The organism is Candidatus Thiothrix phosphatis (genome assembly GCF_035668035.1).
GTDB classification, from domain to species: domain Bacteria; phylum Pseudomonadota; class Gammaproteobacteria; order Thiotrichales; family Thiotrichaceae; genus Thiothrix; species Thiothrix phosphatis.
Window position 1 is genome coordinate 1 of the sequence record NZ_JAYMYJ010000133.1, and the last position, 53,276, is coordinate 53,276.

Below are 53,276 nucleotides of genomic sequence, written 5' to 3' on the forward strand. Positions count from 1 at the left end.
GTGGTGGTGTCCCCCAACAGCAAATGGAACTGGATACCATCCAATATCTGGGTGGGAGTGGGGCAGATGAAACCGGAACAGGTGACATTTGAACTGGCTCCTGTTTACCAAAAAGCCGGGGTGGATTTTCGTCAGGCGCTGGCGCTGTCCATCCATCCGGAAGGTGGCGAAGGCGCTGCAAAACCCTATGTCATGATCCGTTACACCGCTCCTGACAAGGCAGGGGAAACCGAGGTGTTGGAATACGATTATCTGGTCAACGCCACCGGGCCAAAGCTGAACTTCGGCGCCACTGAGGGGCTGGGGCCGGAAGCCGGGCATACGGTGTCGGTCTGCACCTACCTGCATGCCGCTGAGGCCAATGCAAAACTACAGGCCAATATCGAGGCCATGAAGCAGGGTGAAAAGAAAACTTTCCTCATCGGCACAGGCCATGGCATGTGCACTTGCCAAGGGGCCGCTTTCGAATACATCTTCAATGTGGAATATGCCCTGCGCAAGGCAGGTGTCCGGGACAAGGCGAAAATCATCTGGATCAGCAATGAATACGAGCTGGGGGATTTTGGCATGGGTGGCCTGCACCTCAAGCGTGGCGGCTACATCACCAATGGCAAAATTTTTGCGGAATCGTTGATGGTGGAGCGCGGCATTGAGTGGATTACCCGCGCCCACGTCAATAAGGTTGAAGCTGGCAAGGTGCATTACGAGACGTTGGACGGGGAACTCAAAGAGGTCGCGTTTGACTTTTCCATGCTGATCCCGCCATTTGCTGGCGTCGGTTTGAAGGCGTTCAATGCTGCGGGTGAAGACATCACCGCCAACCTGTTCCTGCCGAATGCGTTCATGAAGGTGGATGCGGACTACACCGCCCGTCCTTTTGAGGAGTGGAGCGCGGCGGATTGGCCGAAGTCCTGCCAGAACCCGGTTTACAAAAATATTTTTGCCGCTGGTATCGCGTTCGCGCCTCCCCACCCCATCAGCAAGGTGATGAAAAGCCCCAACGGGACTGTCATCACCCCCGCCCCGCCCCGCACCGGCATGCCATCCGCTGGCATGGGCAAGGCGGTTGCGGGCAGCATCCGCGACATGATCCTGCATGGCGCGACAGAACCCACCCACCACGCCAGCATGGCGGAAATGGGGGCGGCTTGTGTCGCTTCAACCGGCATGGGCTTGTTTGACGGCACTGCCGCCAGCATAACGGTCTACCCGGTTGTCCCCGATTTTGAAAAATACCCCGATTACGGGCGCGATCTGGATCTGACCTTTGGCGAAATCGGTCTGGCGGGGCATTGGATCAAGCATTACCTGCATTACATGTTCATGTATCAAGCACAGATGAAGCCGGGCTGGACGCTGATTCCGGAGTAGGCAAGGCGAGAGTTACGTTAATCAGAGGAGGGAAATACACCATGGCGACCAACAAGGAGCCCTACGAGCAGAATTATTATCCACCAGTGCCCACCCCGTTCACGCTGTATACGCGGTGTTCAGTCTGTTGGCAGTTTTTCCGCTTCATCGCCTTGAATATCAAGATGATGAAAGTGGTGATGCGCTCAAAGCACTAATGTGACAGGAAGAGGAGGTTCTTGATCATGAGATTCCATTTCAGGTTAATAGGGGGGCTATTGGTGGCGGCAAGCTTTTTCGCCGCCAGCTTTGCGGTGAGTGAGAATGTCACTTCTCCAACTGCGGCCCCCCCCATGCCGGAGGCTGCTGCCCCGCCTGCTGGTGCGGCGGTGTCTCCGCCAGCCCCGCAACAGGCGGAGAGTCCTCCTGCTCCTGCGGCGGCTGCGCCTGCTGAGACGGCGGCGGCTCCGCCAACCCAACAACCGGCGGCAGTTCCACCGGCTGAGGCGGCAGTAGCTTCGCCAGATCCGGCGGCGGCACCTGCCGAGGCGGCGGTTCAGCCTAATCCTGCCGATACGGCCCCAGGCGTGGGGGCTGCTGTTTCAGACGCCATGTTGCAGGCCGGTTATGGCGTGTTTCAGGGGTATCCTGGACAACAGCCACCGATGGTGCTGCCACGTAAAGACAAGCTGAGTTTTTACCCTTGCGCCCAGTGCCATGCCAATATGCCGGTCAATACAACCCCGCGCCCCATCATGATCCACGCCACGGCCGGTTTGGTGGACGGCAAGCTGGATCATGGGCAACAGCGTTTCTGGTGCCTGACCTGCCACAGCCCAACAGACCGGAACAACCTGCAAACCGTGGCGGGCGTCAAGGTGGATTTCAACGACGCTTGGAAGGTGTGCGGCCAGTGCCATTCCGCCCGCCAGCGGGATTGGTATTACGGCGCGCATGGCAAACGGGTCGGGAACTGGAAGGGCGATGTTGAGCGGTATAACTGCACTGAATGCCACAATCCCCATCATCCGCCGTTCCGCCAGCAGAAACCCCAGCCGAAACCGCCGGTGCGTTCAGGGTTGGGTGAAATGCCGCATGAGGGTGAGGGCGAAGGGCACCCGACCATCTGGGAGAAACATCAGGACAGGCTCCAGCCAGAGGAGGGAAACAAGAAATGAATGATCAGCATATTTGCACATGCAACAGCCAGTCCATGGCCACCATGGCTGACCAGGCATTGGACGCTTTAGGTGATCCGGAACAGGCCGCCGCCCGCGAAGGCGACACGTCGCTACAGGCCCGGCGCAGGTTTCTGCAAGGTTTGGGCTTGCTGGGTGCCGCCGGTCTGGCAGCCACGTCTTCCGTCGGGCAGGCGGCGATGAGTGAAGTCCAGGCATCAGCCCAGAAACTGGGGCAGGGCAATGGTTTGTCGTTCATGGATGCCATGGGTGACTTTTTCCAGCAGCATTACACCCGCATGACGGATGAGGAAATGCAGGATGCGTTGCACCGGATCGAGCGCAAGGCCAAGCGCAAGTTCGGGGTCGACATTACCTGTGAAGATGTCAAGCCGATGCCCGGCACCTATTTCGGCTATGCGTTGAACCTGTCCAAGTGCCGGGGTTACCGGGAATGCGTGTACGGTTGTATCCGGGAGAACAACCAGGGGCGCGACTCACAGATGCAGTATATCCGCGTTCTGGAAATGCCCAATGGCGACCACAATCTGGAACATTCCAACCATTACTACGATCCGGCGACTGTGCCTACCCCAGGCAAATGGTACCTGCCGGTGCAGTGCCAGCAGTGCGACAACCCGCCGTGCGTAAAGGCTTGCCCGGTCGAGGCGACCTGGAAGGACAAGGACGGCATCGTGGTGATCGATTACAACTGGTGTATCGGTTGCCGCATGTGCATGGCCGCTTGCCCTTACTGGGCCCGTCATTTCAACTGGACGGAACCGCAAATCGCGCCGGAAGACATCAATCCGGTCACCGCCTATATGGGCAACCGCCCGCGTCCCAAAGGTGTGGTGGAAAAATGTCACTGGTGTACCCAACGCACCCGCAAGGGCCGCCAACCGGCCTGTATGGAGGCTTGCCCGACCGGCGCGCGGGTGTTTGGCAACTTGCTTGACCCCAATAGCGATATCCGCTGGATATTGGAGCACAAGATCGTATGGCGGTTAAAAGAGGATTTGGGCACCGAGCCCAAGTTCTGGTACTTCACTGATGAGGCGAGGGCGCGGATATGAGCAACACCAAGCAGTTGACGTTTTTCAGTTTTATCAAGGATGGTGTGATGGCTGCGTTGAGCGGCGGCAAGATGTACTGGACATGGATCGGCTTTTTGCTGTTCCTGATCGCCATTACCGCCTTGAATTACTACTTCCAGATTACCCAGGGCATGGCGATCACGGGTATGAGTGATCAGGTGTCCTGGGGCTTTTATATTGCCAACTTCGCCTTTTTTGTCGGGATTGCGGCAGCGGCGGTGTTGTTGGTGGTGCCAGCCTATATTTTTCACCGCACCGATGTGAAGTCGGTCGTGTTGATCGGTGAGGGGCTGGCGGTTGCCGCTGTGGTGGTGGCCATGGGCTTTGTCGCCGTGGATATTGGCCGCATTGACCGTGCTTGGCATGTCATTCCCTTCCTGGGGAAATTCAACTGGCCCAGCTCCATGCTGGCGTGGGACATCATCGTCCTGAACGGTTACCTGTTCCTTAACCTGCTGATCCCGATGTATATCCTGTGGAACCATTACCAGGGCAAGGAGCCGGATGTCAGGAAGTACTTCGCATTTGTTGTCCTTTCCATGTTTTGGGCTATTTCAATCCATACGGTGACGGCCTTCCTGTTCTCATCAAATATTTCCCGCCCGTTTTGGCATACGTCGCTGTTGGCCCCGCGTTTCATCGCTTCGGCGTTCACGGCAGGCCCTGCCTTGATGATCATTGCCTTGCAGGCATTGCGCAGTTATACCGACTACCCCATCAAGCAAAGCATCATCGACATGCTGGCGCTGATCATGACGGTCGCGTTGCAAATCAATATCTATTTTGTGGCGGCGGAGCTGTTTACCGACTTCTATAACCCGACCGCGCATGCGGCTTCCATGATTTACCTGTTTATGGGGCTGGATGGCTTTATGGCCCTGAAAGGTTGGATCTGGACGGCAATGGCGGCCAATATCACCGCTGTCATTTTGCTCATGGTGCACAAGACCCGCACCAATATGACAACCCTCAATGTCGCGTGCGGGCTGGCTTTCGCGGGCATCTGGATTGAAAAGGGCATGGGGCTGGTGGTGACCGGCTTTATCCCTTCGCCGTTGGGTGAAATCTACGAATATAGCCCGACCCTGAAAGAGCTGGGGGTTTCTGTCGGGATTTATGCTGTGGGTTGCCTGGTGTTCACCCTGTTTGCCAAGGCTGGCATGGCGATCGAAATGGGCCGGGTTGGGGCGGGCAAAGCCTCGGCTTCCGTCCGCAATGTCATGGAGGGTGCTGGGGATGAGGGCAACCCTGACCCTCTCACTGTAACGTAACACTGCCGCTGTTTTTGGGCGTTCCCTCCTTAGGTTCCCGCATCGGTTTTCAGGAGGGGGCGTCATTTTCACCCGAAGAGCTTTTGTCCATCGGCGATGGGCATGCCTGGGTCATGCCAAAAATTAACTATTGAAGGATCACAGTTATGGAGAAAGATATAGCGATCAGCGTTCCCCGAACCTTTCCGCAGCGACGCGAAACCGGCGTCGATTCGCCCAAGATCCCCCTGTATTTGGAGGAAACGTACTGGTGGGCATATACGCACCCGAAAGCGGTCGATGTTTTCGAGCGGCAATGGTTGGTCAACCTGATCCTGTGGGGAAATTTTTCTCGCCTGCGGGATGAAATTCTCAATGAGCTTGGCGATGACATCGGTGGGAACACGTTGCAGGTGGCGTGCGTCTACGGTGATTTTTCGCCCTGCCTGGCGCAGCGCCTGCGCCCTGACGCCAGCCTGGATATTGTGGATGTCGCCCCAGTGCAACTGGATAACGTCAGGAAAAAAGTGAGTGAATACCCGAATGTGTTTGTGCATCACCAGGATTCCTCCAGGCTCTCATTTGCAGATGCGGTTTACGACAATGTCGTCATTTTTTTCCTGTTGCATGAGCAGCCTGAAAAAGTCCGCCGTAAAACGCTGGCGGAAGCCTTGCGGGTGGTCAAACCGGGCGGGCGGGTATTGTTGATGGATTATCATCGCCCGCATTCCCTGAACCCATTCCGTTACGTCATGAATGTCGTGCTGCGCTATCTGGAGCCGTTTGCGCTGGATTTGTGGCGTCATGACATCGACACTTGGTTTTCGGCGGAATGCAAGCCCAAAAGCGTGGAAAAGCAGCTTTTCTTCGGCGGGTTGTATCAGAAGCTGGTGATCACCCGTTAGCAGGAGGGCAGGCTATGCGCAATATGACGGAAATTCCCCAGTTTATGGAGTTTGGGCAATGTCTGGCGGACGGCGACCTGAGCGCAGGCCTGCGTTGCCTGGATGAATGCATTGCCGTGGTGCGGGCCGAGCAGGACAAAACCGCGACGGCCCGTCTGCTGCAATACAAAGGGAACATCCTGCATCAAAGCGGGGATTTGGTGGCGGCGCGGGAAAGTTATCAGCAAGCCTATGAGCTGGCGGGCGGGTCTCCGCTGGTGCTGATGACGCTGGCCCGTTTTCTTGCCTCCACGGGTGAAAAAACGGCAGCGGAAGCCACGCTGGCAAAGCTGGAAAGTTTGCTGGGGAATGGCTGGGCCGAGCAGGAAACCGAATACCCGGTTTGCGCCTTGCAGGAGCGGGTTGCTGAAATTCGCGCCCTGCTGGCTTGATTAGCATGAGGACTGTTTTCGGGCTGGCCCCCATCTTAGCGTAACTCCGCCAGCCTTATAACTCCGCCTTGAGCCAAGTCAAGGCGGCTTTTTAAGCTTTTACGCCATCGTAGTACCGGCCACGGTACAACAGGCGTTTCTGTTCCGGCTCCTCACTGTCCACAAAGGCGGTACGGCAATGCAGGACGTTATTGCATACCACGCCTTCGCCTGCCTGCAAAGTGCGCCTGACCTTATAGGGCGAGTCCCGCCGCCACAAATCCAGCAGGAATGCGGCAGCGGCCTGCGTCAGTGGGTCGTTCCGCCAAATGACATTGCGCTGGCGGGCGGAATAACGCATGTGCAGCCTGCCAGCAGGTGTCACGCTGAACACCGGGCCGGACTGCGGCGGCCGCACTTCCCTTCCATCCAGTATATTGGCCGGTATGGTGAACGCCTGTGGGTGCATTAACGCCGTGATGTACTCCGGGTTGGCGTCGCGCAGCAGGATATAGGCAATCTCATGATCCATCAGCCAGCTTTCGCCGCCCGCCTGCGCCGGTTGGGCGCAATGCAGCAGCATGCCGTGGATCTGCCCTGCTGGCGGATTGTAGTAACCGTCCGTGTGCCAACTCAGCTGCTTGTCCGTGTAGGGGATGTAATCGTGTTGCCCGGCATGGGTGGCGACCTGCAGGGAGGTCAGGCTGTCTTCGTCGGCGCACAGGTTGTTGTCCAGACGGCGCAAACCCAGCGCTGCCCCCAACTGATGCACGAAACGCTTGTTACGGAAATTCCCTTGCCTGAACCGGTAAAGTGCCATGTTGTGCTGGCGGCATAATGCCTGGAGGTGGCCAAGCTCGATTTCACTGGGCGTCTCCGGGTTGGCGATTTCCACTTGCATGGCATCGATGGATAGCGGATAAACAGGCAGCTTTTGTTCGCGCCATCGTTTATAGGCATCCAGTTGCTTGATATTGAAGGGAGATTTATTCATGGTCACAACCTGCCATAATCCCTATGGAACTATTGTCTATTTGCAGTATTAAAAAATTCGAATATTCTATTATACCGCTCAAAAAGCGCTGGTTCAGGCTATGTTGCAGGTCTATCCCCTTAGGGATATAGGCCTGATTCAGGTAGCACCCCATGGGTGAGATTCTCTGGCTCAGGCGCTGCGCATACACTTACCGCACTTATGACTTGAGCAAACCAAGTTCTGCAATTGTTTTAATTTCCAGCCTGACGGGCCGGTAGGGTGCCGGTTAGGGGGAAACGCCATAGTATCTATACTGAGGAGGCAGGTATGGCAACGAAACATTATCCAACACCGATGCTGGACGTGCTGGAAGAAGGCCCATGGCCTAGCTTCATCAGCGGCTTCAAAAAACTGCGCGATGAACATCCCGATGAGCGCATCCGCTCCACCATCAATGGCTTGTTGGGGCAGTTGGAGCACTCTTACGAAACCCGCATGGGCTACTGGAAGGGCGGCACCATTTCTGTCTTCGGTTATGGTGGCGGCATCATCCCGCGCTTCTCTGAAGTGGGCCACATGTTCCCGGAGTCCAAAGAATTCCACACGCTGCGTGTCCAGCCGCCTGCTGGCAACTATTACACCACGGATATGCTGCGCCAACTGGCTGACAGCTGGGAAAAGTGGGGTTCAGGCCTGCAAACCTTCCATGGGCAGACTGGCAATATCATGTTCATTGGTGCCAATAGTGTGAACTATCAGCACTTCTTTGATGAAATCAATGAATACGGTTGGGATTTGGGTGGCGCAGGCCCTTGCGTCCGCACCGGCATGTCCTGCATCGGTGCTGCCCGTTGTGAAATGTCCAACTGTAACGAGCACGCCATCCACCGCCGTCTGCTGAACAACTTCACTGACGACGTGCATCGCCCGGCGCTGCCTTACAAGTTCAAGTTCAAGGTTTCTGGCTGCCCGAATGACTGCCAGAACGCGATCGAGCGCTCCGACTTCGCTGTGATTGGCACTTGGCGTGATGACATGAAAGTCAACCAGGAAGCCGTCAAGGAAATGATCATGAAAAAGGCCAAGGAAATTGGCAAAGAAGGTGATCGTTCCGCTGGCCGCCAATACATGTTTGACAATGTCATCAGCCGTTGCCCAACCAACGCCATCAAGCTGAATGATGATGACACCCTCACGGTTGACAACCACAACTGTGTGCGTTGCATGCATTGCCTGAACGTTATGCCAAAAGCGCTGCAAGTCGGCGATGACAAGGGCGTCACCATCCTGATCGGCGGCAAGCGCACCCTGAAAATCGGCGACCTGATGGGCACGGTTGTGATCCCCTTCATGAAGTTGGAAACCGAAGAAGATTACGAGCGCATCGTTGAGCTGGCGCAGACCATCATCGACTTCTGGGCGGAAAATGGCCTGGAGCACGAGCGTTGCGGCGAAATGATCGAACGTATCGGCTTGGTCAATTTCCTGGAAGGCATCGATATCGATCCGGATCCCAATATGATCAAGCAGCCACGCAACGTGTCTTACGTGCGTACTGACGGTTGGGATGAGGCTGCTGAAGAATGGTTCAACCGCAAGCGTGAAGAAAAAGCCGCCGCTTAATGGCGCTCGCTGGACGGGGCAGAAGCTAGAGCTGTCCCGTCAGCCAGGATTCCACGAAATTTTATAAGTTATTCTCTGACGGAGGCTTCGCAATGGCCGCACCAGAAATGCGCGATCCTATTGAGTCTGGATGCCCGGATGGTTTCCAGTACATGCACCCTGTTATGCGCCGTAACTACGGTCTGTGGGCATATCACGAAGACCCACGCCCCGGCGTATTGGTCCACGTTTCCAAAACCGGCGAAAAAATTTGGACTGTCCGCGCGGGTACCCAGCGTATCCTGGACGTGTTCACGCTGCGCAAGCTGATGGACATCGGCGATACCTATGGCGACGGTTATGTCCATTTCACCATCCGTTCCAATATCGAGTTCCTGGTGGCGGATGAGGCCAAGGTCGAGCCTTTGGTCAGTGCGTTGGAAGATGCAGGTTTCCCGGTTGGCGGCACCCGTAACTCTGTCACTACGCTGTCCCACACCCAAGGTTGGCTGCACTGCGACATTCCGGGCACTGACGCGTCCGGCGTTGTCAAGGCGATGATGGATGAGCTGCTGCCTGAGTTCAAATCCTGGAGCATGCCGAACCGCGTCCATATCACCACTTCCTGCTGCCAGATCAACTGCGGCGGCCAGGGTGACATCGCCATCAACGTACAGCATACCAAGCCACCAAAAATCAACCACGCGCTGGTTGGTAATGTGTGCGAACGCCCTTCCGTGGTTGCACGTTGCCCGGTGGCGGCTATCCGCCCTGCCATGGTTGACGGTAAGCCTTCCTTGGAAGTGGATGAGAAAAAATGCATCTGCTGCGGCGCTTGCTATCCGCCTTGCCCGCCCATGCAGATCAACGACCATCAGGCTACCCAGCTGGCTATCTGGATCGGTGGCAACCACTCCAACGCCCGTGGCAAACCGACCTTCCAGCGTCTGGTTGCCGCTGGCATCCCGAACAACCCGCCACGCTGGCCGGAAGCCACTGCGATCGTTAAAAAGATCCTGGCTTGCTACAAGGAAGGCGCGAAAGATTGGGAGCGCATCAACGAGTGGGTTGAGCGTATCGGCTGGCCGCGTTTCTTCGAAGTGACCGGGTTGCCGTTCACCAAGTACCACATCGACAACTGGCGTGGTGCGCGTGCGAACCTGAACTCTTCCACCCACATCCGCTTCTGATCTGACGGCGCAGAGGAATAGGCAGCGTGAAATACACAATTCTGATCAACGAAGGCCCGTACCAGCACCAAGCTGCTGATTCAGCCATCCAGTTCGTCCGTGCCGCACTGGAGAAGGGACACGAAATCTTCCGTGTCTTTTTCTACCATGATGGCGTCAACAATGGCACCCGTTTGACGGTGCCGCCAGCTGATGACCGCCAGATTCAGAAAGCCTGGACAGAACTGGCTGAAAAGCATGGCCTGGATTTGGTTATCTGCATCGCCGCCGCGCAACGCCGTGGCATTATGGATGCGGATGAAGCCAAACGTCAGGGGTTGGATGCCAACAACATCGCTCCCGGATTCCGGATTTCCGGTCTGGGCCAGCTGGTTGAGGGCGGTATCCAGTCCGACCGTCTGATCGTGTTCGGCGATTAAGGAGAAATTGCGATGACTACCAAGAATTTTCTGTTCGTGAACCGCAAAGCTCCTTACGGCACTGTTTATGCGCTGGAGTCGCTGGAAGTGGTGCTGATTTCGGCGGCGTTTGAGCAAAACGTCAGCTTGGCCTTTATTGATGATGGCGTATACCAAATCACCAAAGGCCAGAACAGCAAAGGTATCGGCATGAAAAACTTCTCGCCGACTTACCGTGCGCTGGGCGACTACGACATCAACAAGTTATACGTTTCCACAGAGTCGTTGGAAGAGCGCGGCCTGACGGTTGATGACCTGATGGAGCTGACTTACGAAGATGCCGATGATGATTACGCCGAAAAGCCTTCCATTATTCTGGTCAATCGTGAGGAAATGGCTGCAATGATGGCTGGGCAAGACGTAGTATTGAGTTTCTGACGGAGGATTTAAAGAAATGGCTATGTTGCATATCGTAAACAAGTCCCCGTTTGAACGTGTGGCTTTTGATAGTTGTCTCGCCCATGCGCAGGCAGGTGACGCAATCCTGATGATTGAAGATGCCGTGGTCGGTGCCGTCGACGGGTCACGCTTTGCCGGTAAACTCAAAGCGGCAATGGCTGACAAGACTGTGTATGTGCTGGGTTCTGACTTGGCGGCGCGTGGTCTGGAAGGCAAGGCGATGGAAGGCGTGGCTGTCGTTGACTATGCAGGCTTTGTTGACCTGACTGCCAATAACGAGCGCACCCAAAGCTGGTTGTAAGTTTTAATATTTTTATACAGAGGAGGCCAATCGATGGCATCACTTGAACTGAATGGCAAATCCATCCCGCTGGACGAAGAAGGTTACCTGGAGAACCTGAGTGACTGGACTCCGGAAGTCGCGGAAGCTCTGGCAAGTGCTGAAGATGTCAAGCTGACTGATGAACACTGGGAAATCCTGAACTTCCTGCGTGAGTACTATGAAGAGTATCAAATTGCCCCAGCCGTGCGTGTCCTGACCAAAGCGGTAGGCAAACGCTTGGGCGCTGACAAAGGCAACTCCAAGTATCTGTACAGCCTGTTCCCTTATGGCCCAGGCAAGCAAGCATGTAAATACGCAGGCCTGCCTAAGCCAACCGGCTGCGTGTAATTCCGCATACTGACAGCTTTGCCGCATAAATGAGAAAAGCTCCGGTTCACCGGAGCCTCTTCTCAAGGTTTGTTTTGTCCATTTTTCAGGGCGTGACAGATTTTCAGAAGAGAGAATATGGAATCAGGAGTACGCAGTGACATTCGTAAGCATTCTTTACGGACTGTTGTTCTGGGCGGCAACATTGATCCTCGTTATTGGCGTTGGGATGAAAGTCCGCCAATACTGGAATACGCCAGCCCCCTTGAAAATACCCACCACCCCGGCTCCGGTGACGCAGGGCGGCGTGGTTTGGCGTATGTTCAAGGAAGTTGTCTTCTTTCAAAGCCTGTTTCGCTCCAACAAAATCCTGTGGCTGTTCGCTTTCCTGTTCCACATGTCCTTGTGGTTGGTGTTGATCCGCCATAGCCGTTATTTCGTGGGCATGAATGAGTTCCTGGTGTTCATGCAGCCGTTTGGGCGTTATGCCGGGCTGACCATGGTGCTGGGGTTGGCGGGTTTATGGGCGCGCCGCTTTCTGGTCGACCGTGTGCGCTATATCTCCGCGCCATCTGACCACCTGATGTTGGCGCTGCTGATTGGCATCGGCTTAAGCGGCCTGCTGATGAGCTTTGTTTCCCATACGGATGTCACACAGGTGAAAGTGTTTTTCAGCGGCCTGCTGACTTTTGGCTTTTTTGGCGCAGAAGGCGGCTTACCGGCTGACCCGATTGTGTTGGCGCATTTGCTGCTGGTCGCCGTTTTGATGATTATTTTTCCGATCAGCAAATTGTTGCACGCCCCTGGCATATTTTTTAGCCCAACCCGCAATCAGGTGGATAACCCGCGTGAAAAGCGCCATGTGTCCCCTTGGGCATTGGAGTTGGAGCGCCAAGGCAAGTTGTTCCTAAGCGAGCTGAAGAAATAATTGCGTGTACGGATCAGATTTGAGAGGCATCTACCGTGGCTGATTACGAGATTCCAAAACTGACTGGCGAAGGTTATGTGGAAGTCCCTGCGGTGCAGGACGAAACCATGAAGGGTTCCGGCCCGTTCATCGCCAAGCAGGATTTCCAGAAGGCGATGGGCTTTCCGGCGGATTTTGGCGCAGTGGGCGAGCTGGTGCCGAACTGGAAGGAACGTGCGCTGGACAAGCTGGTTGACCTGAAAAGCCGTTACCGTTCCTTGCAGCTGTATCTGGACATTTGCGTCAAGTGCGGGGCATGCACCGACAAGTGCCATTACTTCATTGGCACCTCTGACGCCAAAAACATGCCGGTGGCGCGTCAGGATTTGTTGCGCAAGGTCTATCGCCGTTATTTCACATTTGCAGGCAAGCATTTTCCCAAGCTGGTTGGCGCGGTCGACCTGACGGAAGAGGTTGTCCGTGAGTGGTACAACTATTACCACCAGTGTTCACAATGCCGCCGTTGTTCCGTGTTCTGCCCTTACGGCATTGATACGGCTGAAATCTCCATGGCGGCGCGCGAAATTCTTGACCATATCGGTTTGGGTTCCAAGTACAACAACGAGATTATCGGCAAGGTCTTCAAGATCGGCAATAACCTTGGGTTGCCCGGCCCGGCCTTGGATGACACGCTGCAAGGCATCGAAGAAGACGTGCTGGATGATACTGGCGTCGCGGTGCGTTATCCGCTGGATATGGAGGGCGCGGAAATCCTGCTGGTGACACCATCGGCGGACTTCTTTGCCGAGCCGCATATTGATGGGCTGATCGGTTATGGCAAGGTTTTCCACGAGGCGGGCGTGACTTGGACTTTCAGCTCTTATGCGTCTGAGGCCGCCAATTTCGGGATGTTTGTTGGTTCCTACGAAAATATGCGGCGGGTTTCCCTGCGTATTCGGGAAGCGGCGATCAAGCTTAAGGTCAAGCGTCTCGTCTTTGGCGAGTGCGGCCATGCCTGGCGTGTGGCGTACAGCTTCCTGAATACGCTGGCGGGGCCGTTTGACTTTCTGGATCAACGTTATCCAATCCCGCAGCACATTCTCGAATTCACGCTGGGTGAGTTGGAGAAGGGTACGTTGAAAATCGACAAGAGTGAAAACGATGACAAGGTCTTGACGTTCCACGATTCCTGCAACGTCGCCCGTGGCAGCCGTATGGGCAATTATCCCGGCGGCCAGTTTGAAATTCCCCGCAAGGTCATCAAGGCTGTCTGCAACCATTTTGTGGATATGCCTGCCGACACCATCCATGACGCAACGTTTTGCTGCGGCGGCGGTGGCGGCCTGTTGACCGATGATTTGATGGAGTTGCGCGTAAAAGGCGCGCAGCCACGGGCGGAGGCCCTCAAACACGTCACTACCCATAATGGCGTGACGCATATGGCCGCCATTTGCGCCATCTGCAAATCCCAGTTCACAAAAGTGCTGCCCTATTACGGCTTCACTATGGATCAGATTGTCAGCGTCCACCAATTGGTGAGCAATGCGCTCATTCTCCAGCGTCAGGAATCGGTGGTTTCGCCCCGGCCTTCTGAAGAGGATGAAGATAACGACGATGATTGAGCATCCGTCACTTGATTTGAGTGGCTTTTAAAGTATTGGTTTTTTCTAACTTGGTGTTTTCCAGGTTAACGACAGGAGAATAGGCATGGCAACCGCACCTAACGACAGCAAGCTTCAGGGTCACACCTTCCGCCGTTTCAAGGATGGCGACAGCGAGTGGGATAACATGCACGATAAAATTTTCGTGCAGGATACCACCCACAAGTGCCCGACTTACATTCACAAAACCCCGCCTTGCCAGGGTAGCTGCCCATCCGGTGAGGATATCCGCGGTTGGCTGCAAATCGTGCGTGGCATTGAAAAACCGCCTGTCGGCATGACCATGCAGGAATATGCTTTCCGCCGCTCCACCAACGCCAACCCATTCCCCTCGATGATGGGCCGTGTCTGCCCGGCTCCTTGCCAGAGCGGCTGTAACCGCAATGATGTGGATGATTTCGTTGGCATCAACTCGGTTGAGCAGTATATCGGCGACACCGCCATCGCCAATGGCTTCAAGTTTGATGCGCCGGATCAGATGAGCGGCAAGAAAATCGCCATCATCGGCGGCGGCCCTGCTGGGATGGCGGCTGCTTACCAACTGCGCCGCATGGGCCATGCCTCCACTGTATTCGAACAGCATCCTGAATTGGGCGGCATGATGCGTTACGGCATTCCCGGTTACCGTGTGCCGCGCGACAAATTGGCGGCTGAAATGCAGCGCATCATCGATATGGGCAATATTGAAATCCGTTGCAATACCAAAATTGGTGCCGATGTGACAGTTGAGCAACTGGAAGCAGATTTCGACGCCATTTTGTGGACAGTGGGCTGCTGGAATGGCCGTGGCTTGTTCGTCGAGAAGTGGGCGGAGACGCCAAACTGTGTGTCGGCGGTTGATTTCCTGGAAGCTTTCAACAAGGGCACGATGAAATACACCGCACCGCGTGTCGTGTGTGTTGGTGGTGGCGACACCTCGATCGACGTGGTGTCCGTTTCCCGCCGGATCGGCACGCTGGCAGGTTATGCGGAGAACCCTGAAGACGCCGCCACTAGCAAGCTGACCCACGCTGAGGTGGATGGCAAGGCTCCCGCCACGGTCACCCTGACCACCCTGTTCCCGTTGGACCAGATGACGGCGGCGGAGCATGAAGTGCAGGATGCGTTGAAAGAAGGCGTGACTATCCTGACTGAAGTGATGCCAAAAGAACTGGTGCTGGATGAAAATGGCCGCGCGATTGGCTTGAAGGTCGTTGAGTGCGTCATGAAGGGCAATATGCCGCAACCGAAAGAGGGTGGTAAGGAAACCATCATCGAAGCGGATCTGGTGGTTTCCGCCATTGGCCAGTTCGGCAAGCTGGATGGTCTGGACGCTTTCAACAATGGCCGTCATCAGATTGATGCGGACGCCTTGTACCGTGTCAAAGGCAAAGTCAAGCACTTTGCGGCAGGCGACATTATCCGCCCGCACCTGCTGACGACCGCTATTGGTCAGGCTTCCATCGCGTCCCAAACGATTGACCAGTTCCTGCGCAATGAAGAGCTGAAGAAGCGCCCGAAAGTGGATAAGCACCACTTTGACCTGATGCAGAAACTGCACGAGGCCGGTTTGGATCCTGCTGACTATGGCAGCAGCAAAGCGGAAGACCTGCGTGGCACTTCAGACGCCAATTTTGCGGTGCATAACTACGATGACCGTTCCAAGAATGTGATTGTCCCATCCAGTGAGCTGTACCTGGGGCATTTTGCAACCCAGATCCGCAACAAACGTACTGAGGATGTGCCGACTGCGGAAGAGGTTCTGGGTCATTTTGCTGAACGCATGAATCCGTTGGCGGAGGCGGATGCGGTCAATGAAGCCAAGCGCTGCATGAGTTGCGGCATGTGCTTTGAGTGCGACAACTGCGTTATTTTCTGTCCGCAGGATGCGGTCTACCGTGTGCCCAAGAAGCAGGCCACCTTGGGCCGCTATGTCGCCACTGATTACAGCCGCTGCATTGGTTGCCACATTTGTGCGGACGTATGCCCAACCGGCTACATCGAAATGGGTCTGGGTGAGTGACCACCCTTCCATGAGTGCATGGCTCGACAGGAATCAGCATGACTAGCAAGTTTTTAAAGGTATTTCTGGCGTCAGCGCTGGCTTTGGCCGCGCTGTTGGCTGGTTGCGGCAAAGCCCCGGCTGAGGCCGATCTGAACCTTGCCACGGCGAAGCAAAAGGCGGCGGAATGTGTCGAGCCGGAGAACGTTATCCGTACCCGGCACATGGACTTTCTCATGCATCAGCGGGATGCGACGGTGATCGAAGGCATCCGCACCAAGCAGCATAGCTTGAAAGAATGCATCAACTGTCACGTTGCGCCCGCCAAGCAGGATGGTTCGCCTTTGCATTACGGTGACAAGGAGCATTTTTGTACGACTTGCCATGCGGCGGTGGGCCAGAAAATCGACTGTTTCCAGTGTCATGCCGACCGTCCGCAAGTTGGCCAGGAGCCAAACTATCAACACACGATTGGCAGTGCAGAGGGGCATCACTTTGCTCAGGGCGTCACGGCTGCAACGATGCCAACCGCCGCCGAGGCGCAGATGGTTGCTCAACCCCAGCCACAAGGAGCCGCACAATGAGCCAGAATCGTGTAGATGAATACCGCCGCAAGTTGGTGATGGCGGCGGGTGGCGTTGCGGCAGGCGCTGCGGCGCTGGCGTCTGGTTTTATCCTGCGGGAAGCCAATGCTGGCGGCGAAGCGCCCACCCGTCCGGCTGATCAGGCCGTCACCAATGCGCGCCGCTGGGGAATGTTGATTGATGTCACCCGCTTGCCGGACGGTGGCGCGGCGATGGTGGCGGCCTGTAAGCAGGAACATGGTTGGGGCGATGAGGGACATTCCTCCGATGCGCAGAAGGCACATTGGGCGCGGGTGGTGAAGGTGACTGACAAGCTGACCCAAAACAGTTTTAGCCTGCCGGTTATGTGCCAACATTGTGAGCATCCGCCTTGTGTGGATGTTTGCCCGACAGGTGCATCCATGCGCCGTGCTGACGGCATTGTCCAGGTCAACAAACATATCTGCATCGGTTGCCGTTATTGCATGATGGCTTGCCCCTATAAGGCGCGCAGTTTTGTGCATGAGAACCTGACCGATCAGCGGCCCTATTCGCCGCGCGGGATCGGCACCGTTGAGTCATGCAACATGTGTGTGCACCGCATTGACGAAGGCAGGTTGCCTGCCTGTGTGGAGGCTGCGCCGGACGCCGTGGTTTTCGGCGACCTGAACGATCCGGGCAGCGCCATCAGCCAAGCCCTGAAAGCAATGGGCGGCAAGCAGATCCGTGCGGATCTGAATCTGAACACCGGCGTGCGCTACCACGGCATTTAAAGGAAGGACTGCAAACCAATGGCTAGTCAAGCAATCATTTTTCGCGAAACCAGGGAGGGCAGGGGGTTTTATATCCTGCTGGCGGTGCTGGGGGTATTCCTTGCATTGGGCGCTATCGCCTTCTTCTATGCGGAACATCACGGTCACTATGTGACCGGCATGACCAATCAGGTTGTTTGGGGGATGCCGCATGTGTTCGCGATTTTCCTGATCGTGGCGGCTTCCGGGGCGCTGAATGTCGGTTCCATCGGCACGGTCTTTGGCAAGCAGCTTTATCAGCCGATGGGGCGTTTGTCGGCGCTGGTTGCGATTTCCCTGCTGCTGGGTGGCTTGATCGTGCTGGTGCTGGATTTGGGTCATCCTGACCGCCTGATCGTGGCGATGACGCATTATAATTTTCGCTCCATTTTCGCCTGGAACATCATTTTGTATAACGGCTTTTTAGTGCTGTCTGCGGTGTATATCTGGACAATGATGGATCGCCACGCCAAGGCATTTTACAAACCGGCGGGTTTTGCCGCCTTCACTTGGCGTCTGGTCCTCACTACTGGTACGGGTTCCATCTTTGGTTTCCTGGTGGCGCGTGATTTCTATAACTCTGCGATTTTGGCCCCTCTGTTCATCGCCATGTCGTTTGTGTTCGGGCTGGCGGTGTTCATCCTGGTGTTGTACTGCGCTTATAAATGGACTGGGCGTGAACTGGGCGATGCAGTGTTGAACCGCCTGCGTTATTTGCTGGCTGTATTCATCGGGGCGGTGCTGTTGTTGGAGTTGGCGCGCCATCTGACCAGTTTGTATATCGCGCAGCGTGCTGGTGTGGAGGCTTTTATTCTGCACGATGGCGGCATTTACACCCAGTTGTTTTGGGTGGCGCAAATCTTGCTGGGCAGCCTTTTGCCGTTGAGCCTGATTTTCTGCCGTAAGTTGAAAAATAATCATGTGGCCCTGTTGTTGGCGGCAGGTTTCGCTATTTTGGGCGGCTTTGCCCAATTGTATGTCATCCTGATTGGTGGTCAGGCTTATCCGTTAACCTTGTTTCCAGGGGCGGAAGTGTCCAGCGACTATTTTGATGGAGCAATCAATGCATATACGCCCAGCATGTGGGAGTTTATGCTGGGAGTTGGCGGTGTGGCCCTCTCGTTGGTTATGGTGACTATCGGAGTTAAAGTGCTGCGCTTCCTGCCGGAGTCACTGTCTGATGCGGTTGCGGAACCGCATGGCGGCAAGTGATGGACGGATGATTCGTCTGAATCCAGAAAAACCGGCTTTGCGCCGGTTTTTTTGTGGGCTGGTTGGGCAGTTTGGGTGATGGAAATGTATAAAATGCGTAATCTCCTATCTATTTTGTTGCTTTGTGTTTTGGCGGCTTGTTCACCAAAATCTTGGCAGGCTCTGGATGCCATCGGTTTTCCTTCGGCGACTACCCAGTTGTTAGTGGTGACAGCCACTGATTGGAATGCGTCCACCGCTACCTTGCAGCGCATGGAAAAACTATCCGGCCATTGGCGGCCTGTCGGTGATGGTATTCCGGTCAGGATTGGGCGTAACGGTCTTGCTTGGGGGAGGGGGTTACAGGTGGATGGTGTTGGCGAGCGCAAATACGAAGGCGATGGCAAGGCTCCTGCTGGCATTTTCCCGCTGGGTACGGTTTTTGGGTATGCGGAACAGGCTCCGGCGGGCGTGAAGATGCTTTACCGGCAGGCAGGCGAACGCGACTATTTTGTGGATGCTGTCGATTCCCCTGATTACAACCATTGGCGCAGCATTCCACCCGGCCAGCCCAATGAGCCCAAGCGGTTTTGGCGTTCGTTTGAGCGGATGCGCCGGGATGACCACCAATATGAATACGGCATGATTGTTGGGCACAATATGTTGGGGACTGAAACAGGGCGGGGCAGCGCTATTTTCCTGCATGTCTGGCTGAATCCTGAAACGCCAACTTCCGGCTGTACGGCCATGAGTAGGGAAAATTTGCTGGCAGTCCTTGGATGGCTGAAACCTTCGGCCAATCCGCTGCTGGTGCAGGCTCCGGTGAACATGCTTCCAGGCTTGCGGTTTGCCCATCCTTTCCCATGAGGCGGTTTTAAAGTGGGTCGCCAGTCCAGAATTTGATCAGGTTATTGGTTTGCTCCAGCAGGTAGTTTTTTCGCCAATTGTCTTTTGCGGGTGATTTCAGCAATTGCTCAAGCTGGCGTAGGCAGGTTGTCTGGCGCTTTTTATCATTTCTTGCCCAGTCTTTGAGTAAGGACAGCAGGGAGTTGTCCAGGTCGAGGTCGACATAAACCGGATTGCCGTATTCCTGCGCTATGCGGTCGAATAGGGTTTGTTGCCGTTCGGGGGGCAGGACGCTGTAGCACTCCCACAATGTGGTGCAGGCGGTGCGCATCAGGGCATAGAGGTGCTCTTCCGGATCTTCCATTTTGTCCGCCAGCCGTGGCAACTCGCCAATGACCGCCAGGCAGAGGTCAGTGGTTTCTCGGGTCGGCGTGGTGGCCTTGCGCGCGACTTCCAGCATCTTGCGGATGGCTTCCGTCAGGTTTTGTGCGCTGGCGGAATGGATGTAGCCTTCGTTGTTGGCGTAGCGCCGCGCCATCTCCGTCAGCATTTGCCGGTACTTCGGTTCAGCGGGTTCGTCGCTGCCCAACAGGTCGGAAAAACAGATCAGCAGGGTGTCGCGGAAGTCTTCATCCTGTAAGGCCTTCTCCTGCACGAACGCACGCAGTTGCTCCGGCGAAAGCTGGTTAAGGATGTGTTCGATCTGGCCCTGGCGGGTGACGGGTCGTGATGGCTTTTTTATGTCATTGTTTTGCATGGTTGCAAGCGTTTGCCCCAGAAGCGGCAATTATACAGGTTCCTTGAGGATGTCGGGCTTGTCCGGATTGCGGCGGTACAACACGGCAATGTTGCCAATCCGTTGTATCAGTTGTGACTGGCTATACTGGGTGGCTTGTTCAATCATGCCGTCACGTAGTTCACGGTCGCCTACGCTTAACTTTATTTTGATCAATTGATGATGGTCAAGGGCGCTGGAAATTTCTTCCAGTACTGTGGGCTTGAGCCCATGCTGGCCAATCATCACGACGGGATGTAAGTCGTGGGCGCGGCCACGCAGGCGTTTTTTCTGTGCTTCGCTCAGTTCCATGATAGGCTTCCATAAATTGGGCAAGTGTAATGAGTGGCGATGAGGCATGGCAAGAAGCAAAAGCAGTAACCGTTGGCTGGGCGAGCATTTCAGCGATGAGTATGTCAAAAAGGCGCAGCAGGAAGGTTACCGTTCCCGTGCTGTTTATAAGCTGGAGGAAATCCAGGAGAAAGACCGTATTCTGCAACGCGGCATGCAAGTGGTCGATCTTGGTGCAGCACCAGGAGGCTGGAGCCAGTATGCGACACAGGTTATCGGCCAGCAAGGGCGGGTGGTGGCCAGTGACATCCTGCCGATTGATCCGTTGCCATTCGTAGAGTTTGTGCAGGGTGATTTTCGGGAGGATGCAGTTCTGGCAGAAATTCTGAAGCTGTTAAAAGACGAAAAGGCGGATCTTGTTATTTCCGATATGGCCCCCAATATGAGTGGGGTGGATGCGGTCGATCAACCGCGCGCCATTCATCTGTGCGAGCTTGCGTTGGATATGGCAAAGCAGGTATTAAAGCCCAAAGGCAACTTTCTGGTGAAATTATTCCAGGGAGAAGGTTCTGAAGCGTTTATCCGTAATGTGCGTGAAAGTTTCAGGATAGTAAAAATTCGGAAGCCAGCAGCCTCAAGACCTCGCAGCCGGGAGGTTTATGTGTTGGCGCAGGGTTTTATGTTGTAATATATCACGAATCGGTGTTAGAACGGATAACGCCAGTTGATAGTGGAGAAATCATTTGAACGATTTAACCAAAAATTTGCTGATCTGGGCTGTTATTGCATTCGTCCTGATTGCAGTGTTCAGCAAATTCAGTGTGCCCACCCAGCAAGCATCATCGGTGCCGTATTCAGAGTTCCTGACCAATGTGCATAATGGCAGCGTCAAGGACGTCAAAATCAGGGGTGATAAGGTCATTGGAACGGATAACAATAATAATCGCTTTGAAACTTACAGCCCGCCCAATGACCCTCATTTGGTTGATGATCTGGTCAAGTACAATGTTAAATTTGAAGCAGCACCGCCAGAAGGCCGTTCAGTGTTATGGGACATCATCATCAGTTGGGTGCCTTTCCTGCTGATTATTGGGCTTTGGGTTTACATCATGCGCCAGATGCAGGGTGGCGGCGGCGGCCGTGGGGCGATGTCCTTTGGTAAGAGCCGCGCCCGCATGATGACCGAAGATCAGGTCAAAGTTAACTTCAGTGATGTGGCCGGTTGCGAAGAGGCCAAGGATGAAGTGGCCGAGCTGGTTGAGTTTCTGCGTGATCCCGGCAAGTTCCAGAAGCTGGGTGGTAAGATTCCCCGTGGCGTGTTGATGGTGGGGTCGCCGGGTACAGGCAAAACCCTGTTGGCGAAAGCTATTGCGGGTGAAGCCAAGGTGCCGTTTTTCAGCATTTCCGGCTCTGATTTCGTGGAAATGTTCGTCGGTGTTGGCGCATCCCGTGTGCGCGATATGTTTGACCAAGCCAAAAAACATGCGCCATGCATTATCTTTATCGACGAGATTGACGCCGTGGGTCGTCAGCGGGGCGCTGGTTTGGGTGGTGGCCATGATGAACGTGAGCAGACCCTCAACCAATTGCTGGTGGAAATGGATGGTTTCGAAGGCAGTGAAGGCATTATCGTGATTGCTGCCACCAACCGCCCGGATGTGCTGGACGCTGCGTTGTTGCGCCCTGGACGTTTTGACCGTCAGGTGGTGGTGCCATTGCCGGACGTGCGGGGTCGTGAGCAAATCCTTAAAGTGCATATGCGTAAGGTGCCTTTGGGCGATGACGTGCGGCCATCCCTGATTGCCCGTGGTACGCCTGGTTTTTCTGGCGCTGATTTGGCCAACTTGGTGAATGAAGCGGCTCTGTTTGCAGCACGCGCCAACAAGCGCACTGTTGATATGATTGAGTTCGAGAAAGCCAAGGACAAGATCATGATGGGCGCTGAACGTAAGTCCATGGTCATGAAGGAAGAGGAAAAGCTTGCAACAGCCTACCATGAAGCGGGTCATGCCATTGTCGGTCTGAGCGTGCCAGAGCACGATCCTGTCTATAAGGTCAGCATTATCCCGCGTGGTCGCGCATTGGGCGTCACCATGTATCTGCCGGAAGAAGACCGTTACAGCGCCAGCAAACAGCGTTTGGAAAGCCAGATTTCCAGTTTGTATGGTGGCCGTATTGCGGAAGAACTGATTTATGGGGTTGAGGGCGTCACGACCGGCGCATCCAATGATATCGAGCGCGCCACCAATATCGCCCGCAATATGGTGACCAAGTGGGGGTTGTCTGATTCGATGGGGCCGCTGGCGTATTCGGAGGACGAGGGGGAAGTGTTCCTTGGGCGTTCTGTCACCCAGCACAAACACATGTCGGATGAGACGGCGCATGCAATTGATCGTGAAATCCGCGAGGTTATTGACCGCAATTACAGCCGGGCCAAACAGATTCTGACGGAGAGGCTCGATATCCTGCATGCGATGGCCAAGGCGTTGGTTAAGTATGAAACCATTGACCGTGGGCAGGTTGACGCCATTATGCGCGGCGAAGAACCGCCACCACCTGCCGACTGGAAGGATGACGATACTTCCGGCGGCAAGGGTACGCCGCATTCGCTCCAGTCAAGTGGTGGAAAGAAAGCGGATCCGAATGATGGCGTTATCGGTGGGGCTGCCAGTTCCCACTGAAAGTTGAAGTGATAACAAGGCGCGGGTGTTGAATCCGCGCCTTTTCTTTTGGCAGAGAAAGATGGTGTGGCAGGCAAATAAATCTTCCATACAAGTGATGGGCATCCTCAATATCACGCCGGATTCGTTTTCCGATGGCGGCCGTTTTCAGGGGAGTGAAGCCGCTTTGCGGCATGTTGAGCAAATGTTGGCGGAAGGCGCGGACATTGTTGACGTGGGCGGCGAGTCCACTCGTCCGGGATCGGAGCAAGTGCCGGTGCAGGCCGAGCTGGAACGGGTTGTGCCGATAATCGCGGCAATACGTGAACGTTTCGATACAGTGGTGTCAGTTGACACCAGCAAGCCTGAAGTAATGTTGGCGGCGGTTGAGGCGGGCGCTGGCTTGGTGAATGATGTATGTGCGCTGCGGGAGCCGGGAGCGTTGGAGATTTGTGCTCGCATGTCTGTGCCCATCTGTTTGATGCATATGCAGGGGCAGCCGCGTACCATGCAGAGGGCTCCTCATTATGAGGATATCGTTGGGGACATAAGCTGTTTTTTTTCTGAGCGGATCGTTGCCTGTGAGCAGGCCGGAATTGCCCGTGACCGCCTTATTCTTGATCCCGGTTTTGGGTTTGGCAAAACTTTGCAGCATAATGTGAACCTGTTGAGTAGGCTGGATGAGTTTTCTGTGTTTGGCTTGCCTATTCTGGTTGGTGTTTCGCGCAAGTCTATGATCGGCGCACTGTTAGGGGGGCGTCCGGTGGATGGGCGTTTGCATGGCAGTGTGGCTGCAGGAGTTATTGCTGCGATGAAGGGCGCGAACATTTTGCGGGTGCATGATGTTGGGGCGACGGTCGACGCAGTGAAGTTGATGAATGCTGTGATGAATGAAGAACAACGAGGTTAACAGGGAAATGGCAAGAAAATATTTTGGCACTGATGGCATCCGCGGCAAAATTGGCCGCTATCCTATGACGCCGGATTTTGTATTGAAGCTGGGCTGGGCGGCAGGCAAGGTTTTGACCAGCAATGGTCACCCGCTGGTGTTGATAGGCAAGGATACCCGTATTTCAGGTTATATGCTGGAATCCGCTCTGCAGGCGGGGTTGGTGGCGGCGGGCGTCAATATCCGCTTGCTGGGGCCGATGCCGACGCCAGCTGTCGCTTACTTGACCCGTGCGTTTCGTGCTTCTGCCGGTATCGTCATCAGTGCTTCGCATAATCCTTATGACGACAATGGCTTGAAGTTCTTTTCCGGTGATGGAACCAAATTGCCGGATGCGGTTGAAGAGGAGATCGAAAGCTGGCTGGACAAGGATTTCAAAACCGTATCTTCCGATGAGCTGGGTAAGGTGGAGCGCGCCAAGGATGCGGCGGGGCGTTACATTGAGTTCTGCAAGCGTGCATTGCCTAATAATGTTTCGCTCAAGGGGCTGCGGATGGTGGTGGATTGCGCCAACGGCGCTACGTATCATGTTGCGCCTGATGTGTTTAGCGAGCTGGGGGCGGAAGTGATCGCCATTGGCAATGTCCCTGATGGCTTAAATATCAATGATCACTGTGGCGCCACCCATGTGGATGGCTTGTGTGAGGCGGTGTTGCGTTACCGCGCAGATGTTGGTGTGGCGCTGGATGGTGACGGCGACCGTCTCATTATGGTTGACCATCTTGGTCAGGTTGTGGATGGCGATGAGGTGCTGGCGGTCATTGCCCAGCATCGCCATAGTGAGGGCAAGTTGCAAGGTGGGGTGGTTGGCACTTTGATGAGCAATCTGGGGTTGGAAAAGGCCATTCGCGCTTTGGACATTCCGTTCCATCGGGCTAAGGTTGGCGACCGCTATGTTCTTGAGCAGATGAACGAATATGACTGCCAATTGGGAGGGGAGTCATCCGGGCACATTATTGTGCGCAATTTTATTACGACAGGTGATGGGATCATTGCAGCCCTACAAGTGCTGCGGGCGATGCGCGCAACTGGCAAGCCATTGTGTGAGCTGAAAAAAGTCATGTCCAAATACCCGCAAACCCTGATTAATGTCCCGACTCGACAGAAAATCAATTTGGATGAGTCGGTGCCAATTCAGGATGCAGTCCGTCAGGTTGAGCAGCAATTGGGAAGCCGTGGGCGGGTGTTGTTACGTGCTTCTGGCACTGAGCCGCTGATCCGGGTGATGGTGGAGGGTGAGGACATTCACGAAACGGCTCTGTTGGCGGAGGAAATTGCCAGTGCTGTGCGCGCCGCCGCCTGACCTGTCCGGAATGAAGATTGATTTCCAAGGCTTATGCAGGTACTCTTTCGCCCTTGCTTTGAAGGAGAGGTGAAATCATGCGTCAAAATCTGGTGGCTGGCAACTGGAAGCTTAATGGCTCCAAGGCAAGTATCGACTCTTTGCTTGGTGGAATCCTGGCGGGGATGAATGGGCTGGATAAGGTGGCGGTCGCAGTCTGTGCGCCCTATGTTTATATTCCCATGGTGCAAAATCTATTGACGGAAAGCCAGGTTGGTTGGGGGTCGCAGGATATTGCAGAGCAAGACACCGGCGCATTCACTGGAGAGGTTTCTGGGCCGATGTTGAGGGAGTTTGGTTGCAAATATGTTATCGTTGGCCACTCCGAGCGTCGTGCGTTGTATGGTGAAAAGGATGAAGATACGGCCCGCAAGTTTGCGGCCGCCCGTAAGCATGGCCTGACGCCAATCCTTTGTGTGGGTGAAACGTTGGCGGAGCGTGAAGCAGGCGTTACCGAACAGGTGGTCGAGCGCCAGTTGAATGCAGTGATTGCTCTGGAAGGCGTGGATGCGTTGGCGGACGGAGTGGTCGCGTATGAGCCTGTTTGGGCTATTGGTACGGGCAAAACGGCTACGCCTCAGCAGGCGCAGGATGTGCATGCTTTCATTCGTGGCAAAATTGCCGGGCTGAATGAAGCCGTGGCGGCCGAATTACAGATTTTGTATGGCGGTAGTGTCAAAGGCGCGAATGCCGCTGAATTGTTTGCAATGCCGGATATTGATGGTGGCCTGATTGGTGGCGCATCTTTGGATGCGAAAGAATTTCTGGCCATTTGCCAAGCCGGTAACTAAGGTTAACCAGAAGCTTTATGTTATATCACGTCTTACTGATTGTTCAGGTTGTTGTTTCTGTGGGTATTATTGTGCTGGTGCTGATGCAGCAGGGCAAGGGTGCTGATGCGGGCGCGGCATTTGGAAGTGGCGCTTCGGGTACGGTGTTTGGGGCGCGTGGGTCAGCCAATTTTTTGAGTAGGGCTACCGCAATCCTGGCGACAGTTTTTTTCCTGAACTCCATTACGTTGGCGTTTTTGGCATCAGGGCAGACTATAAAAGGCGGTAGCATCATGGATTCGTCGGCTCATGTGGATGCCAAGAAGCCGGAGGTTGCGCCGGTCGCCCCATCTGGAGATGTGCCTCCTGCTCCTGGTGAGAATGCTGCTGGCAAGCCACAGGAAGGCGATGTGCCGTTAGTGCCGCCTAGTGGTGGGGTTGGCGTGTCCGGCAAGCCGGATGCTCCTGTTCAGGAAGTGAGCCAGCCTGAGCCAAAGGTGCCTGCAGAAGAGGCAAATACAACAGGTGTTGGAGTAGGCGCGGGTCAGGCTCAAGGCGGGGAAAAGACCGTGCAAGAAAAACAATAGTGGAGTACAATGCCTGCCTGCTTTGCCGACGTGGTGGAATTGGTAGACACGCTATCTTGAGGGGGTAGTGGCGAAAGCTGTACCGGTTCGAGTCCGGTCGTCGGTACCATATGCAAAGAGCCCGTTTCATTTTGAATGGCGGGCTTTTTCTTGATTATTGATAGATTAAATTTTGTTCGTTTTCGTAAGGTTGTCGACAATTTTACGGAATTTTTATTCATATCTGCTATTATACGGCAGAGAGTGTTGACAATGTTGGTTGCAAATTCGTTGTTTCTTTTGTGACTGGTTGATCCTACCCGAAAAGAGTGGTATTGCTGGTACAGTTTAAGGATGCCCGCTTAGGAGGAGTCCGTCGTTTAGGCGCTGTTTGCGTTCCTGCTGGCGATGGGCAATGGTTCAAGTTGTGTGGGTTTGTAGCTATGCCGACAGATAACTGCAAGTGAGGAAATCCGCGCGAACGGTTTCCATTAGGAGTTGTTATGCTGGGAGAGTATCTTCCTATTCTTGTTTTTCTGGCAGTAGGTTTTGCTTTGGCAATAATATTGTTGGGGTTGGGGTTGCTCGCAGGTCCGCGCCGCCCTGATGCGGAAAAAGACTCGCCGTTTGAGTGCGGCTTCCCCGCTTTCGAAGATGCGCGCATGAAGTTCGATGTGCGTTATTATCTTGTCGCCATCCTGTTCATCATCTTCGACCTGGAAATCGCATTTTTGTTCCCGTGGGCGGTCGTGCTGGACAAAATTGGTGTGTTTGGCATTGTTGCAATGGGGATTTTCCTGACTATCCTGATTGTTGGCTTCATTTACGAGTGGAAGAAAGGGGCGCTGGAATGGGAATAGAGGGAGTTTTGGAAAAAGGCTTTGTTACCACGACCGCCGACAAGTTGATTAATTGGGCGCGAACTGGTTCGCTTTGGCCGATGACGTTTGGCCTTGCCTGCTGTGCGGTGGAAATGATGCATGCTGGTGCTGCGCGTTATGACCTTGACCGCTTTGGCATTGTGTTTCGTCCCAGTCCGCGTCAGTCCGACGTGATGATTGTGGCGGGAACGTTGACCAATAAAATGGCGCCAGCCTTGCGTAAGGTTTATGACCAGATGGCGGAGCCGCGTTGGGTGATTTCGATGGGTTCCTGTGCCAACGGAGGTGGGTATTACCATTACTCCTATGCAGTGGTGCGTGGTTGTGACCGCATTGTGCCGGTTGACATTTATGTGCCAGGATGCCCTCCAACAGCAGAAGCATTGTTGTACGGTATTATCCAGCTGCAAAACAAAATCCGTCGAACCAATACCATAGCGCGGTAAATCCATGACTGTATCACTCGAATTCATCCAGGATTACTTGAAAGAAAGGTTAGGCGACAAACTCTCCGCCACCAAGTTTGCTTTGAATGAGTTGACGCTGGAGGTGCCTGTTGGCCAATGGCTGGAGGTGTGCCGCTTCCTGCGCCACAATGAAATGCTGGACTGTGCCCAACTGACGGATCTTTGCGGTGTCGATTATCTCACCCATGGTGATGCTGAGTGGGATGTGACCACTGCAACCCGTAGCGGTTTCAGCCGCGCCGTACAGGCCAATGATGCGGATCCATTTGATTTTGGCGAAGAAAAGCCATTGGATGTGGCGGGCAAGCGGTTTGCCGTGGTGGTGCATTTGTTGTCTGTTTCCCACAATTTGCGAATCCGTATCCGCACTTGGTGCGAAGATAATGATTTCCCTGTGGTTCCCTCTTTGGTTGATATCTGGAGTTCAGCCAATTGGTATGAGCGTGAAGCCTTTGATTTGTTTGGCATCATGTTTACAGGCCATCCTGACCTGCGCCGTATCCTGACCGACTATGGTTTCGTAGGGCACCCATTCCGCAAGGATTTCCCATTGATTGGCCAAGTGGAAATGCGTTATGACGCTGAACAGCGGCGTGTTGTTTATGAGCCAGTATCCATTGATCCGCGGGTGTTGGTGCCGCGCACCATCCGCCATGATCAGCGATTCTCCCCGGCAGAGGAGCACAACGACTAATGCCTGAAATTCGCAACTTTACGCTGAACTTTGGTCCGGCACACCCGGCAGCGCATGGTGTGTTGCGGTTAGTGTTGGAAATGGATGGTGAAAGTATCGTCCGTGCTGACCCGCATATCGGCCTGCTGCACCGGGGCACTGAGAAATTGGCGGAAAGCAAGCCCTATAACCAAAGCATTGGCTACATGGATCGTCTTGATTATGTGTCCATGATGTGCAACGAGCATGGTTATGTGTTGGCGATTGAAAAACTGCTGGGGATTACTGCGCCGGAGCGAGCGCTTTATATCCGCACCATGTTTGATGAGGTCACCCGCATCCTCAACCATCTGCTGTGGATAGGCGCGCATGCGCTGGACGTGGGTGCAATGACCATGTTCCTGTACGCTTTCCGTGAGCGTGAAGACCTGATGGATGTTTATGAGGCTGTCTCTGGTGCGCGCTTGCATGCGACCTATTATCGCCCAGGTGGTGTGTACCGGGACTTACCGGATTCTATGCCGCAATTTAAGCCAAACCGTTTTCGCAGCGAAGAGGAAGCCAGGCGGCTGAACGCAAATCGTAGAGGGTCATTGCTGGATTTCCTGGCGGACTTTACTAACCGTTTTCCTGCTTGTGTGGATGAATACGAAACGCTGCTGACTGACAACCGTATTTGGAAACAGCGATTGGTCGGCATCGGCGTCGTGTCGCCAGAACGTGCCCTACAACTTGGGTTCTCGGGGCCAATGCTGCGCGGCTCCGGCGTGGCGTGGGATTTACGCAAAAAACAGCCTTACGCGGCTTATGACAAGGTGGATTTTGACATTCCGGTCGGCGTACAGGGTGATAGCTATGACCGCTATCTGGTGCGGGTCGAAGAAATGCGCCAGTCCAACCGTATCATCAGGCAATGTATTGCTTGGCTGCGTAAAAACCCAGGGCCGGTCATGCTGGAAGACGCCAAGATTACGCCGCCAAAACGCACGGATATGAAAGAAGATATGGAGGCGCTGATTCAGCACTTCAAACTGATGACGGAAGGCTACTGTTTGCCGGAAGGCGAAGCCTATGCCGCCGTTGAACATCCGAAAGGCGAGTTTGGTTGCTATATCGTGTCTGATGGAGCCAACAAACCGTACCGGCTGAAAGTGCGTGCGCCCGGTTTCGCCCACCTGTCTGGTATGGATGAGGTCACCAAGGGACATATGCTGGCGGATGTGGTGGCGATTATCGGAACCATGGATATTGTATTTGGGGAGGTTGACCGCTGATGACTGAACTCAAACGCAAAAGCGACCTCCTCAGCCATCACGAGCGTGAGGAAATTGATAGCTGGCTCAATCGCTATCCGGAAGAGCGCAAACAGTCGGCATTATTGGCCGCCCTGCGTGCGGTGATGCATGAAGACCATTATCTGTCCCGCGAAAAGATGGATGCAGTGGCCGATTATTTATCGTTGCCAGAAATAGCTGTCTATGAAGTCGCCAGCTTCTACTCCATGTTTGAACTGGAGGCCAAAGCGGCGGCGAAATACAGCATTTCGGTTTGCACCAACGTTTCCTGCATGTTGTGCGGTTCTGACCAGATTCTGGAACATATTGAGAAAAAGCTGGGTGTCAAGCTGGGTGAGGCGACGCCGGACGGCAAGTTTTTCCTCAAAATGGAGGAAGAGTGTCTTGCCGCCTGCAGCAGCGCGCCGATGATGCAGGTCAACCACGTGTACCACACTGATCTCACCCCGGCAAAGGTGGATGAGATTCTGGACGGGCTGGAGTAAGCGCATGGCAAATCAGGTCTGTTTCACCACCAAACAATTCGGCGACCAGGCTCACACGCTGGAAAGCTACCTGAAAATCGGCGGCTATTCCGCATGGAAAAAAATCCTTGCGGAAAAAACCTCTGCCGAAGACATCATCGAAAACATCAAGTCATCCGGCCTGCGTGGCCGTGGCGGTGCAGGTTTCCCGACCGGGATGAAGTGGAGCTTTATGCCACGCAACATGCCGGGGCAGAAATACATTGTCTGCAACTCGGACGAATCCGAGCCGGGCACTTGCAAGGATCGCGACATCCTGCGTTTCAACCCGCATGCGTTGGTGGAAGGCATGGCAATCGCCGGTTACAGCATCGGTGCAACGGTTGGTTACAACTACATGCGCGGCGAATTTATGGATGAGCCGTTCATCCGCTTTGAGCAGGCGGTGAAGGAAGCCTACGAATTGGGCTTGCTGGGCAGGAATATTCAGGGTTCCGGAGTGGATTTCGACCTGCACGGCACCTTGGGCGCTGGCGCTTATGTATGCGGCGAGGAAACCGCGCTGCTGGAGTCGTTGGAAGGCAAGAAAGGCCAGCCACGTTTCAAGCCGCCCTTTCCGGCCAGTTTCGGTTTGTATGGCCGCCCGACCACCATCAACAATACCGAAACGCTGTCCTCCATCCCGGCGATTATGCGTAATGGCGGCAAGTGGTTTGCTGACATGGGTGTGGCGAATTCTGGTGGTGAAAAGCTCTTCTCCATGTCCGGCCATCTGAATAGTCCGGGCAACTTCGAGATCCCGATGGGGACGCCATTTTCCGAGCTGCTGGCAATGGCGGGCGGGGTGCGTAACGGCCACAAGCTGAAAGCGGTCATCCCTGGTGGTTCCTCGGTTCCGGTGTTGCCGGGTGATGTGATGATGGGTCTGTCCATGGACTACGACACCATCGCCAAAGCGGGTTCCTACCTTGGTTCCGGCGCTGTGATCGTGATGGATGAAACGACCGATATGGTGAAGGTGTTGCAGCGCATTTCACGTTTCTACTTTTCCGAGTCCTGCGGCCAATGCACGCCATGTCGCGAAGGCACCGGCTGGCTGTACCGGATGCTGACCCGTATTGTGGAAGGCAAAGGCAAGATGGAAGACGTCGCGCGGCTGGAGGAGATTTCCCATAACATCGAAGGGCGCTCCATTTGCGCTTTGGGTGAAGCGGCGGCGATGCCGGTGTGGAGTTTCGTCAAGCACTTCCGCGAAGAATTTGAATACTACGTCCAGCATGGCCGTAGCATGGTGGCGAAGGGGTAAACCATGGCAGAAGAGTTCGTCACAATCGAGATCAACGACCAGCCGGTGCAGGCGCGCAAAGGCGCGATGCTGATTGATGTGGCTGATGAGAACGGGATCAATATCCCACGTTTTTGCTACCACAAGAAATTGTCAGTGGCTGCCAACTGCCGGATGTGTCTGGTGGAGATGGAAAAGTCCTGGAAACCAGTGCCTGCTTGCGCCACTCCGGTAGGGGCGGGCATGAAATTCTGGACCCGATCCGACAAGGCCAAGAATGCGCAGAAATCAATCATGGAATTTCTGCTGATCAATCACCCCCTGGATTGCCCCATTTGCGATCAGGGCGGTGAATGCGAATTGCAGGATATTTCTGTCGGCTATGGCAACAGCAAATCCCAATACGCTGAAATCAAGCGTGTGGTCAAGGACAAGGACATCGGGCCGCTGATTGAGACGGAAATGACCCGTTGCATCCAGTGCACCCGCTGTGTGCGTTTCGGCGAAGAAATCGCTGGGATGCGTGAAATGGGTGGGACTGGCCGTGGTGACCGTTTGCTGATCGGCACCTATATTGAAAAGTCGCTCAAGTCTGAATTGTCCGGCAATGTGATTGACTTGTGCCCAGTTGGTGCGCTGACTGCCAAGCCATCGCGTTATACGGCGCGCGCTTGGGAAATGAAGTCGCATGATTCGATTGCGCCGCATGATTCCGTTGGCTCGAATATCCACCTGCATTCTTTCCGCAAGGAAGTTGTCCGCGCTGTGCCGCGTGATAACGAAGCCATCAATGAATGTTGGATTTCCGACCGTGACCGTTTCAGCTATCAGGGCGTCTATAGCGCTGACCGTGTCACCAAGCCGATGCTCAAAAGCAACGGCCAGTGGCGGGAAGTGAGCTGGCAGGAAGCGTTGGGGGTGACGGCTGACATGCTGCGTTCCGCTGATCCGGCGCGCACGGCTGCGTTGGCGAATGCAACCTCCACTTTGGAGGAGCTCTATCTGTTCCAACGCCTGATGCGTGGCCTGAATGTGCGCAACATTGACCATCGGCTGCGCCAAACGGATTTCAGCGATCAAAATGTGGCTCCAGTTTGCCCCTATCTGGGGATAAAAATTGCTGAACTGGAACAGCAGGATGCCTTTTTCCTGATTGGCTCCAATGTGCGGCAAGAGCAGCCGCTGTTGAACCATCGCATCCGCAAAGCTGCCTTGAAAGGTGCGAAAGTGATGGCGCTGAACCCGCGTGCTTTCGACTTCAACTTTGAGGTGGGGCAGCAAGCGGTTGCTCCGGCGGATATGTTGCAGGCGCTGGCTACGATAGCGAGTGACGCTTCTCACCCGGTCATGCAGGCGTTGCAAGGCGCAGGCAATGCCGTGGTGTTGTTGGGCAATGTGGCGAGCCAGCATCCGGACTTTGCCGCGCTACGGGCATTGGGGAGTGAGATCGCCAAGCAAACTGGCGCGAAATTCGGCTATCTGGCGGAAAGCGCCAACAGCGTGGGGGCATGGATTGCGGGAGTGGTTCCCCATCGTTTGTCAGCTGGCCGCGAACTCAAGCAAGCGGGTCTGCCAGTGAGTGAGGTTCTGCATGACAATACGCGCACTTTTGTGCTGTTAAATGCAGAATTGGGCGATTTCGCCAATCCACAACAGACGATGCAGGCGTTTTCCGCAGCGGACAACGTGATTGTGATTGCGCCATTTGCGGATGAAACCACCCGTAAATATGCAACTGTACTGCTGCCGAGTGCAACTTTTGCTGAAACTTCCGGCACTTTCATCAACGCCGCAGGCCAGTGGCAATCTTTTAAAGGGGCAAGCGAACCGTTGGGTGATGCGCGTCCGGCTTGGAAAGTGTTGCGTGTGCTTGGCAATAGCGCCGGGGTGGCGGAGTTTGACTGGGTGAGCACGGAAGAAATAGCCGCCGAGCTCAAGCTGGAATTGCATGGCGCTGATATTTGCAATAACGCCTACAGTGGCGCCGCGCCAGCCCAATCTACGATGAAAGTTGATGCAGGCACTTTCCAACGTATCGGCGATGTGCACATGTTCCGTACAGATTCGTTGGTGCGGCGCGCCAAAGCCTTGCAAGCCATGATTCCTGAGGTTTCCGTCAGCCTGAATCCGGCAGATGCTGATCAGCTTGGCGTTGCTGCTGGCGATCAGGTCAAGGTGACGCAAAACGGTGTCCCTATCACATTGGCCGTTGCTATTGACTCGGGTGTCCCAGCGGGTTGTGCAGGCTTGCAGGCCGGTATTGAAACGTCCACTGTGTTGGGCGCGGCATTTGGCTCTATCCAGATAGTGAAGGCGGGGTGATATATGGTCGAATTTCTGAATAACCTGTTATCCATTTTTCTGCCTGACTGGATAGTGCTGCTGGTGGTGATCGTGCTCAAGATTGTGGCGATCATCCTGCCGCTTATTCTGTTGGTGGCCTATGCGACTTATGCCGAGCGTAAGGTCATTGGTTTCATGCAGGTGCGTTTGGGGCCGAACAGGGTTGGCTTCAAGGGCTTGTTGCAGCCGTTCGCGGATATGTTCAAGCTGATTTTCAAGGAAATTGTTGTTCCCTCCAAGTCCAACCGCTTTTTGTTCCTGATTGCGCCGCTACTGGCGATGGGGCCTGCCTTTGCGGCGTGGGCAGTGGTGCCGTTTGGTGATGGCATGGTGCTGGCGAATGTCAATGCTGGTCTGCTGTTTTTATTGGCACTGACTTCCATCGGCGTGTATGGGGTCATCATCGCGGGTTGGGCATCCAACTCCAAGTATGCGCAACTGTCGGCGCTGCGTATTGGCGCACAGATGGTTTCCTACGAAATCGCCATGGGTTTTGCATTGGTTGGGGTCTTGATGGCGTCCGGCAGCCTGAACTTGGGTGACATTGTGATGGCTCAGTCCGGCAGCATTTTTAGCTGGTTTGTGTGGCCGCTGTTTGGTTTGTTCTTGGTGTATTTCATTTCTGGCGTGGCAGAAACCAACCGGGCACCATTCGACGTGGCGGAAGGTGAATCCGAAATCGTCGCTGGATTCCATGTGGAATATTCCGGCATGGCGTTCTCCATCTTTTTCTTGGCAGAATACGCCAACATGTGGTTGATTTCTGCGCTGACTTCGCTGATGTTCTTGGGCGGGTGGTTGTCCCCGTTTCAGGGGCTGACATTCCTGACCGATACACCCGTCATCGGGTTGTTGTTTGGCAACGGGATTCACTGGCTGTTATTGAAGGCTTCGTTCTTCATGTTGCTGTTTTTCTGGTTCCGCGCCACCTTCCCGCGTTACCGTTATGACCAAATCATGCGGCTGGGTTGGAAGATCCTGATTCCGGTGACATTGGTTTGGATCTTCGGTGAAGGCATTGCGGTCGCCCTCGGCTGGCAGCCGTGGTTGTAAGGAGGCTGATATGGGTTTCAACCTGAAACATTATGTAAAGACGTTCAGCCTACAGGAATTGCTGAAGGGCATGAGCGTAACGGGCAAGTACTTGCTTGAGCGCAAGTTAACCATTCAGTACCCGGAAGAAAAGACGCCGATTTCGCCGCGTTTCCGGGGTCATCATGCGCTGCGCCGTTACCCAAATGGCGAAGAACGTTGTATTGCCTGCAAGCTGTGTGAGGCGGTGTGTCCAGCGTTGGCGATTACGATTGACCTGGAAGAGCGCCCGGATGGCACGCGCCGCACCACCCGCTACGACATCGACATGTTCAAGTGCATCTATTGCGGTTTTTGTGAAGAAGCTTGCCCGGTGGACGCTATTGTCGAGACGGATATTTTTGAATATCACTTCGAGAATCGTGGTGAGAACATCCAGACCAAGGACAAGCTGCTGGCGGTGGGCGATAAGTACGAAGCGGAAATCGCCAAGATGAAGGCGGCCGACGCACCATACCGATAAGTCAAGGAATCAAGTGAAGATATGACATTCGAACAACTCATTTTTTACCTGTTCTCCGCTACGTTGGTGGCGGCAGCGGTCAATCTGGTCACTGTCCGCAATCCGGTGTATGCGGCGTTGAGCCTGATCCTGTGCTTTTTTACCAGTTCCGCATTGTGGTTGTTGCTGGAGGCGGAGTTCCTCGGCATTGTGCTGGTGTTGGTGTATGTGGGCGCGGTCATGGTGTTGTTCCTGTTCGTCATCATGATGCTGGACTTGAATCTTGACTTGCTGAAGGAAGGATTTACGCGGTATTTGCCAATTGGTTTGCTGGTTGCTGTAGTGGTGGCGGTGGAAATGATCTTGGTTGTGAACAGTGGGCCGTTCCAAGCGCCTTATCCGGCTGCACCAGCGCCTGCCAACAATACTGAAGCCTTGGGTTCATTGCTGTATACCGAATATGTGTATCCATTCGAGATCGCTGCGGTCATTCTGGTGGTGGCGATTATCGCCGCGATTGTCCTGACTTTGCGCCGCCGTCCTGATGCCAGGAAACAGGATATATCCCAGCAAGTGCAGGTGCGCCGTGCCGACCGGGTGCGCTTGGTCAAAATGAAGTCCGAGAGAAGCGAGTAAACGAGCATGATCCCTTTGTCGCATTTTCTGATTGTCGCCGCTGTGCTGTTTTCCATCAGTGTCGCTGGCATGTTCCTGAATCGCAAGAACATGCTGGTCTTGCTGATGTGCATAGAGTTGATGTTGTTGTCAGTGAACATGAATTTTGTCGCCTTTTCCTATTATTTGGGGGATATGGCCGGGCAGGTGTTTGTGTTCTTTATCCTGACCGTGGCAGCGGCTGAGGCGGCGATCGGCCTGGCGATACTGGTGACGCTATTCCGTAACCGGCGCACTATCAATGTCCAAGAACTTGACGCAATGAAGGGGTAAGGGAATGGAATCGATTTACACGGCAATTCCGCTTGCGCCTTTGTTGGGGGCAATCATCGCGGGCCTGTTTGGCTGGAAGATCGGACGGAAAGGTGCCCATTGGGTGACGATTGTGGGCGTGGCCATCGCCTTTGTGCTGTCGCTGGTGGTGGCGATTGATGTCATGGCGAATGGCCATGTTTACAACGGCACGGTGTACACTTGGGCGGTGATCGGCGATATCCGCTTTGAGGTCGGCTTTTTGCTCGATAACCTGAGCGCAATGATGATGCTGGTGGTGACCTTTGTGTCCTTGATGGTGCATATCTACACCATTGGCTATATGCATGATGACCCCGGCTACCAACGTTTCTTCAGCTATATTTCACTGTTCACCTTTTCTATGCTGATGCTGGTCATGAGCAACAACTTCTTGCAGCTGTTTTTTGGCTGGGAGGCTGTAGGGCTGGTGTCCTACCTGTTGATCGGTTTCTGGTTCAAGAAGGATTCGGCAATTTACGCCAATATGAAGGCGTTCTTGGTGAACCGTGTCGGCGATTTCGGTTTCCTGCTAGGGATTGCCACCGTGTTGATGTACTGCGGGACGCTGGATTATGTGGAAGCCTTTACCCGTATCCGTGATGTGGCGGGTTCTGTCATCCAGATTTTTGACGGTTGGAATTGGAATGTGGTGACGCTGATTTCCATCTTGCTGTTCATCGGTGCGATGGGCAAATCAGCGCAGGTGCCGTTGCATGTGTGGCTGCCAGATTCCATGGAAGGCCCGACGCCAATTTCGGCCCTGATCCATGCGGCGACCATGGTGACTGCGGGTATTTTCATGGTGGCGCGTATGTCACCGATTTTCGAATTGTCCGACACCGCCCTGAACCTGATTTTGGTGATTGGCGCTACCACGGCGTTTTTCATGGGACTGATTGGTGTCATCCAGAACGACATCAAGCGGGTGGTGGCGTATTCCACTTTGTCCCAGTTGGGTTATATGACTGTGGCGTTGGGCGCGTCAGCGTATTCGGCGGCGGTTTTCCACCTGATGACGCATGCGTTTTTCAAGGCGCTGTTGTTCTTGGCGGCAGGTTCAGTGATTATCGCCATGCATCATGAGCAAGACATCCGTAAGATGGGTGGCCTGAAAAAATACATGCCGATCACTTACTGGACTTCCCTGATTGGCTCATTGGCATTGATTGGGTTCCCTGGTTTTTCTGGATTCTTCTCCAAGGATCTGATTATTGAGGCGGTGCACGAGTCGCATCTGGGTGCGGCGGGTTATGCCTATACGCTGGTGTTGCTGGGTGTGTTTGTGACAGCATTTTACAGCTTCCGGATGTTTTTCCTGGTGTTCCATGGGCAGGAGCGTTTTGATACGCATGGCCATGCCCATGGTGATGACCACGGACATCATGATGATCATGGTCATGGTGGCGGCACGCCGCACGAGTCCCCATGGGTGGTGACCATACCCTTGATCATGCTGGCGATCCCTTCCGTGTTGGCTGGGTATTGGTTGGATCCCATGGTGGTGGGGGAGTTTTTCCATTCCTCCATTTACGTCAATGATGCAGCGCACAGCTTCGATCCAGGCTGGGGTTCTTGGCTGTCAGCACACAATGGGATTGAAGAAATCAGCAAGGAATTCCATGGTGTGTTCAGTTTCATCCTGCATGGCCTGATGGCACCGCCTTTCTGGTTGGCGATGGCAGGCTTGGCGTCTGCTTGGTACATCTATATGAAAGATGACGCCATTGCCCGTTGGGCGTATGACAAGTTCCGCTGGCTGCATACCCTGCTGGACCGGAAATATTACATGGACGATTTCAATCAGGAAGTGTTCGCCAAAGGTTCTGTCGGTCTGGGCAACGGGTTGATGGCGTTTGGTGAGCGGTTGGTGATTGACGGCTTGATCGTGAACGGATCGGCTAAAGTGGTGGGATGGTTTTCCGGTCTGATGCGACATCTTCAGACAGGTTATCTATACCATTACGCCTTCTCAATGGTGGCGGGCATCCTGGTGATGCTGACTTGGTTCCTGTTCTTCAGATAAGCGCCTTGGTTCTACCTGGAAATACAACATGCTTGATTTGCCAATACTGAGTTTTCTGATCTGGCTGCCGATCGTCGGCGGTCTGGGTGTCTTGATTGTCGGCGACCGCTCTGGCTCCAGACAGTTTGCGCTGGGCGTTGCTGTTTTGGCCTTTTTGCTTAGCCTGCCGTTGTATACCGGCTTCGACCGCACGACAGCGGCCATGCAGTTTAGCGAGCTGTTGCCGTGGGTGGAGTCATTCAACATCAACTACCATTTGGGTGTTGATGGCATTTCCATGCCGTTGATTTTGTTGAACACCTTTATCACGGTATTGGTGGTGATCGCTGGCTGGGAGGTGATCCAATATCGGATTTCCCAGTATCTGGCGGCTTTCCTGATTATGGAAGGGTTGGTGAACGGGGTGTTTGCCTCCCTCGACGCCATGCTGTTCTACATCTTCTTCGAGGGGATGTTGATTCCGCTGTTCCTGATCATCGGCATATGGGGTGGGGCGCGCCGGGTTTACGCCAGCATCAAATTTTTCCTCTACACCTTTTTCGGGTCAGTGTTCCTGCTGATCAGCCTGATCTACCTGTATCAGCTGGGTGGGGATACGCCTGGGTTCACCGCCAGTTTTGCGGTGGCTGATTTGCAGAAACTGCCGATTGGCATGACGGCTCAGGTTTTGGTTTTCCTGTCTTTCTTGTTGGCGTTTGGGGTGAAAGTGCCTATGTGGCCGGTGCATACTTGGTTGCCCGATGCGCATGTGGAAGCGCCAACCGGAGGCTCAGTTATATTGGCGGCGATCACCTTGAAGGTGGGGGGGTACGCTTTTCTGCGGTTCGCCCTGCCAATTGTGCCGGATGCGGCTGAACATCTGGATTGGCTGGTGATCTTTATGTCGCTGACCGCCGTGGTCTATATCGGTTTCGTCGCATTGGTGCAGCAGGACATGAAGAAGCTGGTGGCGTATTCCTCCATCGCGCATATGGGTTTCGTGACCCTGGGTTTCTTTGTGGTTTACATGATTGCAGCCAAGGCGCAAGGCAGCAGCGACAATGGTATGAACAGCGCTATCTTGGCCATGCAGGGTGGCATGGTGCAGATGGTGTCGCATGGTTTCATTTCCGGCGCGATGTTCCTTTGTATCGGCGTGCTGTACGACCGGATGCATACCCGCGACATCAATGCCTATGGTGGCGTGGCCAATCGGATGCCGGTGTTTGCAGCCCTGTATGTGTTGTTTGCAATGGCCAATACCGGCTTGCCGGGCACCTCTGGTTTTGTGGGTGAGTTCATGGTGATCTTGGCGAGTTTCCGCGCCAGCCCTTGGGTTGCTTTCCTGGCGGCGACCACTTTGATCGTGGGGGCGGCCTACACATTGTGGCTGGTGAAGCGCGTCATGTTCGGTGATGTCCGAAATGAGGAGGTCGCCAAGCTACAAGATATTGGCAAGCGTGAGTTCAGCATGTTGGCGGTGCTGGCGGTTGCAGTGTTGGTGTTGGGCTTGTGGCCTCAGCCTTTGACAGATGTGATGGAGAAGTCAATTGAAAACCTGTTGTCCCAGGCCTTGCAAAGTAAAGTGTGTACGGGATTCGTGGGGGGGTGCCAATAAATGAATATTGCAATTGCAATGCCGGAAATCTTCCTGTTGAGCACCATCTGCCTCATTTTGCTGATTGACCTCTTCCTGCGCGATAACAGCCGGATGATTACCTACCTGTTGACTCAGGTGGCTGTGCTGGCAACGGCCTTGCTGGCTTACGGGGCGATGGACGGTGACAAGATTACTGGCCTGTATGGGATGTATGTCCGTGATGATCTGGCTGGCGTCCTGAAGATAACCATCCTGCTGCTGACATTTGGTGTTTTTGTCTATGCGCGTAAGTATTTGAAGGATAAAAATATCTGGCAGGGTGAGTTTTATTTGTTAGGGTTGTTCGCCGTGTTGGGGATGTTGGTGATGGCATCTGCCAACAACCTGCTGGTTGTGTATCTGGGGTTGGAGTTGCAGGCCTTGTCCATGTACGCGCTGGTGGCGTTTAATCGTGACGACGGGCGCTCTACTGAAGCGGCGATGAAGTATTTTGTGTTGGGCGCTGTTGCTTCCGGGTTGTTGCTGTACGGCATCTCCATCCTGTATGGGCTGAGTGGCCGTTTGGAAATCGCTGGAGTGTTGGAATACATCAAATCCCAGAATGTCCTGCAAAACATGCCATTGTTGTTCTCGCTGGTGTTTATCGTGGCGGGCATTTCCTTCAAGTTTGGTGCTGTGCCATTCCACATGTGGGTACCCGACGTTTATCAGGGCGCACCAACAGCCGTCACCATGTTCCTTGGCAGTGTGCCGAAAGTGGCGGCGTTGGCTATGTTGTTGCGTGTGCTGGCGGAGTCCATGGGGGCTGCCCAAGCTGGCTGGGGGCAATTGTTGCTGGTATTTGGGTTGTTGTCTGTCTTTCTCGGCAATTTGGTGGCGATCGCGCAACTCAGCCTCAAACGGATGCTGGCCTATTCCACCATTGCCCATATGGGCTTTATTCTGTTGGGGGCATTGACAGGAACCAAAGATGGTTATAGTGCGGCCTTGTTCTACACCATCACTTATACCATGATGTCAGCGGGTGCTTTCGCCATCCTGATACTGTTAAGTAGGGACGGGTTTGAGGCGGAATCGCTGGATGATCTTAAAGGGTTGAATGAGCGTAACCCTTGGTATGCATTCATCATGATGCTGTTTTTGTTTTCCATGGCGGGAATTCCACCTACTGTTGGTTTCTACGCGAAATTGTCGATCATCCAGTCAGTCATGCATGCCGGTTATCTGTGGCCTGCGGTGTTTATGGTGGTGATGTCAGTGATTGGCGCATTCTATTATTTGCGTGCCATCAAGATGATGTACTTCGATGCGCCGCCGGAAAATGTCGGGGCTGTCAACGCGGAACTGGATTTTAATGTGTTGATCAGCATTAATGGCATTCTCATGGTGCTGTTGGGGATTTTCCCAAGCGCATTGATGAGCATTTGTTATCTGGCGATGAACTCAAGCCTATGAGCTTGCCGTCACTGCAATGGGTTTTTCTCGCTGTCGCCTTGTTGATGGCTAACCTGCCGTGGTTGAGCCAGCGTTGCTTTTTGGTTTTGCAATGTGAGCGTAAGCCGGTGTGGGTGAGGCTGCTGGAATGGTTGGCTTTGTATGTGGTTGCAGGAGGGCTTGGTTTGTTGTTGGAGCAGCGGGCAATGGGATCCCTACACGCTCAAGACTGGGAGTTTTACTGGGTGACGTTTTTTTTGTTCATGGTGTTCGCTTTTCCTGGGTTTGTTTACCGTTACGTTCGCTAATTTCATTTTCTGGCGAATATCCCTTGCAAGTCCTGGCTCTTTTCTCTATAGTTCACACCTCTGATGCGGGGTGGAGCAGTCTGGCAGCTCGTCGGGCTCATAACCCGAAGGTCGCAGGTTCAAATCCTGCCCCCGCTACCAAATACAAAAAGGCCCCTACCAGGGGCTTTTTTATTATCTGCGGCACAGGAAGGTGCGAAGAAATTAATGCAAGAACAACTGGATACACTGATCAATACGACCGTAACCGGGCTCGGTTATGATTTGTGGGGGTATGAATATCGCCCACAAAAAGAGAGTGCCCTATTGCGTATTTTCATTGATGCTGATCAGGGCATTACAGTGGATGATTGCAGCATTGTCAGTAACCAGTTGAGTGCGGCGCTGGATGTTGAGGACTTGATTCCTGTCGCCTATATTCTTGAAGTGTCTTCCCCCGGACTTGACCGGGTATTGTTCATCCCGGCGCACTACATCCGTTATCTTGGACATCAGGTCAAAGTGCGCACTCGTTTGCCGGTGGAAAAGCGCCGCAACTTTGTTGGTGAATTGACGGATGCGAACGATACCCACATTGCCATGCTAGTAGAAGGCAACACATACGAAATTCCCTATGATTTGATTGATCGCGGGAGACTGGTATTGGATATTCGACCTCAGCGTAAGGGCGGTAAGCACACATGAACAAAGAAATTCTCTATGTTGTTGATGCAGTTTCCAATGAGAAAAATGTCAGCAAAGAATTGATTTTCCAGGCTGTGGAAACTGCACTGGCGATGGCCACCCGCAAGCGTTACGGCATGGGTATGGATGCGCGCGTTTCAGTCAACCGGCAAACCGGTGACTATGAGACATTTCGTCGTTGGAAGGTGATGGATGATGAGGATCCCGAATTCGAAAGTCCGGAACGGCAGATTCTACAAAGCTACGCCAAGAACCGCGGGTTGGATGTGGATATTGGCGATTATGTTGAAGAGTCCATTCCATCAGTCGAATTTGGCCGCATTGCCGCTCAAACCGCCAAACAGGTGATTGTCGCCAAGGTGCGGGAAGCCGAGCGGGAAAAGGTGGTGTCAGCTTACCGCGATCGTATCGGCCAATTGATCATGGGCGTGGTCAAGCGTGCAGACCGGAAGGGTGTGACGCTGGATTTGGGTGAGAATGCTGAAGCCTTCATCCTGCGTGAAGAAATGGTGCCGGGTGAAATGTTGCATGTCGGGGCGCGGGTGAGGGGGTATCTGAAAGAGATTCGCCAGGATGCCCGTGGCCCGCAGATCGTCGTTAGCCGTTCTGACGTGAATTTCCTGATTGAGTTGATGAAACTGGAAGTTCCTGAGATCAATCAAGAAATGATCGACATTATGGGTGCGGCGCGCGATCCGGGTTCTCGTGCCAAGGTGGCGGTGCGCGCCAATCTGCCCAACATTGACCCGATTGGGGCTTGTGTTGGCATGCGTGGATCCCGCATCCAGACGGTCACCAATGAATTGGGCGGTAAAGAACGCGTCGATATTGTATTGTGGAATGAAGACATTGCCACCTATGTCATGAACGCAATGGCACCGGCGGAAGTGCTTTCCATCGTGGTGGATGAAGAAGCCAAAACCATGGACATCGGCGTGGACGCGGACAAGTTGTCGCAGGCCATCGGCCGTGGCGGCCAGAATGTGCGACTGGCCAGCGAACTGACTGGCTGGACGCTCAACGTGATGAGCGTGGAGGATGCCGAAGCCAAGACCCAGGCCGAGCAGCAGGCTATCGTCAATCTGTTCATGGAAAAACTGGATGTTGATGAAGAGGTCGCTGTCATTCTGGTGGAAGAAGGCTTTTCCACACTGGAAGAGGTTGCCTACGTTCCCATTGAAGAATTTATGGAAATCGAAGGTTTTGATGAAAACATAATCAATGAATTGCGTGATCGCGCCCAGACAGCGCTGTTGTCACAAGCAATATCACAGGATAGCCACCTTCCGGCAGCAGACCTGTTGCATATGGATGGCATGGATGATGAGCTGGCTTTCAAGCTGGCGGGTGGCGGTGTTTGCACGATGGAAGATCTGGCTGAACAGTCAGTGGATGAGTTGATGGAGCTGACCGGGATTGATGAAACCCGCGCCGCCAATTTGATAATGAAGGCGCGGGAACCATGGTTCGCGGCTGATGACAAGGCAGAAGGTTAATTCTGCGGGAGGAATACAATGTCGGACATAGCAATCAAGAAACTTGCCGAGATAATCAATGCCCCCGTTGAAGTTCTGCTCAAGCAGTTACAGGATGCTGGTATTCAGGTTGATGGCCCTGATGCATGGATTACCGATGCGCAGAAGCTGAGGCTGCTGGCGTATATTCGCCAGGGCGGGACTCCGGTGAGCGGCGGCAACGCCAACAAAATCACCCTCAAACGTCGCTCCACCAGTGAAATGACGGTAAATGCAGGTTCTCGCGGAAAAACTGTCAGCGTGGAGGTCAGGCGCAAGAAAACCATTTCGGCCGGGCCTGGCAAATCCCCTGAACAAGCGGCTGCTGCCCAGCCTGCGGTGCCGGTGGAGCAACGGGTCAGCCGAACCGAAGAACTGGCACGTCAGCTGACGGCTGAACGCAAGGCTCGTGAAGCTTTGATCCAGAAAGCTGAACAGGAACGCCGTCAGTTGGAGACGCAACGTCTGGAACAACAGCGTCCGCAAGCTGTGGCGGCGCTGCCGGAGGAGGAGGCGCCGCCTGTTGCTGCGGTTCCAGTTGAAGAAGTCCCGGAACTGGAGACTGAGGGAGTTATGGCAGAACCGGTGGTTGAAGCTGCCGCTAGTGCTGAAGCGCCTGCCCAGCCGGAGCTGGAAGAAAAGGCTGAGGAAATGGTTGAAGTCAGCGTCGAAGAAGTGGACACTGATATTTCTGCAGAAGAGGCGAATGTTGGTAATACGGAGCCTAGTGAGACATTGAGCGCCAAAGAGCAACGTGAAGTAGTGGCCGCCGCCGCCCGTGAAGAAGCTGCTGCGGCTTTGAAACGCCGTCCATCCAAAGCCAAGCCGAAACATTCTTTGGCACCGCGTGAAGTGGCCGACACCAGTGAGCCAGATGTTGTTGCGCAGGAGCCTTTCAACCCAGAGCGGTATACGGATCCTGAACGTAGCAATGATAAAAAGACCGTTAAAAAAGTGGTCAAGAATAAGGTGGGGGGACGTAGCCGTGAAGAACTGCATGTTCCAGCCGCCAATCGTTCTGGTAAAAAGAAAGCAGGCAAACGCGAAGCCGTTAAGCCGGATGTGCGTCAGCAAGCCAAGCATGGGTTTGAAAAGCCGACAGCTCCCGTCATCCGTGAAATTGAGATTCCCCCTACCATCATCGTCTCTGATTTGGCGCAAAAACTGGCAATCCGTGCCACCGAAATCATCAAGGCCATGATGAAGATGGGCATGATGGTCACCATCAACCAATCCATTGATCAGGACACGGCCATTCTGGTGACGGAAGAGCTGGGTCATAAGGCCAAGCCGTTGCGGGAAATGGACGACGCCTCCATGCTGGCGGCGATGGTGGATCAAAATGCCGATTATGAGGTGTTGTCGCGTCCACCCGTCGTGACCATTATGGGGCATGTCGACCACGGCAAGACCTCACTATTGGACTATATCCGCGCAACCCGTGTGGCAGCGGGCGAAGCGGGCGGCATTACCCAACACATTGGCGCTTACCATGTCGACACTGATCATGGCACGGTGACGTTTTTGGATACGCCTGGTCACGCTGCTTTCTCCAAAATGCGTGCACGGGGCGCGCAGGTGACGGACATCGTGGTGTTGATTGTGGCGGCGGATGATGGCGTCATGCCCCAGACCAAGGAAGCCATCCAGCACGCCAAGGCTGCTGGGGTGCCATTGGTGGTGGCGATCAACAAGATCGACAAACCGGCAGCAGATCCTGAACGGGTGTTGAGCGAGCTTTCCCAGAATGATGTTTTGACCGAAGAATGGGGCGGTGATGTGCCAGTGGCGCGTGTTTCCGCCAAAACCGGCCAGGGGATTGACGAGTTGCTGGAAACCCTGCTGCTGGTCGCCGAGGTGCAGGAATTGCGCGCGCCGGTTGATGCGCCCGCGCAAGGCAATGTGATCGAGGCCAGTGTGGAAAAAGGCCGTGGAGCGGTCGCCACCATCCTGGTGCGCAGCGGCACCCTGAAACGGGGTGATCTGCTGTTGTGCGGCGCTGAATACGGGCGGGTGCGCGCCATGTTTGATGAACGTGGCCGTCCGGTCAAGGAAGCAGGCCCCTCCATTCCGGTCGCCGTGCTCGGTTTGTCCGCAGCGCCGGAGGCAGGCGATGAGGTCATCGTCCTGGATGACGAGCGCAAGGCCAAGGATATTGCTGAATTGCGGCGTGAAAAACTGCGCGACAGCCGTTTCGCCGCGCAAAGCAGTTCCAAGCTTGATAACCTGTTCAGCCAGATGCAGGCGGGTTCGCGTGCGCAGGTCAACCTGCTGGTCAAGGCGGATGTGCAGGGCAGTGTGGAGGCTATCCGCAGTGAATTGCTGAAACTTTCCACCGATGAAGTCGAAGTCCGGGTATTGTCTTCCGGCGTTGGCGGCATCAACGAAAGCGATGTGGGCTTGGCGGAAGCATCCAAAGCCATCATTGTGGCCTTCAACGTGCGGGCGGACGCCAGTGCGCGCAAGGCGGCGGCGGATGCTGAGGTGGAAATCCGTTACTACAGCATCATTTACGATGTCATCAACGATGTGAAGGAAGCCATGAGCGGCCTGCTGTCGCCGGAAGTGCGCGAAGTCTTCGTCGGCCTGGCGGAAGTGCGCGATGTTTTCCGTGCCTCTGGTTTTGGCCAAGTGGCTGGTTGCTTGGTGGTGGATGGCGTGGTGCGGCGCGGCAACCCGATCCGCATCTTGCGCGACAACGTGGTGATTTTTGAAGGTGAGCTTGAATCCCTGCGCCGCCACCGCGACGATGTGAAGGAAGTGGCAATGGGTACTGAATGTGGCATCGCGGTCAAGGATTACACGGACGTGCGCAAGGGTGACCAGATCGAATGCTACGAGCGCATCGAAGTGGCGAGGAAGATTTAATCCATGTCAGCCCGCCATTCTTCCCACGGTTTCGCCCGGACTGACCGGGTGGCCGAGCAAATCCGCCGTGATCTCGCCGGACTGGTGCGTGACCGGGTCAAAGACCCGCGCGTTGGCATGGTGACGTTGCTGGATGTCGAAGTGTCGAAAGATCTGGCTCACGCCAAAGTCTGGTTCGATGTGCTGCAAGCGGAACATGGGCCGGAAGCGCAGGAAGCGCTCAACCATGCAGCCGGTTTCCTGCGTCACGAACTGGGCCACATGCTGAAATTGCGGGTGACGCCCACGCTGCATTTCTTCTACGATGACACCCAATCACGCGGCAATGCGCTGTCTGCCCTGATCGACAAGGCAGTCGCTTCCGACCGGCATGAGGATGCGGGTGATGATAACGGCGCGGCTGACGATTGAGCCGCCGCCAGTTCCGTAAACTCAACGGCATTCTGTTGCTGGACAAGGCGTTAGGCGTTTCCAGCAACAAGGCGTTGCAGGATGCGCGTTTTCTGTTCCAGGCGGAAAAGGCCGGGCATACCGGCAGCCTTGATCCGCTGGCATCTGGCATGCTGCCGGTCTGTTTCGGTGAAGCCACCAAAGTTTCCGCTTTTCTGCTTGACGCTGGCAAACGTTATGTCGCTGTCGCCACTTTGGGTTGCGTCAGCACCACTGGCGATGCGGAAGGCGAGAAGATCAATCCGCGTCCGGTTCCGGCTCTGACGGACGCTGCCATTGAGGCCGTTCTGGCCCGTTTTCGCGGCGCAATCATGCAGGTTCCGCCGATGTATTCCGCTTTGAAAAAGGATGGCCAACCGCTCTACAAGCTTGCCCGGCAGGGTGTGGAAGTGGAGCGGGAAGCCCGCGCCGTGACCATCCATTCCCTGACGCTGCTGGAGCGCACGTCGGACAGCCTGACGTTGGCGGTGGCGTGCAGCAAAGGGACTTACATCCGCACCCTGGTGGAGGATATTGGCGAAGCGCTGGGTTGCGGCGCATATGTGTCGATGCTGCGGCGCGAAATGGTGGAGCCGTTTGATGGTCTGCCCATGCATACGCTGGAAAGCTTGCGGGCGTTGACGGAACAGGGGCGGGAAGCATTGGACGCCGTCTTGCTGCCGCTGGATACAGCCCTGCCGCATCTGCCTGTGTTGACCGCTCCGGAAACTACCCTGCTGCGCTTGCGCCAAGGGCAGAAAGTGCGGGCGGATGTGGAAGACGCCGAATTGCTGCGCCTGTACAGCGAGTCCGGTGAGTTTGTCGGCTTGGCCTCCGCTAATCACGGTGTGTTGAGCGCCAAACGCTTGCTTGCGTACTGAGCGAATTTCATCTACCACTGGGCATGAATATGATCATCATGCCGCGCCGCACGGCAGCCCTGGAATTTGATATTGGCGGCCTGAATCCCCAGCTTTTTCTGCACATGCGGCTCCAGCAGGATTTTCTGCGCATCCACCGCCAGCAAGGTCAGTAGCGTGCGGGTGCGCTCCACGTCAAGCGCGTAGGCCGCATAGCGGGGTTGCAGCCAGTCAAAATCCCACCGTAGCCAGTTGTGCCGCCCCGGACAAGCGTTTTCCTTGGGGGAGGAAGGCTGTTCGTAAAACCAATAGCCCAGCCATGCCGGTGAAAAGTTCACAGGCCTCCCGCTGGTCTTGCGTTGGTAAAAATACGCCAAATCCACTTTCCTGCCATTGTTATGGCTAAGATGGGGCAATAAGGGGAACCCATCCAGAAACGGAAAACCTGCATCCAGGTAGCGCAACGTGGCACCAGGGTAGATTTGCCGGAATTGCCGGGCGATATGGATCAAATGCGTCCTGACCTCGGGTTTGACGTAATTGCGCATCAGCAGGCAGTAGCCAACGTTCGCCGGTTGCAGGGGTTCACTGTCACTGGCGAAGCAAGGTAGGGGAACCCGCCCACTCTTACTGGCCAGTATTGGTGTAATCACCCGTGCGGTGAGCGCATACAGCAGCAGGAAGATGCCCAGCCGCAACAGGTTCTGCTGCCAGGGAGCAGACAGCGGAAACAGGTTCGCCAACGCCAGACTGCACAGCAACACCAGACCGCCCACCTGCGTCAGCGCGGTCAATAGCAGGGTGAGGATGAACAGTAACATTGCGTATTATCCGCCAGATTGGGACGTTAACCGTTTTCTGGCGTTCCGGTTTGGACGGATTCTGGATTTTAGGTCATTCACCAGCATGTCAGCCTGTTTGGGAAACAGCAGCAGCAACACCCCGCCCGGCAAGGTCAGCGCCAGCAGGATACGCACGAGTTTGGGCGAGGGTTGTATGCTCATGGGGTTCTGTCTCCGTCACCAGTCGCGGGATTGTCGTCAATATTGCCTCGGCGGGCGATCCTGTCATGTACCGCCGCATTCTACAATCAGAACGCTGGCGGGTTGGATTACACCTTGGAGATAAGAGGGAATATGCATTTGCAGCCTGCCTGCTCGTTATTGACAGCTCAGGCGCTATTATTCCTGCAATGTTTGCAGGAAATATGCAGACGTACTGATCTTTTTATGGATTTCGGTGATCTTCTCGTTACACCATGAAACTTCCGGGAAAATTACGGAGGATCTCCGTATTTCCTGCACGCCCGCGTTGCATGATGACCACCATTAATTCTGATTGATAGGAGGTTGGGAATGTGTGGGAAATTTTCGATTCTGTTTTTGGGGTTAGGGGCGTTCAGCCTGGTAATGTTCAGCCTGATCAGGCCATCGGTTGATGACGCAGGCATACTGCATGAGCCATTTGCATTGTTGCCGATCGGCTATTTGATGTTGCTGGCGGCTGGTGTCACTGGTTTGCTCTGTCTGTTTGGACGTTGGCATGCCGTCCGGCGGAGCAGGCTGGAGCATGACTGAATCATCGCATGTGCATTTCCAGCAGGTCGCCGACCTTGACCAGTGCGCCATCGCCTGTTGTCAGGGTGGCGTTCTGCCCGAAATACGCGCCGGACAAATGGGGGTAAGGGTTCATTGCCGTCAGGGTGCGCAAGGGTTCTTTCGGATCGCTGATCAGCCCGCTGTGTTGGTCGATCGTGGTGATTTTGCAGCGTTGGCAGGGCTTGCGGATGGCGAGGCTGTAACCCGAATGCGCCGCCGTCAGGGTCTTGCAGGCGTTTTCCCCGAATGCTTCCAGGCCGCTGAGGACAATATTGGGGCGGAAGCGCTCCATCGGCACGGCGTCCGCGCCATTGGCTTGCAGTTGCGCATTCAGGGCGTCCAGCGAGGCTTCGGACACGATTAGGAACGGGTAGCCGTCGGAAAAGGCCGTTTCCGCATGTGCGCCATCCATATCCGCCGGGTCGACCGGGCGGATGAAGCCGGGTGCAAACCGCACCAGCCGCAAATCATGGCCTTGCCATTGCCCGACCGCTTGGGTCAGCCAGCGGGATGCGTCCGCGCTTTCCTCACAGGCGTCGCAGACATCGCGCCATACCTGCACTTCACAGCTTGTGGTTGGCGGTGGCTCCAGTGGAATGGACAAGGGCGGCAAACCGGCGTGTTCCAGCTCCAAACTGGCGGCGGTCAGGCGCACCCGGATGCGCGCCAATGTTGGCAATTGCCGCTGGGTGACGAATTTTCCTTCCGCATCGACCAGCATCCACTGCCGGTCAAACGCCAGACCCTGTGTGGTGAGGGCGGCTTGGGGCAGGGTGATCCCCTGCAATGATTTGACCGGGTAAATGTGCAGGCTGCTGATAGCGGGCATGGCGTGTTTCTCGTGGGTTTCGACGCCCGCTATTGTGCAGAAAATGGTGGCGTGCTGCAAAGTTCAGCCGCCCACCAGCGCTCAAGCCAGTTGTCTGGCGGCAAAGAAGGCGGGGATGGAATCTTCCCCGCGCCGGGAGCCAGTCAACCAGCGCACTTGCCATTCCACTAGGCGTTCGCCCTTTTCGTGAAGGTAGACGCCCTTGCTGGGCTCATGGATCCATTCCCACTGCCTGACCAGCACCAAAGGCAGCCCGGCTCCCCGGGTGGTGCGGGAAAATGCGAGCGCTTCCTCATAGCTGGCGAAGGCGCGGAAGTAATCGGCACCTTTGGCTTCATCAGGACTGCCCAGTTCGGGGTAACACCAGACGCGGTATTCAAGCACGTCATCGTAGAAATAGCCTGCGCCCAGCTTGACGGACGCGGGGTACTCACCAACCATGTCTGGATCAATTGCTTTAGGGTAATGCTCCATAATGCTACCGTTATTGTGTTATTGGGGCGGATGGCATGACAACAGGCTTACTGTATAGCGCTGGGCTGAACAGGGCAACGCAGGCGGATGAGTGGGCGCGCGCCTATCGGTCAGCGTGAAGCCAGCCGTTGGGTTGGCAAGGTTTCCAGCAGCCAGCCGCTCATTTCCGCATACAGGGGCATGGCGGTGGCGAGCACATTGGCGTGGCCGCCGCCGGGCACTGTCAGCCAGCGTTTGCGCGGACTGGCCAGCGCAGTGTACAGATTGCGCCCCTGTTGCAACGGCACGAACCGGTCGCGGTCGCCATGTGCGATCAGCGCCGGAATGCTGACCTGCCGCGCCCACTGCTGTGGTTGCATGGCGCTGACGCCTGGAGCGCCGTGCAGCCATTGCGCCATGTCCATGAACGGGAGCAAGGCGGCGGAAGCGGCGCGCCAGCGGGTGGGAACCTGCGCCTCCATCACTTGTTCCAGATTGGCGAAACTGCTGACCACCAGCAAGGCGTCCCAGCTTTGCGGCGATTCGCTGGCGGCGCTGACGGCGCGGCAGGCTGCGTTCAAACGCGCTGCTGCCGAACGCCGTCGCAGGCAGCGGGCTGTCGCCATGCCCCGGCAGGTCGGGGATCAGGCAGCGGAAACCGGCAGCGGTGAAACGCTCCGCCACCGGCAGCAGGTCTTCCTTGCGTCCGTTGCGCCCGTGCAGCAGCACGACCACGCCGCGCACTTTGCCGTAGGCGGGCGGGGCGACGCCTTTGGCGGCGAGCTGCTGGCGGAGTCTGCGTCCGCGTTCGCCCGGCCCGGCGCTGGCGTCCGGCTCCACCAGCAGGCAGGGCGCGTCGCCATCCAGGCAGCCGTAACTGCGGATGCGCAGGCCGAACGCCGCCGGGTGTTGCAGGCGTTCCCGCTGATAGTCCTGCAAGGCGCGGCGTGGGGGCGCGAAGATGTCGCGGTTGAGCCAGCTTGCGCCTTCGACGGCGGCGAGGGCGAGCAGCAGGCAAAGCGTCAGCAGGGGGCGGAAGATGCGCCAGGGCAGGCGGGTGGACGGCAGGTTGGGCATGGCGGTTTGTTCTTGTTGCTTGTTGGGACAGCCATTAGTGTATGTGATGGGTTTGCAGGAATCGTGCAGAAGGTTGGGAAAGATGGTGGCTTCGGATAAAATGGAGGCATTGCCTGCACAAGGCAATGGTTACCGATAAATATGAGGGCGCAACAATGAAAAAATACATACAGCTTGTTTTCTTGACGACGGTGTTCCTGTTGCCTGTGCACAGCCACGCCGCCAGCTTCAACTGCTCCAAAGCCGAAAAATGGGCAGAAAAAACCATTTGTTCCAACAAACAACTCTCCAATCTGGATGACTTGCTGGCTGCCTCTTATAAAAAGGCTTTGGGCAGTACGGATGACCAAACTGGCCTGAAAGCGGAGCAACGGGAGTGGCTTGCAACACGCAATGCCTGTGAAGATGTGGAATGCCTGAAAGGTGCTTACACTGCGCGCATTGCTTCACTCAATGAGGTCATTGCGAGCGAAGAGGCTACCCCCGACACGGCTCCCTCAGATGTGGGTTCTGGTTGGTATAAGGTTTCTGCCGAACCCAACCTTGTCGTGCGCGCCAGCCCCGATGTGACAGGCAAGAAGCTTGGCACGGCCCCTTATGGCGGGAAAATTCAAGTGCTTGGAAAAACGGGCAACACGGATTCCATCGGTGGCCGCGAAGGCTCCTGGGTAAAAATTCAGTGGCAAAACCGGGAGGCTTATGTGTTCGACGCCTTTTTGGAGCCGCTGTCCGCCAGTGGCGGCAACGATGGCGACAAACCCAAAACCCGCATGGCAGGCAAAACCATTCAGGGTGTGATCGACTCGTATGAATGCGGCGATAACTGCTACCTGACGATTATCGACAAACAAGGGGAAAAGCATACAGGGCTATGTGGAGCCCCTTTATGTGAATCATTCAGTGACGCGACCGGCATACCCAGTCAATATAAAAATAGGAAAGTGCAGGTCAG

The 53,276-nt window shown here is 54.9% G+C and carries 57 protein-coding genes and 2 tRNA genes; 51 read left to right on the top strand and 8 right to left on the bottom strand.

What is annotated here, in order from left to right; all coding sequences use genetic code 11:
- The 7 genes from VSS37_RS15500 to VSS37_RS15530 form a co-directional block, all read left to right on the top strand.
- Positions 1-1,371: NAD(P)/FAD-dependent oxidoreductase (locus tag VSS37_RS15500; protein WP_324696657.1), on the top strand; the 1,371-nt coding region annotated here is incomplete at its 5' end.
- Positions 1,372-1,412: 41 nt separating this feature from the next.
- Positions 1,413-1,568: a hypothetical protein gene (locus VSS37_RS15505; RefSeq protein WP_324696659.1), complete on the top strand. Its 156-nt coding sequence runs from the start codon at positions 1,413-1,415 to the stop codon at positions 1,566-1,568.
- Between the two features lie 27 nt (positions 1,569-1,595).
- Positions 1,596-2,528, top strand: a complete 933-nt coding sequence (locus tag VSS37_RS15510) for a hypothetical protein (protein WP_324696661.1) — start codon at positions 1,596-1,598, stop codon at positions 2,526-2,528.
- Positions 2,525-3,604, top strand: a complete 1,080-nt coding sequence (locus VSS37_RS15515; protein ID WP_324696662.1) for a 4Fe-4S dicluster domain-containing protein — start codon at positions 2,525-2,527, stop codon at positions 3,602-3,604. The genes VSS37_RS15510 and VSS37_RS15515 overlap by 4 nt, the downstream gene beginning before the upstream one ends.
- Positions 3,601-4,896, top strand: coding sequence for a sulfate reduction electron transfer complex DsrMKJOP subunit DsrP (gene dsrP / locus VSS37_RS15520; RefSeq protein ID WP_324696663.1), 1,296 nt, complete (start codon positions 3,601-3,603; stop codon positions 4,894-4,896). Before VSS37_RS15515 ends, dsrP begins: the two co-directional genes overlap by 4 nt.
- 146 nt (positions 4,897-5,042) lie before the next feature.
- Positions 5,043-5,780 carry a rhodoquinone biosynthesis methyltransferase RquA gene (rquA, locus tag VSS37_RS15525; RefSeq protein WP_324696664.1) on the top strand — a complete coding sequence of 246 codons (738 nt, stop codon included), beginning with the start codon at positions 5,043-5,045 and terminating at the stop codon, positions 5,778-5,780.
- A 14-nt stretch (positions 5,781-5,794) separates the two neighbouring features.
- Positions 5,795-6,211, top strand: a complete 417-nt coding sequence (locus tag VSS37_RS15530; protein ID WP_324696665.1) for a tetratricopeptide repeat protein — start codon at positions 5,795-5,797, stop codon at positions 6,209-6,211.
- Between the two features lie 91 nt (positions 6,212-6,302).
- On the opposite strand, the gene VSS37_RS15535 is transcribed toward VSS37_RS15530, so the two are convergent.
- Positions 6,303-7,184 carry a TauD/TfdA family dioxygenase gene (locus tag VSS37_RS15535; RefSeq protein WP_324696667.1) on the bottom strand — a complete coding sequence of 294 codons (882 nt, stop codon included), beginning with the start codon at positions 7,182-7,184 and terminating at the stop codon, positions 6,303-6,305.
- 309 nt (positions 7,185-7,493) lie between these two features.
- Here VSS37_RS15535 and dsrA point away from each other — a divergent pair, with 309 nt between their 5' ends.
- The 13 genes from dsrA (at position 7,494) to VSS37_RS15600 (ending at position 19,425) form a co-directional block, all read left to right on the top strand.
- Positions 7,494-8,789, top strand: coding sequence for a dissimilatory-type sulfite reductase subunit alpha (dsrA, locus tag VSS37_RS15540; RefSeq protein WP_324696668.1), 1,296 nt, complete (start codon positions 7,494-7,496; stop codon positions 8,787-8,789).
- Between the two features lie 92 nt (positions 8,790-8,881).
- Positions 8,882-9,958 carry a dissimilatory-type sulfite reductase subunit beta gene (dsrB, locus tag VSS37_RS15545; protein ID WP_324696669.1) on the top strand — a complete coding sequence of 359 codons (1,077 nt, stop codon included), beginning with the start codon at positions 8,882-8,884 and terminating at the stop codon, positions 9,956-9,958.
- 26 nt (positions 9,959-9,984) lie between these two features.
- The gene (gene tusD / locus VSS37_RS15550) at positions 9,985-10,377 is read left to right on the top strand and encodes a sulfurtransferase complex subunit TusD (RefSeq protein WP_324696670.1); all 393 of its coding nucleotides are present in this window, start codon (positions 9,985-9,987) and stop codon (positions 10,375-10,377) included.
- A gap of 12 nt (positions 10,378-10,389) precedes the next feature.
- Positions 10,390-10,794 carry a sulfurtransferase complex subunit TusC gene (gene tusC, locus VSS37_RS15555; RefSeq protein ID WP_324696671.1) on the top strand — a complete coding sequence of 135 codons (405 nt, stop codon included), beginning with the start codon at positions 10,390-10,392 and terminating at the stop codon, positions 10,792-10,794.
- 22 nt (positions 10,795-10,816) lie between these two features.
- A complete protein-coding gene (tusB, locus tag VSS37_RS15560; RefSeq protein WP_324696672.1) occupies positions 10,817-11,116 on the top strand; it encodes a sulfurtransferase complex subunit TusB in 300 nt (99 codons plus the stop codon).
- A 33-nt stretch (positions 11,117-11,149) separates the two neighbouring features.
- Positions 11,150-11,485: a TusE/DsrC/DsvC family sulfur relay protein gene (locus tag VSS37_RS15565; RefSeq protein WP_324696673.1), complete on the top strand. Its 336-nt coding sequence runs from the start codon at positions 11,150-11,152 to the stop codon at positions 11,483-11,485.
- A gap of 136 nt (positions 11,486-11,621) precedes the next feature.
- A complete protein-coding gene (locus VSS37_RS15570) occupies positions 11,622-12,392 on the top strand; it encodes a respiratory nitrate reductase subunit gamma (protein ID WP_324696674.1) in 771 nt (256 codons plus the stop codon).
- A 35-nt stretch (positions 12,393-12,427) separates the two neighbouring features.
- On the top strand, positions 12,428-13,993 hold the full coding sequence (dsrK, locus tag VSS37_RS15575; RefSeq protein ID WP_324696676.1) for a sulfate reduction electron transfer complex DsrMKJOP subunit DsrK: 1,566 nt from the start codon (positions 12,428-12,430) through the stop codon (positions 13,991-13,993).
- 85 nt (positions 13,994-14,078) lie between these two features.
- Positions 14,079-16,034 carry an NAD(P)-binding protein gene (locus tag VSS37_RS15580; protein WP_324696678.1) on the top strand — a complete coding sequence of 652 codons (1,956 nt, stop codon included), beginning with the start codon at positions 14,079-14,081 and terminating at the stop codon, positions 16,032-16,034.
- A 38-nt stretch (positions 16,035-16,072) separates the two neighbouring features.
- Positions 16,073-16,597 (top strand): hypothetical protein, encoded by a 525-nt coding sequence (locus VSS37_RS15585; protein WP_324696680.1) that lies wholly within the window; start codon positions 16,073-16,075, stop codon positions 16,595-16,597.
- Entirely contained in the window at positions 16,594-17,349 is a 756-nt protein-coding gene (gene dsrO, locus VSS37_RS15590; RefSeq protein ID WP_324696681.1) for a sulfate reduction electron transfer complex DsrMKJOP subunit DsrO, read from the top strand. Before VSS37_RS15585 ends, dsrO begins: the two co-directional genes overlap by 4 nt.
- A gap of 18 nt (positions 17,350-17,367) precedes the next feature.
- Positions 17,368-18,579: an NrfD/PsrC family molybdoenzyme membrane anchor subunit gene (gene nrfD, locus VSS37_RS15595; RefSeq protein WP_324696683.1), complete on the top strand. Its 1,212-nt coding sequence runs from the start codon at positions 17,368-17,370 to the stop codon at positions 18,577-18,579.
- Positions 18,580-18,672: 93 nt separating this feature from the next.
- Positions 18,673-19,425, top strand: coding sequence for a L,D-transpeptidase family protein (locus VSS37_RS15600; RefSeq protein WP_324696684.1), 753 nt, complete (start codon positions 18,673-18,675; stop codon positions 19,423-19,425).
- A 7-nt stretch (positions 19,426-19,432) separates the two neighbouring features.
- On the opposite strand, the gene VSS37_RS15605 is transcribed toward VSS37_RS15600, so the two are convergent.
- Positions 19,433-20,161: a hypothetical protein gene (locus VSS37_RS15605; protein ID WP_324696686.1), complete on the bottom strand. Its 729-nt coding sequence runs from the start codon at positions 20,159-20,161 to the stop codon at positions 19,433-19,435.
- Between the two features lie 30 nt (positions 20,162-20,191).
- Positions 20,192-20,491, bottom strand: coding sequence for a YhbY family RNA-binding protein (locus tag VSS37_RS15610; RefSeq protein WP_324696687.1), 300 nt, complete (start codon positions 20,489-20,491; stop codon positions 20,192-20,194).
- Positions 20,492-20,537: 46 nt separating this feature from the next.
- On the opposite strand from VSS37_RS15610, the gene rlmE reads away from it, so the two are divergent.
- From rlmE to truB, 28 genes are all read left to right on the top strand, one after another.
- Positions 20,538-21,158 carry a 23S rRNA (uridine(2552)-2'-O)-methyltransferase RlmE gene (gene rlmE / locus VSS37_RS15615; RefSeq protein WP_324696689.1) on the top strand — a complete coding sequence of 207 codons (621 nt, stop codon included), beginning with the start codon at positions 20,538-20,540 and terminating at the stop codon, positions 21,156-21,158.
- A 55-nt stretch (positions 21,159-21,213) separates the two neighbouring features.
- Entirely contained in the window at positions 21,214-23,151 is a 1,938-nt protein-coding gene (ftsH, locus tag VSS37_RS15620) for an ATP-dependent zinc metalloprotease FtsH (protein ID WP_324696691.1), read from the top strand.
- A gap of 25 nt (positions 23,152-23,176) precedes the next feature.
- Entirely contained in the window at positions 23,177-24,040 is an 864-nt protein-coding gene (gene folP / locus VSS37_RS15625; RefSeq protein WP_445971496.1) for a dihydropteroate synthase, read from the top strand.
- Positions 24,041-24,047: 7 nt separating this feature from the next.
- A complete protein-coding gene (glmM, locus tag VSS37_RS15630) occupies positions 24,048-25,382 on the top strand; it encodes a phosphoglucosamine mutase (RefSeq protein ID WP_324696692.1) in 1,335 nt (444 codons plus the stop codon).
- 77 nt (positions 25,383-25,459) lie between these two features.
- Positions 25,460-26,212 (top strand): triose-phosphate isomerase, encoded by a 753-nt coding sequence (gene tpiA, locus VSS37_RS15635; protein WP_324696693.1) that lies wholly within the window; start codon positions 25,460-25,462, stop codon positions 26,210-26,212.
- A 59-nt stretch (positions 26,213-26,271) separates the two neighbouring features.
- Complete coding sequence (gene secG / locus VSS37_RS21930; RefSeq protein ID WP_445971497.1) at positions 26,272-26,778, top strand: preprotein translocase subunit SecG; 507 nt, start codon at positions 26,272-26,274, stop codon at positions 26,776-26,778.
- Positions 26,779-26,802: 24 nt separating this feature from the next.
- A tRNA-Leu gene (locus tag VSS37_RS15645) sits at positions 26,803-26,887 on the top strand.
- Positions 26,888-27,260: 373 nt separating this feature from the next.
- Positions 27,261-27,617 carry an NADH-quinone oxidoreductase subunit A gene (gene ndhC, locus VSS37_RS15650; RefSeq protein WP_324696697.1) on the top strand — a complete coding sequence of 119 codons (357 nt, stop codon included), beginning with the start codon at positions 27,261-27,263 and terminating at the stop codon, positions 27,615-27,617.
- A complete protein-coding gene (locus VSS37_RS15655) occupies positions 27,608-28,084 on the top strand; it encodes a NuoB/complex I 20 kDa subunit family protein (protein WP_324696699.1) in 477 nt (158 codons plus the stop codon). The genes ndhC and VSS37_RS15655 overlap by 10 nt, the downstream gene beginning before the upstream one ends.
- 4 nt (positions 28,085-28,088) lie before the next feature.
- Complete coding sequence (locus VSS37_RS15660) at positions 28,089-28,799, top strand: NADH-quinone oxidoreductase subunit C (protein ID WP_324696701.1); 711 nt, start codon at positions 28,089-28,091, stop codon at positions 28,797-28,799.
- Positions 28,799-30,052, top strand: a complete 1,254-nt coding sequence (locus tag VSS37_RS15665) for an NADH-quinone oxidoreductase subunit D (RefSeq protein ID WP_324696702.1) — start codon at positions 28,799-28,801, stop codon at positions 30,050-30,052. The genes VSS37_RS15660 and VSS37_RS15665 overlap by 1 nt, the downstream gene beginning before the upstream one ends.
- On the top strand, positions 30,052-30,558 hold the full coding sequence (locus VSS37_RS15670) for an NADH-quinone oxidoreductase subunit NuoE family protein (protein WP_324696705.1): 507 nt from the start codon (positions 30,052-30,054) through the stop codon (positions 30,556-30,558). The genes VSS37_RS15665 and VSS37_RS15670 overlap by 1 nt, the downstream gene beginning before the upstream one ends.
- 4 nt (positions 30,559-30,562) lie before the next feature.
- Complete coding sequence (nuoF, locus tag VSS37_RS15675) at positions 30,563-31,843, top strand: NADH-quinone oxidoreductase subunit NuoF (protein ID WP_324696707.1); 1,281 nt, start codon at positions 30,563-30,565, stop codon at positions 31,841-31,843.
- Positions 31,844-31,846: 3 nt separating this feature from the next.
- On the top strand, positions 31,847-34,144 hold the full coding sequence (gene nuoG, locus VSS37_RS15680; protein WP_324696709.1) for an NADH-quinone oxidoreductase subunit NuoG: 2,298 nt from the start codon (positions 31,847-31,849) through the stop codon (positions 34,142-34,144).
- A 3-nt stretch (positions 34,145-34,147) separates the two neighbouring features.
- Complete coding sequence (gene nuoH / locus VSS37_RS15685) at positions 34,148-35,218, top strand: NADH-quinone oxidoreductase subunit NuoH (RefSeq protein WP_324696710.1); 1,071 nt, start codon at positions 34,148-34,150, stop codon at positions 35,216-35,218.
- 10 nt (positions 35,219-35,228) lie between these two features.
- Positions 35,229-35,720 (top strand): NADH-quinone oxidoreductase subunit NuoI, encoded by a 492-nt coding sequence (gene nuoI, locus VSS37_RS15690; RefSeq protein WP_324696711.1) that lies wholly within the window; start codon positions 35,229-35,231, stop codon positions 35,718-35,720.
- 21 nt (positions 35,721-35,741) lie between these two features.
- Complete coding sequence (locus VSS37_RS15695; RefSeq protein ID WP_324696713.1) at positions 35,742-36,335, top strand: NADH-quinone oxidoreductase subunit J; 594 nt, start codon at positions 35,742-35,744, stop codon at positions 36,333-36,335.
- Between the two features lie 6 nt (positions 36,336-36,341).
- Positions 36,342-36,647 carry an NADH-quinone oxidoreductase subunit NuoK gene (gene nuoK / locus VSS37_RS15700; protein WP_324696715.1) on the top strand — a complete coding sequence of 102 codons (306 nt, stop codon included), beginning with the start codon at positions 36,342-36,344 and terminating at the stop codon, positions 36,645-36,647.
- Positions 36,648-36,651: 4 nt separating this feature from the next.
- On the top strand, positions 36,652-38,691 hold the full coding sequence (nuoL, locus tag VSS37_RS15705; protein WP_324696717.1) for an NADH-quinone oxidoreductase subunit L: 2,040 nt from the start codon (positions 36,652-36,654) through the stop codon (positions 38,689-38,691).
- 28 nt (positions 38,692-38,719) lie between these two features.
- The gene (locus VSS37_RS15710) at positions 38,720-40,288 is read left to right on the top strand and encodes an NADH-quinone oxidoreductase subunit M (protein ID WP_324696719.1); all 1,569 of its coding nucleotides are present in this window, start codon (positions 38,720-38,722) and stop codon (positions 40,286-40,288) included.
- Entirely contained in the window at positions 40,289-41,725 is a 1,437-nt protein-coding gene (gene nuoN, locus VSS37_RS15715; protein ID WP_324696720.1) for an NADH-quinone oxidoreductase subunit NuoN, read from the top strand.
- The gene (locus VSS37_RS15720) at positions 41,722-42,012 is read left to right on the top strand and encodes a DUF2818 family protein (RefSeq protein WP_324696722.1); all 291 of its coding nucleotides are present in this window, start codon (positions 41,722-41,724) and stop codon (positions 42,010-42,012) included. Before nuoN ends, VSS37_RS15720 begins: the two co-directional genes overlap by 4 nt.
- 64 nt (positions 42,013-42,076) lie before the next feature.
- Positions 42,077-42,153 (top strand) — tRNA-Met (locus tag VSS37_RS15725).
- Positions 42,154-42,219: 66 nt separating this feature from the next.
- The gene (rimP, locus tag VSS37_RS15730) at positions 42,220-42,696 is read left to right on the top strand and encodes a ribosome maturation factor RimP (protein ID WP_324696724.1); all 477 of its coding nucleotides are present in this window, start codon (positions 42,220-42,222) and stop codon (positions 42,694-42,696) included.
- Positions 42,693-44,192 carry a transcription termination factor NusA gene (nusA, locus tag VSS37_RS15735; protein ID WP_324696726.1) on the top strand — a complete coding sequence of 500 codons (1,500 nt, stop codon included), beginning with the start codon at positions 42,693-42,695 and terminating at the stop codon, positions 44,190-44,192. The genes rimP and nusA overlap by 4 nt, the downstream gene beginning before the upstream one ends.
- An 18-nt stretch (positions 44,193-44,210) precedes the next feature.
- Entirely contained in the window at positions 44,211-47,078 is a 2,868-nt protein-coding gene (infB, locus tag VSS37_RS15740; RefSeq protein WP_324696728.1) for a translation initiation factor IF-2, read from the top strand.
- Positions 47,079-47,081: 3 nt separating this feature from the next.
- Positions 47,082-47,489, top strand: a complete 408-nt coding sequence (gene rbfA, locus VSS37_RS15745; protein ID WP_324696729.1) for a 30S ribosome-binding factor RbfA — start codon at positions 47,082-47,084, stop codon at positions 47,487-47,489.
- Entirely contained in the window at positions 47,486-48,388 is a 903-nt protein-coding gene (gene truB / locus VSS37_RS15750; RefSeq protein WP_324696730.1) for a tRNA pseudouridine(55) synthase TruB, read from the top strand. The genes rbfA and truB overlap by 4 nt, the downstream gene beginning before the upstream one ends.
- Positions 48,389-48,399: 11 nt before the next feature.
- Here truB and VSS37_RS15755 read toward each other — a convergent pair whose 3' ends face one another.
- Positions 48,400-49,188 carry a hypothetical protein gene (locus tag VSS37_RS15755; protein ID WP_324696732.1) on the bottom strand — a complete coding sequence of 263 codons (789 nt, stop codon included), beginning with the start codon at positions 49,186-49,188 and terminating at the stop codon, positions 48,400-48,402.
- A gap of 6 nt (positions 49,189-49,194) precedes the next feature.
- A complete protein-coding gene (locus VSS37_RS15760; protein ID WP_324696734.1) occupies positions 49,195-49,371 on the bottom strand; it encodes a hypothetical protein in 177 nt (58 codons plus the stop codon).
- A 351-nt stretch (positions 49,372-49,722) separates the two neighbouring features.
- Here VSS37_RS15760 and VSS37_RS15765 point away from each other — a divergent pair, with 351 nt between their 5' ends.
- A complete protein-coding gene (locus tag VSS37_RS15765) occupies positions 49,723-49,944 on the top strand; it encodes a DUF3955 domain-containing protein (RefSeq protein WP_324696735.1) in 222 nt (73 codons plus the stop codon).
- Position 49,945: 1 nt separating this feature from the next.
- Here the strand turns inward: VSS37_RS15765 and VSS37_RS15770 are convergent, their stop codons facing one another.
- From VSS37_RS15770 to VSS37_RS15780, 3 genes are all read right to left on the bottom strand, one after another.
- A complete protein-coding gene (locus VSS37_RS15770) occupies positions 49,946-50,854 on the bottom strand; it encodes an MOSC domain-containing protein (protein WP_324696736.1) in 909 nt (302 codons plus the stop codon).
- Between the two features lie 21 nt (positions 50,855-50,875).
- The gene (locus VSS37_RS15775) at positions 50,876-51,268 is read right to left on the bottom strand and encodes a hypothetical protein (protein ID WP_324696738.1); all 393 of its coding nucleotides are present in this window, start codon (positions 51,266-51,268) and stop codon (positions 50,876-50,878) included.
- Between the two features lie 110 nt (positions 51,269-51,378).
- The gene (locus VSS37_RS15780) at positions 51,379-51,873 is read right to left on the bottom strand and encodes an alpha/beta hydrolase family protein (RefSeq protein ID WP_324696740.1); all 495 of its coding nucleotides are present in this window, start codon (positions 51,871-51,873) and stop codon (positions 51,379-51,381) included.
- On the opposite strand from VSS37_RS15780, the gene VSS37_RS15785 reads away from it, so the two are divergent.
- Positions 51,872-52,423 (top strand): hypothetical protein, encoded by a 552-nt coding sequence (locus VSS37_RS15785; protein ID WP_324696741.1) that lies wholly within the window; start codon positions 51,872-51,874, stop codon positions 52,421-52,423. The genes VSS37_RS15780 and VSS37_RS15785 overlap by 2 nt on opposite strands.
- A gap of 56 nt (positions 52,424-52,479) precedes the next feature.
- Positions 52,480-53,276, top strand: a 797-nt coding sequence (locus tag VSS37_RS15790) for an SH3 domain-containing protein (protein ID WP_324696742.1), incomplete at its 3' end; no start/stop codon positions are given.

Coding starts and splice junctions, on each gene's coding strand:
- VSS37_RS15505 (WP_324696659.1), top strand. CDS start 1,413: ATGGCGACCAACAAGGAGCCCTACGAGCAGAATTATTATCCACCAGTG.
- VSS37_RS15510 (WP_324696661.1), top strand. CDS start 1,596: ATGAGATTCCATTTCAGGTTAATAGGGGGGCTATTGGTGGCGGCAAGC.
- VSS37_RS15515 (WP_324696662.1), top strand. CDS start 2,525: ATGAATGATCAGCATATTTGCACATGCAACAGCCAGTCCATGGCCACC.
- dsrP (WP_324696663.1), top strand. CDS start 3,601: ATGAGCAACACCAAGCAGTTGACGTTTTTCAGTTTTATCAAGGATGGT.
- rquA (WP_324696664.1), top strand. CDS start 5,043: ATGGAGAAAGATATAGCGATCAGCGTTCCCCGAACCTTTCCGCAGCGA.
- VSS37_RS15530 (WP_324696665.1), top strand. CDS start 5,795: ATGCGCAATATGACGGAAATTCCCCAGTTTATGGAGTTTGGGCAATGT.
- VSS37_RS15535 (WP_324696667.1), bottom strand. CDS start 7,184: ATGAATAAATCTCCCTTCAATATCAAGCAACTGGATGCCTATAAACGA.
- dsrA (WP_324696668.1), top strand. CDS start 7,494: ATGGCAACGAAACATTATCCAACACCGATGCTGGACGTGCTGGAAGAA.
- dsrB (WP_324696669.1), top strand. CDS start 8,882: ATGGCCGCACCAGAAATGCGCGATCCTATTGAGTCTGGATGCCCGGAT.
- tusC (WP_324696671.1), top strand. CDS start 10,390: ATGACTACCAAGAATTTTCTGTTCGTGAACCGCAAAGCTCCTTACGGC.
- tusB (WP_324696672.1), top strand. CDS start 10,817: ATGTTGCATATCGTAAACAAGTCCCCGTTTGAACGTGTGGCTTTTGAT.
- VSS37_RS15565 (WP_324696673.1), top strand. CDS start 11,150: ATGGCATCACTTGAACTGAATGGCAAATCCATCCCGCTGGACGAAGAA.
- VSS37_RS15580 (WP_324696678.1), top strand. CDS start 14,079: ATGGCAACCGCACCTAACGACAGCAAGCTTCAGGGTCACACCTTCCGC.
- VSS37_RS15585 (WP_324696680.1), top strand. CDS start 16,073: ATGACTAGCAAGTTTTTAAAGGTATTTCTGGCGTCAGCGCTGGCTTTG.
- dsrO (WP_324696681.1), top strand. CDS start 16,594: ATGAGCCAGAATCGTGTAGATGAATACCGCCGCAAGTTGGTGATGGCG.
- nrfD (WP_324696683.1), top strand. CDS start 17,368: ATGGCTAGTCAAGCAATCATTTTTCGCGAAACCAGGGAGGGCAGGGGG.
- VSS37_RS15600 (WP_324696684.1), top strand. CDS start 18,673: ATGCGTAATCTCCTATCTATTTTGTTGCTTTGTGTTTTGGCGGCTTGT.
- VSS37_RS15605 (WP_324696686.1), bottom strand. CDS start 20,161: ATGCAAAACAATGACATAAAAAAGCCATCACGACCCGTCACCCGCCAG.
- VSS37_RS15610 (WP_324696687.1), bottom strand. CDS start 20,491: ATGGAACTGAGCGAAGCACAGAAAAAACGCCTGCGTGGCCGCGCCCAC.
- rlmE (WP_324696689.1), top strand. CDS start 20,538: ATGGCAAGAAGCAAAAGCAGTAACCGTTGGCTGGGCGAGCATTTCAGC.
- glmM (WP_324696692.1), top strand. CDS start 24,048: ATGGCAAGAAAATATTTTGGCACTGATGGCATCCGCGGCAAAATTGGC.
- tpiA (WP_324696693.1), top strand. CDS start 25,460: ATGCGTCAAAATCTGGTGGCTGGCAACTGGAAGCTTAATGGCTCCAAG.
- ndhC (WP_324696697.1), top strand. CDS start 27,261: ATGCTGGGAGAGTATCTTCCTATTCTTGTTTTTCTGGCAGTAGGTTTT.
- VSS37_RS15655 (WP_324696699.1), top strand. CDS start 27,608: ATGGGAATAGAGGGAGTTTTGGAAAAAGGCTTTGTTACCACGACCGCC.
- VSS37_RS15660 (WP_324696701.1), top strand. CDS start 28,089: ATGACTGTATCACTCGAATTCATCCAGGATTACTTGAAAGAAAGGTTA.
- VSS37_RS15665 (WP_324696702.1), top strand. CDS start 28,799: ATGCCTGAAATTCGCAACTTTACGCTGAACTTTGGTCCGGCACACCCG.
- VSS37_RS15670 (WP_324696705.1), top strand. CDS start 30,052: ATGACTGAACTCAAACGCAAAAGCGACCTCCTCAGCCATCACGAGCGT.
- nuoF (WP_324696707.1), top strand. CDS start 30,563: ATGGCAAATCAGGTCTGTTTCACCACCAAACAATTCGGCGACCAGGCT.
- nuoG (WP_324696709.1), top strand. CDS start 31,847: ATGGCAGAAGAGTTCGTCACAATCGAGATCAACGACCAGCCGGTGCAG.
- nuoH (WP_324696710.1), top strand. CDS start 34,148: ATGGTCGAATTTCTGAATAACCTGTTATCCATTTTTCTGCCTGACTGG.
- nuoI (WP_324696711.1), top strand. CDS start 35,229: ATGGGTTTCAACCTGAAACATTATGTAAAGACGTTCAGCCTACAGGAA.
- VSS37_RS15695 (WP_324696713.1), top strand. CDS start 35,742: ATGACATTCGAACAACTCATTTTTTACCTGTTCTCCGCTACGTTGGTG.
- nuoK (WP_324696715.1), top strand. CDS start 36,342: ATGATCCCTTTGTCGCATTTTCTGATTGTCGCCGCTGTGCTGTTTTCC.
- nuoL (WP_324696717.1), top strand. CDS start 36,652: ATGGAATCGATTTACACGGCAATTCCGCTTGCGCCTTTGTTGGGGGCA.
- VSS37_RS15710 (WP_324696719.1), top strand. CDS start 38,720: ATGCTTGATTTGCCAATACTGAGTTTTCTGATCTGGCTGCCGATCGTC.
- nuoN (WP_324696720.1), top strand. CDS start 40,289: ATGAATATTGCAATTGCAATGCCGGAAATCTTCCTGTTGAGCACCATC.
- VSS37_RS15720 (WP_324696722.1), top strand. CDS start 41,722: ATGAGCTTGCCGTCACTGCAATGGGTTTTTCTCGCTGTCGCCTTGTTG.
- rimP (WP_324696724.1), top strand. CDS start 42,220: ATGCAAGAACAACTGGATACACTGATCAATACGACCGTAACCGGGCTC.
- nusA (WP_324696726.1), top strand. CDS start 42,693: ATGAACAAAGAAATTCTCTATGTTGTTGATGCAGTTTCCAATGAGAAA.
- infB (WP_324696728.1), top strand. CDS start 44,211: ATGTCGGACATAGCAATCAAGAAACTTGCCGAGATAATCAATGCCCCC.
- rbfA (WP_324696729.1), top strand. CDS start 47,082: ATGTCAGCCCGCCATTCTTCCCACGGTTTCGCCCGGACTGACCGGGTG.
- VSS37_RS15755 (WP_324696732.1), bottom strand. CDS start 49,188: ATGTTACTGTTCATCCTCACCCTGCTATTGACCGCGCTGACGCAGGTG.
- VSS37_RS15760 (WP_324696734.1), bottom strand. CDS start 49,371: ATGAGCATACAACCCTCGCCCAAACTCGTGCGTATCCTGCTGGCGCTG.
- VSS37_RS15765 (WP_324696735.1), top strand. CDS start 49,723: ATGTGTGGGAAATTTTCGATTCTGTTTTTGGGGTTAGGGGCGTTCAGC.
- VSS37_RS15775 (WP_324696738.1), bottom strand. CDS start 51,268: ATGGAGCATTACCCTAAAGCAATTGATCCAGACATGGTTGGTGAGTAC.
- VSS37_RS15785 (WP_324696741.1), top strand. CDS start 51,872: ATGCCCCGGCAGGTCGGGGATCAGGCAGCGGAAACCGGCAGCGGTGAA.
- VSS37_RS15780 (WP_324696740.1), bottom strand. CDS start 51,873: ATGGCGACAGCCCGCTGCCTGCGACGGCGTTCGGCAGCAGCGCGTTTG.